This window comes from Bacillus sp. URHA0034 (genome assembly GCF_056280405.1).
In genome coordinates, this window is the sequence record NZ_JBWCDK010000002.1 from 4,319,577 (window position 1) to 4,377,247 (window position 57,671).

At 39.5% G+C, this 57,671-nt stretch carries 56 protein-coding genes, 1 other RNA gene, 2 pseudogenes and 1 other annotated feature (2 of these 60 cut by a window edge); of the genes and pseudogenes, 41 read left to right on the forward strand and 18 right to left on the reverse strand.

From position 1 onward, the window contains the following. A protein-coding gene (locus ACZ9EE_RS22705; protein ID WP_476030772.1) for a LysR family transcriptional regulator crosses the window boundary here: on the forward strand, nucleotides 1-778 show its 3' portion. It extends 107 nt beyond the left edge of the window; 778 of the gene's 885 nt are visible here — the last part of the coding sequence; its start codon lies off the left edge, out of view; its stop codon occupies nucleotides 776-778. A gap of 53 nt (nucleotides 779-831) precedes the next feature. On the opposite strand, the gene ACZ9EE_RS22710 is transcribed toward ACZ9EE_RS22705, so the two are convergent. The 3 genes from ACZ9EE_RS22710 to cysK form a co-directional block, all read right to left on the reverse strand. Further along, a complete protein-coding gene (locus tag ACZ9EE_RS22710) occupies nucleotides 832-2,178 on the reverse strand; it encodes an amino acid permease (protein WP_476030774.1) in 1,347 nt (448 codons plus the stop codon). Between the two features lie 255 nt (nucleotides 2,179-2,433). Continuing rightward, nucleotides 2,434-2,655: a DeoR family transcriptional regulator gene (locus ACZ9EE_RS22715; RefSeq protein WP_215044196.1), complete on the reverse strand. Its 222-nt coding sequence runs from the start codon at nucleotides 2,653-2,655 to the stop codon at nucleotides 2,434-2,436. 484 nt (nucleotides 2,656-3,139) lie between these two features. Continuing rightward, nucleotides 3,140-4,063 (reverse strand): cysteine synthase A, encoded by a 924-nt coding sequence (gene cysK / locus ACZ9EE_RS22720; RefSeq protein ID WP_476030776.1) that lies wholly within the window; start codon nucleotides 4,061-4,063, stop codon nucleotides 3,140-3,142. 448 nt (nucleotides 4,064-4,511) lie between these two features. Here cysK and thpR point away from each other — a divergent pair, with 448 nt between their 5' ends. From thpR to ACZ9EE_RS22740, 4 genes are all read left to right on the forward strand, one after another. Beyond that, nucleotides 4,512-5,081: an RNA 2',3'-cyclic phosphodiesterase gene (thpR, locus tag ACZ9EE_RS22725; protein WP_476030778.1), complete on the forward strand. Its 570-nt coding sequence runs from the start codon at nucleotides 4,512-4,514 to the stop codon at nucleotides 5,079-5,081. Between the two features lie 24 nt (nucleotides 5,082-5,105). Then, entirely contained in the window at nucleotides 5,106-6,089 is a 984-nt protein-coding gene (locus tag ACZ9EE_RS22730; protein WP_476030780.1) for a diacylglycerol/lipid kinase family protein, read from the forward strand. After that, nucleotides 6,076-8,211 (forward strand): type I pullulanase, encoded by a 2,136-nt coding sequence (pulA, locus tag ACZ9EE_RS22735; RefSeq protein WP_476030782.1) that lies wholly within the window; start codon nucleotides 6,076-6,078, stop codon nucleotides 8,209-8,211. The genes ACZ9EE_RS22730 and pulA overlap by 14 nt, the downstream gene beginning before the upstream one ends. A gap of 210 nt (nucleotides 8,212-8,421) precedes the next feature. Further along, nucleotides 8,422-9,195, forward strand: coding sequence for a phosphotransferase (locus ACZ9EE_RS22740; protein ID WP_476030784.1), 774 nt, complete (start codon nucleotides 8,422-8,424; stop codon nucleotides 9,193-9,195). Here ACZ9EE_RS22740 and ACZ9EE_RS22745 read toward each other — a convergent pair whose 3' ends face one another. Further along, nucleotides 9,196-9,474 carry a YtzH-like family protein gene (locus tag ACZ9EE_RS22745; protein WP_476030786.1) on the reverse strand — a complete coding sequence of 93 codons (279 nt, stop codon included), beginning with the start codon at nucleotides 9,472-9,474 and terminating at the stop codon, nucleotides 9,196-9,198. Between the two features lie 162 nt (nucleotides 9,475-9,636). Here ACZ9EE_RS22745 and trmB point away from each other — a divergent pair, with 162 nt between their 5' ends. Both trmB and ACZ9EE_RS22755 read left to right on the forward strand, forming a co-directional pair. Then, nucleotides 9,637-10,278 (forward strand): tRNA (guanosine(46)-N7)-methyltransferase TrmB, encoded by a 642-nt coding sequence (gene trmB / locus ACZ9EE_RS22750; protein WP_476030788.1) that lies wholly within the window; start codon nucleotides 9,637-9,639, stop codon nucleotides 10,276-10,278. 93 nt (nucleotides 10,279-10,371) lie between these two features. Then, on the forward strand, nucleotides 10,372-11,214 hold the full coding sequence (locus ACZ9EE_RS22755) for a YtnP family quorum-quenching lactonase (RefSeq protein WP_476030790.1): 843 nt from the start codon (nucleotides 10,372-10,374) through the stop codon (nucleotides 11,212-11,214). A gap of 43 nt (nucleotides 11,215-11,257) precedes the next feature. Here the strand turns inward: ACZ9EE_RS22755 and ACZ9EE_RS22760 are convergent, their stop codons facing one another. After that, on the reverse strand, nucleotides 11,258-11,575 hold the full coding sequence (locus ACZ9EE_RS22760) for a PepSY domain-containing protein (protein ID WP_476030792.1): 318 nt from the start codon (nucleotides 11,573-11,575) through the stop codon (nucleotides 11,258-11,260). Between the two features lie 203 nt (nucleotides 11,576-11,778). Between ACZ9EE_RS22760 and ACZ9EE_RS22765 the strand changes: the two genes are divergently transcribed. The 6 genes and pseudogenes from ACZ9EE_RS22765 to murC all read left to right on the forward strand — a co-directional run bounded on the left by ACZ9EE_RS22765 (nucleotide 11,779) and on the right by murC (nucleotide 19,091). Beyond that, nucleotides 11,779-12,852 carry a M42 family metallopeptidase gene (locus tag ACZ9EE_RS22765; protein WP_476030794.1) on the forward strand — a complete coding sequence of 358 codons (1,074 nt, stop codon included), beginning with the start codon at nucleotides 11,779-11,781 and terminating at the stop codon, nucleotides 12,850-12,852. Nucleotides 12,853-13,056: 204 nt separating this feature from the next. Beyond that, nucleotides 13,057-13,579, forward strand: a pseudogene (locus tag ACZ9EE_RS22770) (DUF84 family protein). A gap of 121 nt (nucleotides 13,580-13,700) precedes the next feature. Further along, nucleotides 13,701-14,015: a thioredoxin family protein gene (locus ACZ9EE_RS22775; protein ID WP_476030796.1), complete on the forward strand. Its 315-nt coding sequence runs from the start codon at nucleotides 13,701-13,703 to the stop codon at nucleotides 14,013-14,015. Between the two features lie 97 nt (nucleotides 14,016-14,112). Further along, nucleotides 14,113-14,907: a DUF1444 domain-containing protein gene (locus ACZ9EE_RS22780; protein WP_476030798.1), complete on the forward strand. Its 795-nt coding sequence runs from the start codon at nucleotides 14,113-14,115 to the stop codon at nucleotides 14,905-14,907. A 157-nt stretch (nucleotides 14,908-15,064) separates the two neighbouring features. Further along, on the forward strand, nucleotides 15,065-17,557 hold the full coding sequence (locus ACZ9EE_RS22785; protein WP_476030800.1) for a DNA translocase FtsK: 2,493 nt from the start codon (nucleotides 15,065-15,067) through the stop codon (nucleotides 17,555-17,557). A gap of 235 nt (nucleotides 17,558-17,792) precedes the next feature. After that, on the forward strand, nucleotides 17,793-19,091 hold the full coding sequence (gene murC / locus ACZ9EE_RS22790) for a UDP-N-acetylmuramate--L-alanine ligase (RefSeq protein WP_476030802.1): 1,299 nt from the start codon (nucleotides 17,793-17,795) through the stop codon (nucleotides 19,089-19,091). Between the two features lie 78 nt (nucleotides 19,092-19,169). Here murC and ACZ9EE_RS22795 read toward each other — a convergent pair whose 3' ends face one another. Next, nucleotides 19,170-20,285, reverse strand: a complete 1,116-nt coding sequence (locus tag ACZ9EE_RS22795; RefSeq protein ID WP_476030804.1) for an aminopeptidase — start codon at nucleotides 20,283-20,285, stop codon at nucleotides 19,170-19,172. 212 nt (nucleotides 20,286-20,497) lie between these two features. On the opposite strand from ACZ9EE_RS22795, the gene ACZ9EE_RS22800 reads away from it, so the two are divergent. The 5 genes from ACZ9EE_RS22800 (at nucleotide 20,498) to ccpA (ending at nucleotide 24,481) form a co-directional block, all read left to right on the forward strand. Next, nucleotides 20,498-20,959 carry a DUF948 domain-containing protein gene (locus ACZ9EE_RS22800; protein ID WP_476030806.1) on the forward strand — a complete coding sequence of 154 codons (462 nt, stop codon included), beginning with the start codon at nucleotides 20,498-20,500 and terminating at the stop codon, nucleotides 20,957-20,959. A 20-nt stretch (nucleotides 20,960-20,979) separates the two neighbouring features. After that, the gene (locus ACZ9EE_RS22805; RefSeq protein ID WP_476030808.1) at nucleotides 20,980-21,456 is read left to right on the forward strand and encodes a YtxH domain-containing protein; all 477 of its coding nucleotides are present in this window, start codon (nucleotides 20,980-20,982) and stop codon (nucleotides 21,454-21,456) included. A 77-nt stretch (nucleotides 21,457-21,533) separates the two neighbouring features. After that, complete coding sequence (gene ytxJ, locus ACZ9EE_RS22810) at nucleotides 21,534-21,863, forward strand: bacillithiol system redox-active protein YtxJ (RefSeq protein WP_476030810.1); 330 nt, start codon at nucleotides 21,534-21,536, stop codon at nucleotides 21,861-21,863. 267 nt (nucleotides 21,864-22,130) lie between these two features. After that, nucleotides 22,131-23,207, forward strand: coding sequence for a bifunctional 3-deoxy-7-phosphoheptulonate synthase/chorismate mutase (locus ACZ9EE_RS22815; protein WP_476030812.1), 1,077 nt, complete (start codon nucleotides 22,131-22,133; stop codon nucleotides 23,205-23,207). Between the two features lie 248 nt (nucleotides 23,208-23,455). Continuing rightward, nucleotides 23,456-24,481 carry a catabolite control protein A gene (gene ccpA, locus ACZ9EE_RS22820; protein WP_476030814.1) on the forward strand — a complete coding sequence of 342 codons (1,026 nt, stop codon included), beginning with the start codon at nucleotides 23,456-23,458 and terminating at the stop codon, nucleotides 24,479-24,481. A 71-nt stretch (nucleotides 24,482-24,552) separates the two neighbouring features. Here ccpA and ACZ9EE_RS22825 read toward each other — a convergent pair whose 3' ends face one another. The 3 genes from ACZ9EE_RS22825 to ACZ9EE_RS22835 form a co-directional block, all read right to left on the reverse strand. After that, nucleotides 24,553-25,734: an acetoin utilization protein AcuC gene (locus ACZ9EE_RS22825; protein WP_476030816.1), complete on the reverse strand. Its 1,182-nt coding sequence runs from the start codon at nucleotides 25,732-25,734 to the stop codon at nucleotides 24,553-24,555. Beyond that, nucleotides 25,731-26,378 carry an acetoin utilization AcuB family protein gene (locus ACZ9EE_RS22830; protein WP_476030818.1) on the reverse strand — a complete coding sequence of 216 codons (648 nt, stop codon included), beginning with the start codon at nucleotides 26,376-26,378 and terminating at the stop codon, nucleotides 25,731-25,733. Before ACZ9EE_RS22830 ends, ACZ9EE_RS22825 begins: the two co-directional genes overlap by 4 nt. A 71-nt stretch (nucleotides 26,379-26,449) precedes the next feature. Continuing rightward, entirely contained in the window at nucleotides 26,450-27,082 is a 633-nt protein-coding gene (locus tag ACZ9EE_RS22835; RefSeq protein ID WP_476030820.1) for an N-acetyltransferase, read from the reverse strand. A gap of 198 nt (nucleotides 27,083-27,280) precedes the next feature. Between ACZ9EE_RS22835 and acsA the strand changes: the two genes are divergently transcribed. Further along, entirely contained in the window at nucleotides 27,281-28,999 is a 1,719-nt protein-coding gene (acsA, locus tag ACZ9EE_RS22840; protein WP_476030822.1) for an acetate--CoA ligase, read from the forward strand. A gap of 168 nt (nucleotides 29,000-29,167) precedes the next feature. Here the strand turns inward: acsA and ACZ9EE_RS22845 are convergent, their stop codons facing one another. Beyond that, on the reverse strand, nucleotides 29,168-31,981 hold the full coding sequence (locus ACZ9EE_RS22845; RefSeq protein ID WP_476030824.1) for a transglycosylase domain-containing protein: 2,814 nt from the start codon (nucleotides 31,979-31,981) through the stop codon (nucleotides 29,168-29,170). A 148-nt stretch (nucleotides 31,982-32,129) separates the two neighbouring features. After that, nucleotides 32,130-32,347 (forward strand) — a binding site (T-box leader). A 46-nt stretch (nucleotides 32,348-32,393) separates the two neighbouring features. Between ACZ9EE_RS22845 and tyrS the strand changes: the two genes are divergently transcribed. After that, on the forward strand, nucleotides 32,394-33,650 hold the full coding sequence (gene tyrS, locus ACZ9EE_RS22850) for a tyrosine--tRNA ligase (protein ID WP_476030826.1): 1,257 nt from the start codon (nucleotides 32,394-32,396) through the stop codon (nucleotides 33,648-33,650). 435 nt (nucleotides 33,651-34,085) lie between these two features. Next, complete coding sequence (locus ACZ9EE_RS22855; RefSeq protein ID WP_476030828.1) at nucleotides 34,086-34,271, forward strand: DUF6954 family protein; 186 nt, start codon at nucleotides 34,086-34,088, stop codon at nucleotides 34,269-34,271. Between the two features lie 43 nt (nucleotides 34,272-34,314). On the opposite strand, the gene rpsD is transcribed toward ACZ9EE_RS22855, so the two are convergent. Then, entirely contained in the window at nucleotides 34,315-34,917 is a 603-nt protein-coding gene (gene rpsD, locus ACZ9EE_RS22860; RefSeq protein WP_476030830.1) for a 30S ribosomal protein S4, read from the reverse strand. A gap of 400 nt (nucleotides 34,918-35,317) precedes the next feature. Here rpsD and ACZ9EE_RS22865 point away from each other — a divergent pair, with 400 nt between their 5' ends. Continuing rightward, nucleotides 35,318-36,718 (forward strand): sensor domain-containing diguanylate cyclase, encoded by a 1,401-nt coding sequence (locus ACZ9EE_RS22865; protein ID WP_476030832.1) that lies wholly within the window; start codon nucleotides 35,318-35,320, stop codon nucleotides 36,716-36,718. A 278-nt stretch (nucleotides 36,719-36,996) separates the two neighbouring features. On the opposite strand, the gene ACZ9EE_RS22870 is transcribed toward ACZ9EE_RS22865, so the two are convergent. Next, a complete protein-coding gene (locus tag ACZ9EE_RS22870; RefSeq protein ID WP_476030834.1) occupies nucleotides 36,997-37,479 on the reverse strand; it encodes a GAF domain-containing protein in 483 nt (160 codons plus the stop codon). Nucleotides 37,480-37,624: 145 nt separating this feature from the next. On the opposite strand from ACZ9EE_RS22870, the gene refZ reads away from it, so the two are divergent. The 6 genes from refZ to rarD all read left to right on the forward strand — a co-directional run bounded on the left by refZ (nucleotide 37,625) and on the right by rarD (nucleotide 43,985). Then, a complete protein-coding gene (gene refZ, locus ACZ9EE_RS22875; protein ID WP_476030836.1) occupies nucleotides 37,625-38,257 on the forward strand; it encodes a forespore capture DNA-binding protein RefZ in 633 nt (210 codons plus the stop codon). Nucleotides 38,258-38,415: 158 nt separating this feature from the next. Continuing rightward, on the forward strand, nucleotides 38,416-40,104 hold the full coding sequence (gene ezrA, locus ACZ9EE_RS22880) for a septation ring formation regulator EzrA (RefSeq protein ID WP_476030838.1): 1,689 nt from the start codon (nucleotides 38,416-38,418) through the stop codon (nucleotides 40,102-40,104). A gap of 123 nt (nucleotides 40,105-40,227) precedes the next feature. After that, nucleotides 40,228-41,370, forward strand: coding sequence for a cysteine desulfurase family protein (locus tag ACZ9EE_RS22885; protein ID WP_476030840.1), 1,143 nt, complete (start codon nucleotides 40,228-40,230; stop codon nucleotides 41,368-41,370). Then, nucleotides 41,371-42,576, forward strand: a complete 1,206-nt coding sequence (gene thiI, locus ACZ9EE_RS22890; protein ID WP_476030842.1) for a tRNA uracil 4-sulfurtransferase ThiI — start codon at nucleotides 41,371-41,373, stop codon at nucleotides 42,574-42,576. A 99-nt stretch (nucleotides 42,577-42,675) separates the two neighbouring features. Then, nucleotides 42,676-42,879, forward strand: a complete 204-nt coding sequence (locus tag ACZ9EE_RS22895) for an alpha/beta-type small acid-soluble spore protein (RefSeq protein WP_098532038.1) — start codon at nucleotides 42,676-42,678, stop codon at nucleotides 42,877-42,879. Nucleotides 42,880-43,052: 173 nt separating this feature from the next. Beyond that, complete coding sequence (gene rarD / locus ACZ9EE_RS22900) at nucleotides 43,053-43,985, forward strand: EamA family transporter RarD (RefSeq protein WP_476030844.1); 933 nt, start codon at nucleotides 43,053-43,055, stop codon at nucleotides 43,983-43,985. Nucleotides 43,986-44,310: 325 nt separating this feature from the next. On the opposite strand, the gene ACZ9EE_RS22905 is transcribed toward rarD, so the two are convergent. Further along, nucleotides 44,311-45,114 (reverse strand): NAD kinase, encoded by an 804-nt coding sequence (locus ACZ9EE_RS22905; RefSeq protein WP_476030846.1) that lies wholly within the window; start codon nucleotides 45,112-45,114, stop codon nucleotides 44,311-44,313. Between the two features lie 177 nt (nucleotides 45,115-45,291). On the opposite strand from ACZ9EE_RS22905, the gene ACZ9EE_RS22910 reads away from it, so the two are divergent. The 7 genes from ACZ9EE_RS22910 (at nucleotide 45,292) to ACZ9EE_RS22940 (ending at nucleotide 51,191) form a co-directional block, all read left to right on the forward strand. After that, on the forward strand, nucleotides 45,292-45,987 hold the full coding sequence (locus tag ACZ9EE_RS22910; RefSeq protein WP_476030848.1) for a DUF2953 domain-containing protein: 696 nt from the start codon (nucleotides 45,292-45,294) through the stop codon (nucleotides 45,985-45,987). A gap of 14 nt (nucleotides 45,988-46,001) precedes the next feature. Further along, entirely contained in the window at nucleotides 46,002-46,478 is a 477-nt protein-coding gene (gene ytfJ / locus ACZ9EE_RS22915) for a GerW family sporulation protein (protein WP_476030850.1), read from the forward strand. Nucleotides 46,479-46,692: 214 nt separating this feature from the next. Then, a complete protein-coding gene (gene tpx / locus ACZ9EE_RS22920) occupies nucleotides 46,693-47,193 on the forward strand; it encodes a thiol peroxidase (RefSeq protein WP_476030852.1) in 501 nt (166 codons plus the stop codon). A gap of 102 nt (nucleotides 47,194-47,295) precedes the next feature. Beyond that, complete coding sequence (locus ACZ9EE_RS22925) at nucleotides 47,296-48,279, forward strand: class I SAM-dependent methyltransferase (protein WP_476030854.1); 984 nt, start codon at nucleotides 47,296-47,298, stop codon at nucleotides 48,277-48,279. A gap of 241 nt (nucleotides 48,280-48,520) precedes the next feature. Then, nucleotides 48,521-49,708 carry an acetate kinase gene (locus ACZ9EE_RS22930; RefSeq protein ID WP_476030856.1) on the forward strand — a complete coding sequence of 396 codons (1,188 nt, stop codon included), beginning with the start codon at nucleotides 48,521-48,523 and terminating at the stop codon, nucleotides 49,706-49,708. A 131-nt stretch (nucleotides 49,709-49,839) separates the two neighbouring features. After that, nucleotides 49,840-50,682, forward strand: a complete 843-nt coding sequence (locus tag ACZ9EE_RS22935) for an EcsC family protein (protein ID WP_476030858.1) — start codon at nucleotides 49,840-49,842, stop codon at nucleotides 50,680-50,682. Next, nucleotides 50,679-51,191 (forward strand): MogA/MoaB family molybdenum cofactor biosynthesis protein, encoded by a 513-nt coding sequence (locus ACZ9EE_RS22940; RefSeq protein WP_476030860.1) that lies wholly within the window; start codon nucleotides 50,679-50,681, stop codon nucleotides 51,189-51,191. The genes ACZ9EE_RS22935 and ACZ9EE_RS22940 overlap by 4 nt, the downstream gene beginning before the upstream one ends. Before the next feature lie 131 nt (nucleotides 51,192-51,322). On the opposite strand, the gene ACZ9EE_RS22945 is transcribed toward ACZ9EE_RS22940, so the two are convergent. Then, entirely contained in the window at nucleotides 51,323-51,637 is a 315-nt protein-coding gene (locus tag ACZ9EE_RS22945; protein ID WP_476030862.1) for a hypothetical protein, read from the reverse strand. Nucleotides 51,638-51,797: 160 nt separating this feature from the next. Continuing rightward, nucleotides 51,798-52,206, reverse strand: a pseudogene (locus ACZ9EE_RS22950) (universal stress protein). Nucleotides 52,207-52,309: 103 nt separating this feature from the next. Between ACZ9EE_RS22950 and ACZ9EE_RS22955 the strand changes: the two are divergent. The 3 genes from ACZ9EE_RS22955 to ACZ9EE_RS22965 all read left to right on the forward strand — a co-directional run bounded on the left by ACZ9EE_RS22955 (nucleotide 52,310) and on the right by ACZ9EE_RS22965 (nucleotide 53,261). Next, a complete protein-coding gene (locus ACZ9EE_RS22955; RefSeq protein WP_476030864.1) occupies nucleotides 52,310-52,468 on the forward strand; it encodes a hypothetical protein in 159 nt (52 codons plus the stop codon). A 187-nt stretch (nucleotides 52,469-52,655) separates the two neighbouring features. Then, nucleotides 52,656-52,874: a hypothetical protein gene (locus ACZ9EE_RS22960; protein ID WP_476030866.1), complete on the forward strand. Its 219-nt coding sequence runs from the start codon at nucleotides 52,656-52,658 to the stop codon at nucleotides 52,872-52,874. A 51-nt stretch (nucleotides 52,875-52,925) separates the two neighbouring features. After that, entirely contained in the window at nucleotides 52,926-53,261 is a 336-nt protein-coding gene (locus ACZ9EE_RS22965) for a hypothetical protein (protein ID WP_476033060.1), read from the forward strand. 87 nt (nucleotides 53,262-53,348) lie between these two features. Here the strand turns inward: ACZ9EE_RS22965 and ssrS are convergent. Together ssrS and ACZ9EE_RS22975 are read right to left on the reverse strand one after the other, a co-directional pair. Continuing rightward, nucleotides 53,349-53,544, reverse strand: a non-coding RNA gene (gene ssrS / locus ACZ9EE_RS22970) — 6S RNA. Between the two features lie 53 nt (nucleotides 53,545-53,597). Then, on the reverse strand, nucleotides 53,598-54,695 hold the full coding sequence (locus tag ACZ9EE_RS22975; protein ID WP_476030868.1) for a M24 family metallopeptidase: 1,098 nt from the start codon (nucleotides 54,693-54,695) through the stop codon (nucleotides 53,598-53,600). Between the two features lie 229 nt (nucleotides 54,696-54,924). Here ACZ9EE_RS22975 and ACZ9EE_RS22980 point away from each other — a divergent pair, with 229 nt between their 5' ends. From ACZ9EE_RS22980 to ACZ9EE_RS22990, 3 genes are all read left to right on the forward strand, one after another. Further along, nucleotides 54,925-55,605, forward strand: coding sequence for a metal-dependent hydrolase (locus tag ACZ9EE_RS22980; protein ID WP_476030870.1), 681 nt, complete (start codon nucleotides 54,925-54,927; stop codon nucleotides 55,603-55,605). A gap of 81 nt (nucleotides 55,606-55,686) precedes the next feature. Next, on the forward strand, nucleotides 55,687-55,923 hold the full coding sequence (locus ACZ9EE_RS22985; RefSeq protein ID WP_476030872.1) for a hypothetical protein: 237 nt from the start codon (nucleotides 55,687-55,689) through the stop codon (nucleotides 55,921-55,923). Between the two features lie 188 nt (nucleotides 55,924-56,111). Then, nucleotides 56,112-57,431, forward strand: coding sequence for a DRTGG domain-containing protein (locus ACZ9EE_RS22990; protein WP_476030874.1), 1,320 nt, complete (start codon nucleotides 56,112-56,114; stop codon nucleotides 57,429-57,431). Nucleotides 57,432-57,475: 44 nt separating this feature from the next. Here ACZ9EE_RS22990 and ACZ9EE_RS22995 read toward each other — a convergent pair whose 3' ends face one another. Then, a protein-coding gene (locus ACZ9EE_RS22995; protein ID WP_476030876.1) for a YtpI family protein crosses the window boundary here: on the reverse strand, nucleotides 57,476-57,671 show its 3' portion. It continues 116 nt past the right edge of the window; only the last 196 of its 312 coding nucleotides appear in the window; its start codon lies beyond the right edge, outside the window; its stop codon occupies nucleotides 57,476-57,478.

Below are 57,671 nucleotides of genomic sequence, written 5' to 3' on the forward strand. Positions count from 1 at the left end.
CGCCCGTCTAGAGGAAGACCTGGGTGTCCCGTTATTTGATCGGAAGAATAGGCAGCTTAAACTAAACAATTATGGAAGATTGTTTTTAGAACGTGTGAATCGTATATTTTTAGAATTAAATGAGGGGAAAATGGAGTTAGCGGATGAACATGAACGTGGTCAAACACAAATTACTTTAGCGGTCAGCATTCCAAAAGTGCTTCCTGAGTTATTAAGTTCATTTTTAAAAGATTTTCCTGAAATTAAATTTCAACAAATGCTAGAGTCTACTACATCTATGCGAAGTCTTCTTGAGAAAGCTGAGATTGACTTCTGTATTTCATCTGTGGAGATTAAGGGCAGTGATATTGTATGGGAACCACTTATGACGGAACAAATTTATCTAGTCGTTCCTCCGGAGCATCATTTGGCTAAGAGAGAAAAAGTCTATCTTAATGAAGTAAAAGACGAGCCATTTATTAGTATGAATACGGGATTTGGGTTTAGAAACCTAACGGATGCATATTGTCAGGAGGCAGGTTTTGTCCCTAATATTGCTTTTGAAGGAGATGAGCCCGGTGTCATCGGGGCTTTGGTCCGGCAGGGATTGGGAGTAGCCTTTATTCCGGAGATATCTTGGCGGGGAAATTCGAACCCTTTTCCTAATAAACTAGAAATTATTGAACCGAAATGCCAAAGAACCATCGGGTTAAGCTGGTCCAAAAGACGATATCTATCTAATCCGGCTCAGCAATTTCGTCAGTATGTACTGAAGTATTTTTCACAAATAAATCTATAATAAAAAAACTAGGCCAGCAAGATGAGCTGGCCTAGTTTCCTAAGACTAAACAATTATTTATTTTTCGGCTTCTTATAAATAAATGAAAGAATGATTAGCAGGACAATCGTGACTATACTAACGGATGTCCCAATCAAATTATTGGAATTAAATAAAAATCCAATGAAAATGATACCCAATGATAGGAGAGCAAAGATGGTGGTATAAGGGAACCCCTTCACTTTAAATGCTGGTTTATTTTTGTAATGCGGTCTTAATTTTAACTGGGCTGCACAAATGCTCATCCAAATAATCATAACCGTAAACCCAGGGATTGTCATGAGGTAGCCAATGACTTGGCTTGGTGTCAAATAAGCTAAATAAACACCCGCCAAAATACAAATACTTGTAATCATAATCCCAATAAACGGTATACCCTTTGGGGAAACCTTTGCAAGGACTTTCGGTGCAACCTCACTTTGGGCCATAGAATACAAGGTCCTCGATGTGGCATAGATACCAGAATTGGCTGCTGAAAGGACAGCAGTTAATAGAACAAAGTTCATGATGTGGGCAGCTCCAGGTAAGCCTGTACTACTGAAAACCTGAACAAATGGACTGTCTTGACCGGTCACTTTGTTCCAAGGCATCATCCCGCAAATAATTAGAATCGGCAAAACATAAAAAATGATGACACGCCAGACAGCACCTTTAATAATTTTAGGCAAGACGCGTTCAGCATCTTTTGTTTCGGTAACAGCGACTCCAATTAATTCAGCTCCGCCATAAGAGAACATTACAACTAAAAAGGCATTAAAGGTTCCACCGAGCCCGTGTGGAAAAAAACCGCCGTGTTCTGTATAGTTTGAGAGTGGATCGTGAATATTGCTTGGAATAAAACCTAAGAGAAGGAAAAATCCTAAAATAATAAAGGCTATCAGGGCTATGATTTTTATGCCGGCAAACCAAAATTCAAGCTCACCATAGAATTTTACTTGGAACAAATTGATGCCAACGATGACAATCGCACATAGAAAACTGAGAAGCCATAATGGGACAGACGGAAACCAGAATTGAAGAAAACTTCCTGCTGCCAATAATTCAACAATCGTGACTAAAATCCAATTTATCCAGTAAAGCCATCCGACTAGGTAGGAAACCTGGAATCCAAACGCTTTGTTAACTAAATGCTGTACATTTAAGTTTGGGAAAGCAAGCGCCATTTCTCCTAATGCTGCCATAATAATAAATAACAATAAGCCACCAATTAAATAGGCTACAATGACACTTGGTCCGGCTATATTTAAGGTATCGGAGCTGCCTTTAAAGATTCCTGTCCCGATCATCCCCGCAAGGGCAATAAACTGGACATGCCTTGGCAGAAGCCCCTTTTGTAAATTCTGCTGCTGGTTATTTTTCATATACGTACCTACTTTTTCTTTTTTACTTAGACGCTTTTAAGTGTTAAAGCAATTTTCTATACTAATATATCATAATTATGATACCTGTCAAATAGAATAGAAGATTTTACATTGGAGGAAAAAAGGGAGTCCGATTCCGCTCCCGCACCGGTCGTGACAGCTTACCGGTACCCGGAGATTTGGTTCTAAACAGTAAAAAGCATGCGATAAAATCGCATGCTTTTTTATGCGGATTGATTATTTTTATTTTTACAATTAAGATGTCATTTTCACTTTCTTTTGTGTTGTAGTCCATTTTCCGCGGCTTGGGCTAATGACCAAGTCATTATAGGCTAAGACATTTAAATCTCGTTGTATGGTGCGAGGAGTGATACCAAATTCCTCTACAAGTTCTTGGGTCGTAACAGTGCCGTTGTTTCTTATAAACATGTAGATACATTTGATGCGGTTTAACATCCGGTTAGTTGAAGGTTTCAAAGAACCACTCCCTATCCTAAATTTCAAACCTATGGCTTATTCCAGCTACCGACAGCCTATTTGAAGATTACTCTTCAAGAAATATGTAGTTTCTTTTCCGCGCGGACATCTCCTTTAAATGGAATGTAACAATGGATCCAGTAGATACCTAGATGTCATACATCTAACCTTATTGTACCCATAATTTCAGAAAATTTCTACCAATATAGTAAAGAATACAAAATAATCCTAGGTAATTAATGGAAAACCTCTGTTTTTACCGCCTCCTAAATTATTTTATACTATAGAGTATGGGGGTAGGTCCTTGGTTTATGATTAATTGTTTGAATTTTTAGTTAAAAAGATTTGTCTAATAGGCTCAACCGTTCCGCCAGTTCCTTAAAGATTCAAATGGATTGGGTACATTAGGCTGGTAAATTTAACGAAGGGATTCGCCTTGATTTTGCATAAATCTCTTCAAGTTACATAGTTTGTATAGTGATAATTAGAATAAATCACTTGAAAGATATCTTTCTCCTGTGTCACAGGCAATACAGACAACGACTTCATCCTTTGATAGGCGTTTTGCAACCTCAATCGCCGCAAAACAAGCAGCCCCGGAAGATGGACCAACCAAAATCCCTTCCTCTTTTGCCAGTCTTCTTGTAATCTCATATGCATCTTCATCCGTAATTGGAAGAATTTCATCATAAACATTCTCGTTAAGAATTTTAGGAATAAAGCCAGGGCTTGTACCAACTAGTTTGTGTTTACCTGGTTTTCCACCTGATAGAACGGGAGAACCCTTTGGCTCTACTACATGGACAGATAATCCTTGATAATACGCTTTTAGGGCTTCTCCTGTTCCCGTGATTGTTCCTCCGGTGCCGGCTGTTGCAACGAAAGCTGAAAGTGGTTTACCGATTTCCTTCATGGCTTCGATAATCTCAACGGCAGTAGAGTGTCTATGAGCATCCGGGTTTGCTTGATTTTCAAATTGCATCGGGATAAAACTATTAGGGATATCGTTTGCTAATTCCAAAGCTTTCTTAATAGCCCCTGGCATCTTTTCATCTCCTGGGGTTAGAATTACCTTTGCTCCGTATGCCGCGAGTAAGCTGATCCGTTCCTTTGTCATTGTATCAGGCATCACAATAATAGCTTGATAACCTCTAGCTGCAGCATTCATCGCAATCCCAATCCCTGTATTGCCGCTGGTTGGTTCAATGATGGTGGAGCCTTTTTTTAACTCTCCGCTTTTTTCTGCTTCGATAATCATATTATAGGCCGCACGGTCCTTTACGCTTTTGCTGGGGTTGTAAAATTCCAGCTTCAAATAGACGGAGGCCCCCTCTTTAGGGGCTACACGATTCAATTTCACAAGCGGCGTTTCTCCAATCAATTCAGCAATATTCTCCACTACTCTCATTGGCTACCCCTTCTAAACTTATTTTAAAAATTTATAAAAATCGACTTTGAGAATTGTCCAGCTTCAGCGCCCTAGCGGCTAGTGTCCTTCGCGCTCCGCCCTACGATTAGTCAACACGAAAAAGCTTACGCTCTTCGTGTTGTCTAGCTCCAGCGCCTAGGGGCTCGGGATCATAAGCCAATCCGTCAAGAAGGCTAAAGAGCAGCCTTCTAGCTGGATCGTCTTACGCCTGTCGCCCCTGATCAAGGTGCTTACGCTTTTCGACTTTCCTTTATCTCGGTTGGAGCACTCCAGGACATACGCCGCTGACCAGGGCGCTTGCGCTTTTCTAATTTAATGATAAAGAAAAGAGAACTAAATGTAAAAAATATCGCCTATGAGACGGTTTGATTATAGATACAATTGGGAGAAAATAGACTAAAATTAAAAAAAGGACTGAGATGCTTAAATGAATCAACGACCACATTTTTTCTTTGCTGTAAGGATTCCAGAAACTACAAAACTAATCATGAAGAATCATATCGAAAATTTACAGGAAAAGATCCCATTTAGCCGCTGGGTTCATCCTTTGGACTTACATATTACATTAGCTTTCTTAGGATCAGCAGAACCGGAGAAACTTAAAACTGCTGAAAATTATGTAAAAGAGACCATAAGCAACGAGCAGGCATTTACACTGAAAATGAATAAACTGGGTATATTTGGGAAAGTGGATTCCCCCCGGGTTTTTTGGGCCGATACAGAAAGCAGTGAAGAGCTGATTGCAATTAGAAGAAAGGTATTTTCAGCATGCGAAAGGGCAGGCTTTCAAGTGGAAACACGTCCCTTTAAGCCTCATATTACGTTAGCAAGAAAATGGAAGGGGCAAGGGGAATTCCAAAAGGAACTGCTAAAGGTTTGGGATCAAATACAACCCGAACCACTTGAATTCCAGGTTGAGGATGTTGTGGTTTATCAAACGCATCTTGACCAAACACCAAAATATGAAGCGGTAACTATATTCCCATTGCAATCATAGAAATTCCAATAAAAGGTGTGTTTTATGAAGCAAATTTATTTTATCGTTAATCCAAAAGCTGGTAATGGCTATTGTCTAGAGATATGGAAAAAGGTTAAATCCAAACTGGAGGCTGACCAGATCTCCTTTATAGCTTTTTTTAGTGAATATCCTGGTCATGCTAAATTGATTGCCAAACAAATTGCCGAAAACAATCAGCAGGAAAAGCTTATGGTTGCAGTAGGAGGAGATGGAACAATCCATGAAGTACTAAACGGGATTGCAAATGACAAAAATATCACATTAGGTTTTATACCTGGTGGTTCAGGAAATGATTTCTCAAGAGGCTTTCAAATTCCAACAGATCCTGAAGAGGCTTTAACAGTCATTCTCCGCCTCAGGAAAGAGACAGGAAAGCAAATCGATATCGGTAAAGTTTGCCTGAATAAAATGGAGGAACACTATTTTATTAATAATATGGGGGCAGGATTTGATGCGATTATCTCTTATCAGGTAAATCACTCCCGCATCAAGGCATTGTTAAATAAAATATCATTAGGCCGGCTGGTTTATGTCTTTTTTCTATTAAAAAATGTATTTACCTATAAAACTGAAAGATTTGATTTATCAATTGACGGGAAAAAGCATATATTTGAACAAACGTGGTTTATTACTGTGTCTAACCAGCCTTTTTACGGCGGCGGCATGAAAATTGCACCGGATGCCAAGCCGGATGATGGTATCTTCGATATTACCGTTGTTCATCAACTATCCAGAGTAAAACTTTTATTAGTGTTTATTAGTGTTTTTTGGGGAGGGCACACCCATTTTAAAGAAGTGAAAACACTTAAGGGGAAAAATATAACCATCTATTCGACAGAAACACAGTATGTTCATGCTGATGGGGAGCATATCGGATACACCCCACTTTCGATTCACCTTCAAACGAAATCCTTAGAGGTGTTATCTAGAAGTCGCGGGAAGGAAGAAGTTGATCTGAAGGAGAGGGATTCGAATGAATTCTGCTGACCGGAATTTTTTTGCTTACTTAGATGAAATGAACATCGTTACTATTCTTCTTCCCCATTCGTACCATCACGGATTGTCCACTACATTCTATATGTCAGCGGATGCAGTTAAGACGCCCCTAGTCATAGTGGAGAAGACGGAAATTGAGGAACACTTTAAATATATTTGCCAGTTTGAAGGAGAAATTTCCTTTGGTAAGGTGTATTGGATTTTTGATCAGTACGGTGGGAAAACCGATTTACAAATAGGCGCAGTGATTCGAACAGAACAATTTGATGAAAAGTTTTATTATGAAGGGAATGACCTCGGGGTAACCTTTCAGGCCGGGCAAACCTGTTTTAAACTATGGGCACCAACGGCGACAGGGGTCAAATTGAAATTACGCCCATCTGCTAATGGCTATTCAGAAATTATCAAGATGAGGCGGGAGGAATGCGGCGTTTGGTCTGTCTATCTTCCCCGCGATTTGGAATTTTTTCAATATAGCTTTTTGGTCCTTGTTAATCAAGAATGGCGAGAGGCTGTAGACCCGTATGTAAAGGCTGTAACAGCAAATGGGGAGCAGGGGGTTATTGTGCTGCCTGAAAAGACAGCTAGACCTATACGCAGGATACCGCCATTAGAAAACCCAGTTGATGCGATTATATATGAAACGCATATTCGGGATTTTACAATTCATCACGATAGCGGTGTCAAACACAAAGGGCTATATTTAGGTGCTGGTGAAATGGATACAAAAGGTCCTGATGGTGATGCAACTGGCTTATCGTATGTCAAAGATTTAGGAATCACCCATATAGAGTTTCTCCCGCTTAATGATTTTGCCGGAGTGGACGAATTGAACCCAGCAAAACAGTATAACTGGGGATATAATCCTCTCCATTTCAATGCTCCCGAGGGAAGTTATTCAACCAATCCATCCAATCCTTATTCTCGCATCATTGAGCTAAAAAAATTAATTGACCAGATTCACAGTATAGGTTTAGGAGTCATCCTAGATGTTGTTTTTAATCATGTCTATATACGTGAACAATCCTCCTTTGAAAAAATAGTCCCAGGCTATTATTTTCGTCATAATGATATTGGCTTGCCGTCAAACGGAACGGGTGTTGGAAATGATATCGCCTCAGAACGAAAAATGGTTCGAAAGTTTATTGTTGACTCTGTCCGCTATTGGCTGGAAGAATACCAAGTCGATGGATTTCGATTTGATTTAATGGGAATTTTAGACGTCACAACAATGAATGAGGTACGAAGGACTTGTGACGATCTATCAAAGGGGATCCTAATTATTGGTGAAGGCTGGAACCTTAATACTCCTTTGCCGCCCGCTCAAAAGGCAACAATAGCCAATCAGGCAAAGATAACGGGAATTGGACAGTTTAATGATAAATTTAGAGACATTATAAAAGGTAGTACGTTTAACTTGTTTGATAAAGGCTATGCCTTAGGGAACGAGCATTTGGTGGATGCCGCGATCGAGGTGATCACCGGCAGTATCGGTTTTACTAAAAAGAGTGCTCGTGTTTTTAATAACCCCCAGCAATCCGTAAATTATGTCGAATGTCATGATAACCATACACTCTGGGATAAACTTCAAGGCTGCTATTCTGAATCGGATCCAGCCGGTCAAAAAAAATACCATCGTCTTGCAACAGCGATTGTTCTCTTATCACAAGGTATCCCGTTTCTTCACAGTGGACAGGAGTTCTTCCGTACAAAGCAAGGAGACGGAAATAGCTATCGTTCTCCAGACACAGTCAATCAGCTCGATTGGGCACGGAAAAGTAAATATAAAGAAAATGTCGAGTACATTAAGGGTCTTATTAAAATCCGCCGGGAGTATTCCTGTTTTCGGTTGAGAACGACGGAGGAAATTTGTGCTCACATACAAGCGCTGCCATTTCCGGCTCCTGTTGCAGGCTGCTTTTATCAATTACCGAAAGAGGAAATGATTCTTGTTATTAATCCATCCTCCAAATCCAAAGAGATCATCCTGCCGGAGGGGGAATGGGGAGTGCTAGCCAATCACCAGTTTGCTGGAACTTCTGCCAAAGATTATATAAAAGGGCCCCATTATATTCTAGAACCTATTTCATTAAATGTTTTGCTGAAAAAATAGTTTTTCAAAGATTACTTGACGAAAAAAGGGAATAGGAGATAAAATTTATTAAGATGGCTATTGTGTGCAATGGTTTCAATAGCTTTTTTTTTATTTAAAAAAAGGCTATTGTTATAATTGTGGTTTATAAACCTTCCTACAGCACAGGTTTTACCTCGCTTTACAGAGGATTAAGCCCATTAGAACGGCATAAATTGAAGGTGAGCAATTTTGGAACATTTACTAGGACAAGAGTGGGAAGTTACCCCAGCTGGAGGCAAAACAGGAGAAGCCTTTTATGCAGAATATAAGGATCAAAGGCTTTTTTTAAAGCGGAATTCCTCTCCATTCCTTGCAGTACTATCAGCAGAAGGCATTGTCCCAAAGCTTGTGTGGACAAAACGATTGGAAAACGGAGATGTTATAACAGCACAGCAATGGCTTCCTGGCCGGGAGTTAAAGCCCTCTGATATGAACCAAGAGAGTGTAGCCAGATTGCTTAAGAAAATACACTGTTCTGAACCGATGCTTGGAATGTTAAGCCGATTAGAAAATTCGCCGGTAAATCCTGAGCCTATTTTACAGTCGGTCGTCGAGGAATTGGATGAACAGGTACTTTCTTTACCCGAATCACAAAAGGCGCTCAACTTTCTTAAAGAGGAAGCCTTAAATGTATATTGTGATGAGAAAGTGGTTTGTCATGGTGATGTCAACCATAACAACTGGCTGCTTGCAGAAGACAACCAGTTGTATTTGATTGATTGGGATGGAGCCATGATTGCTGACCCTGCCATTGATTTAGGATTACTTCTGTACTGGTACATCCCAGAAGAAAACTGGGAGGACTGGTTAAATCTTTATGGTAAAGAGCTAACCGATCATCTAAAACTTAGAATGAAGTGGTATGTAACCATTCAAACCCTTTCTTCTATTCAATGGTATAAAGATAAAAAAAGATTTGAAGAAATGAATAATTGGATTGATTTTTTGCAAAATATCCTCTAATTATGAAAATTGGTCGATATCATTGACCCATTGTGATAAATTTTCCTGATTAGATAGGATATGCTGATCTAGATCAGGAGATTGAGTACCATGCTGACTGTATTGATATACTTCCTGCAGGATATTTTTAACATTGGAATCAATTTGGTTGTTGACCATAAGAGACTTTACTAAACGCTCCAACTGCTCGCATTCGGCGACAGACCCACAGCAATCGGTTTGGTGGTTGTTTAAAATATCTTTTAGCAGTGTAACTTGGTCACCATGATTTAATGGCATAAAAGCACATCCTTTCAAGTGGTAATAGGAAAAGGAATTCACAGTTAGCTTGTGGATTCTTTTTTTGTTTATACGCAAACCTTTTTTCCATTTAGTTTGGCTTGCATGAAAAAGATTGGCATGGTATGTTTTGAAAGATAATGTTTTTTTAGGAGTGTCAAAATGAGACTTAGACATAAACCTTGGGCAAAGGAAAAAATAGAGCAGCATCCACAGTACGTAGTAGCGAATCCAGAAAATTTCAAGGGTAAGTGGCATGAGGCTTTTGGAAACGACCAGCCGCTCCATATTGAAGTGGGGACAGGTAAAGGTCAATTCATCACGGGCATGGCTAAGGCCAATCCAGGAATAAATTATATTGGAATTGAACTTTTCGACAGTGTGATTGTAGCTGCATTGGATCGATTAATTGAAGCGGATTTACCCAATCTCAAGCTGTTAAACGTAAATGCTTCGGATTTAGATAAATACTTTACAAAAAATGATGTTGATCGTGTTTATCTGAATTTCTCCGATCCATGGCCAAAGTCCCGTCATGAAAAAAGAAGACTGACCTATAAGGACTTCTTAAAATTATACGAAGATATTTTAGTCGATGGCGGGGAAATTCATTTTAAGACCGATAATCAGGGGTTATTTGAGTACTCCCTTATGAGCTTTTCGGCTTATGGGTTATTATTGAAATATGTAAGTCTTGATTTTCATAAAAGTGGTTATGAGGGCAACATTATGACAGAATATGAGCAGAAATTTTCTGAACAAGGAAACCGGATTTATCGTTGTGAAGTAAAATATCAGAACTAAATGGGTGAGGACAGTTCTTTTATAAGAGCTGTCTTTTTTTTATTAACCTGAATACAGATAATGTTAAAATATAGAAAAAGGAGGAGTTGAACAATGGAATCTTTAAAGATTGGCGCTGTTTCGCTTACTTGGTTATCAGGCGGTGTCACATACCTTGATGGCGGGGCGATGTTTGGAGTTGTTCCCAAAGGGTTATGGTCAAAAAAATATCCTGTAAACGAAAAGAATCAAATTGAACTTCCAACAGACCCGATTTTAATTCGAATGAATGGGAAAAATATTTTAGTTGAATCAGGATTAGGAAAAGGAAAATTAACGGAGAAACAATTAAGAAATTTTGGAGTAACAAAAGAATCGCAGATAGAGGAATCTCTAGAACTCTTAGGATTAACCGCAGAAAATATCGATTTTGTCCTAATGACTCATTTACATTTTGACCACGCCTGCGGACTGACGAAGCTTGTGGATGGAAAGTATGTCCCCGCTTTTCCTAATGCCCAAATTATTACTTCTCAAATCGAGTGGGACGAAATGAGGACACCTAATATTCGCTCGAAAAATACATATTGGCGGGAAAACTGGGAAGCGGTAGCAGTACAGGTTGTACCTTTTACAGAAAAATGGGAATTAGGAGCCATCAGGATGATTCATACTGGCGGTCATAGTGATGGGCATTCGATTCTTATCATTGAAGACGGCGGTGAAACGTGTATTCACATGGCCGACCTTATGGCAACACATGCTCATCAAAATGTTTTATGGGTCATGGCCTACGACGACTACCCTATGACTTCCATTGCCGCAAAGCAAAAGTGGCTTACCCATGGGCTTGAAAAAAACGCTTGGTTTACCTTCTATCACGATGCTTTTTACCGGGCTGTAAAATGGGATCCAAATGGGAAACAGCTTGTTGCCAGCATTAAAAGGGAGCAATAAACAAAAATAGCCGTATCACATATGGATGCGGCTATTTTATATTTTAAGATGAAAAAGGGATTAGGTCGATGACTGTTCCGGTTTGAGCATCGGCGATAAATTCATATTGCTGGATTGCCCCGTCAATAGTTTGAGATACTCCGCCTTTATAAACACGATACGTCAATTGGTTTTTCTCGTAAGGCTCTGCTTCCATATGTATCCAAGAGCCGGATACTGGACCGTTTTGTTGAAAGTGTCTTTTCACTGCCGCTAATACCCTCTCTGGTGAAACATTTGTTTTTTGAGTGAGGACTTCCTTGGTCACATAACCACCAACTATTCCTGCTGCTGCACCTATGAAAAAAGACTTCCAGTTCATTCATCCACCTCCGAAATAGGAAAAGATTGCAAAAAGATTCTCTTCTTAGTATACCGTATTTACAGTTAAGAGGATAATATTACGGAAGGAAAATGAATTATTGGTAACAGATAAGAGGTTTCTGTAAAATGGAGAAGAAGAGCCGTAACAAAGTTAAATGGAAGAGCAAGTCATGAAAGTAAATACATAAAAGGAGTCTTATCATGAACGAACAAACACTTAAGCTTTTTCAAACCTTAACAGAGCTGCCAGGCGCACCAGGAAATGAACACTTAGTTAGAAATTTCATGAGAGAGCAGCTAGCGTTATACGCAGATGAAATGGTTCAAGATAATTTGGGAAGTATCTTTGGTGTGAAAAAAGGAAATCAGCAAGGGCCAACCGTCATGGTAGCAGGGCATATGGATGAAGTTGGGTTCATGGTAACTGCGATTACGGAAAATGGGATGATCCGTTTTCAACCGCTGGGAGGCTGGTGGAGTCAAGTGCTTCTAGCCCAGCGTGTTCAAGTCATGACCAAGAATGGGCCGGTTATTGGTGTGGTTGGTTCTATTCCGCCGCATTTATTAGATGAATCAAAGAAAAACAAACCGATGGAAATAAAAAATATGTTAATTGATATTGGAGCCGATAACCGAGAAGATGCTGAGCGAATTGGCATTAAACCGGGTCAGGCCATCTTGCCGATTTGTCCATTTACCCCAATGGCCAATGAAAAGAAAATTTTAGCTAAGGCTTGGGATAATCGTTACGGTTGTGGATTGGCAATTGAATTACTTCAGGAACTAAAAGATGTGTCATTGCCAAATATCCTTTATTCAGGAGCAACCGTTCAGGAGGAAGTAGGCCTTCGCGGCGCTCACACAGCTTCCAATATGATTAAGCCTGATATCTTTTTTGCCCTTGATGCCAGCCCAGCCAATGATATGACAGGGGATAAACAGGAATTTGGCCAGCTCGGGAAGGGGACATTACTCCGCATTCTTGACCGTTCCATGGTTACCCATCGCGGTATGCGGGAATTTGTGCTTGATACAGCGGAAACGAATCATATTCCTTATCAATATTTTGTTTCACAGGGCGGAACAGACGCTGGACGTGTCCATTTATCAAATGAAGGGGTACCAAGTGCTGTGGTTGGCATTTGTTCCCGTTACATTCACACACATGCTTCAATTATCCATATTGATGATTATGCTGCCGCCAAAGAATTATTGGTGAAACTCGTCAAAGCTTGTGACCAAACAACGGTAGATACGATCAAGTCCAACAGTTAATCAGTTGAGGCTGACCCAAAAGATAGTTGATGAATAATTTTTTCACACTTTGTGATTTGGAGGCGGATCCCCGTACCGCCCGCGAACCGCTCGCGCCTGGAGCGGAGATCAACAGATTAGTTTAATGTATAAAAAAAGAAGGTGCCCCTACAAGTTATACTTTTGGGACACCTTCTTTTACTGGAAAAAGGGAGAAATATTAGGATGAAAATTATTATCGGATCAAAGAATCCTGCTAAAATTACAGCTGTTCAAAATAGCTTTCGACAAGAAGACAATCAATTTATTTCGATAGATGTCCCATCTGGCGTGAACGACCAGCCTTTTTCTGATGAAGAAACGATTCGAGGTGCCATCAATCGGGCAGTTGGGGCATTAAAACAAGGAAATGGTGATATCGGGATCGGACTTGAAGGCGGTGTTCATGAGACAAGTCATGGATTATTGCTATGTAATTGGGGAGCTCTTGCAGCAAACGACAGGGAGCCGGTAATTGCCGGAGGAGCTAGATTCCTTTTACCGGAAGAAGTAGCGGCAAGGCTCAGAGCAGGCGAGGAATTAGGACCTGTTATGGATGACTATACAAAAAAAGAAGAATATTAGAAAGCATGAAGGTGCGGTTGGTATTTTTACCGACGGCTTAGTCAACCGAGTTGATATGTTTACACATGTAACCAGCCTATTAGTTGGACAATTTAGCTATTATTCCAAGATCAAAGAATTTTAACATACGACTAAGGGAACGATAGTTACGACTGTGCAGAACATTGGACTCAATCAACCGTATACTGTTATGATTTGAAAGGAAAGTTATCATATAAGTAAGATAAAAAACGGAGGCGTTCACTTTGAAAAATTTAGAATCAATCGAGCAATTTGAGCAGCTGCGTAATCAAGATAAAACCATTTTTATGTTTTCCGCACAATGGTGTGGAGATTGTCGTTTTATTGAGCCGGTGCTCCCAGAGATTGAAGAGAAGTTTTCCGATTTTACATTTGTTCATATTGACCGCGATCAATTTATTGATTTATGCCAACAGGTGGATGTATATGGGATACCAAGCTTTATTGCGTATGAGAACGGAAAAGAACTGGGACGCTTTGTTAGTAAAGATCGAAAAACACAAGAGGAAATTGAATCATTTATTTCTGGTCTAAAGTAATAGAGATTAAAACCCTGTCTCTCTTTTGGAGCAGGGGTTTTTTATTGTAGTTTTTTATTGTAAAATGAACGATAGCTTCTTACCACGGAGGGAAACAATGAAAATGGACAGTAGACTGATGCGCCAGACATTGGAGGCGCGTTTGGCAGAGGATGGGAGACTGATTACGTATGACAGGGAAAAGGATCAGCTTCGAATCGAAAGTAAATCAACTGGAAAGGGGATCAGTATCGCCTTACCAGGAGTAATAGCCAAATGGCAGGTTGAAAAAGAAAAAGCCATCGAAGAAATCGTTTATTATGTTGAAGAGGGTTTGCAGGCAATGGAGAACACCGCTGACCTAAAAGATCAGCTCAAACAGATATTTCCTGTCATTCGGTCGGCTTCATTTCCAGTGGAAGCAGAAGAAGGTGTCCCATTTCTGACGGAAGAGCATACCGCAGAAACAAAAATTTATTATGCGATTGACATGGGAAATACTTATCGTTTGATTGATACTCGAATGATGAAAAAAGAGGGATGGAGTGCCACTACAATCAAGGAGATGGCTTTATTTAATGTTAGGTCTCTTTCAACTCCTATTAAGGAGGACCAAGTGGCCGGAAACATCTATTATTTCCTTAACACCAATGATGGCTATGATGCCAGCCGAATCTTAAATAAGGGTTTCCTCAATGAGATGGAGAAGCGGATTACAGGAACCATGGTACTTGCAGTCCCGCATCAAGATGTGTTAATTATCGCGGACATTCGTAATGACAGAGGCTATGATGTGATTGCCCAAATGGCAATGAGCTTTTTTGCGAGCGGCAGGGTGCCGATCACTGCCTTGTCTTTTTTATATGAAAATGGTGAACTAGAGCCAATTTTTATTCTAGGAAAAAATAAATGAGACCTTGAAAGGGATCACGTCATGTGGTCTTTTTTCATGGTAACTTTCCTATTGTATCCAATTCGAACATATTTCGAACCATTCTTAAGAATTGTGTCGATAAAATAAGAAAAACTGATAAAATAGAATGATAGATGAACAAGAAAGAGTGATAGTTTTGAGTTGGATCCAAAACTTTTTCCAAAAGTTAAGGAAAGAAGAGGAAGACGGGGAAAAATTGACGGGTTATATCCTCCATCGGGAACGAGAGGATCACGACTCCACCAGTCAATTGGATAGCTTAAAGGATTTAGATGCCAGAATAGCTTATCAATATCCAAAAGGAGGCAGTCCCCCGAAAAAAATTAAAAAATCAATTCAGAGGCAGGTAACAAGCCGCACAAAGCGTGTGGTGGAATCAACCAAAAAAAGTAAATTGGTAGAAAACACTAAAAGTATACCTGAAATTCCAAAGGTACAGACGGTCATTAAAGAACAAAAAACACGTCCGCGCGGCCCGTTTCATCCTACCGAAATACCTTCACCTGTTTTCGGATTTAACAGACCGCAAAAGACAACCGCCATCGTTGAGCATGAATTAAGTCATTTTTTTAATGATCAACTTGATGACCAAGTGAATAATGTCATTCGAACAGATACAAGTTTCGAAACCGTTTCACTTGTGAACGAAACGAATGAGGTGGTCAGTCCAAGTTATAACAATCATATCAGTCAAACTCAGGAGAAACTGAAAGAATCCTTTTCTCCTGAAAAAGAAGAATATGAGCAAGCAGCTAATGAGTTTACATTTGAGCCCAATGAGCAAGCAGAAGCTTTTGAGCCTGCAGATAAGGAAGAGGTTCTAGCGGAGGCTGGTGTGTTTACCAATGAAGAAAAGGTTCAGGCAGAAGCCATTAAGCTTATTTTTGAGGCGGATGTTCAATCCGGATTTGATCGACCTGAATACAAAGAAAATGTCCAAATGGATACAAATGAACTTGCATTTGTGACAGAGGACGACAGCCACGACCAAACTGAAGAGGCAGCTGAGGCAGTTTATGAAACACCAGCTCCCCCAACTGTACGGTCTCGTTTGCCTTTTAATGTCATGATGCTTAAGCAAGATAAACAAAAATGGGACGAAAGAAACCGGAAAAGGGAGTTTGAACAAGAGCGGCTGCGTCAGCAAGAGAAAACATCAGTAGAAGAAAAACCAGCTATCAATATGCCATCAAATCGTGAGGAAGTAGAAAATGAAGGATTATATGTACTTCCAACATCTAACTTGTTAAGCCCCCCTGTAACAGAAGTACTTGATACGGACTGGATTGATGGGCAGAAGGATCTTTTGAATGTAACCCTTAAGAATTTTAATGTAGGGGCAAGTGTTGTCAATGTGACCCAAGGACCGTCTGTTACCCGCTTTGAGGTACAGCCAGAACCAGGGGTAAAAGTAAATAAAATCACTAATTTAAGTGATGATATTAAATTAAGTCTTGCAGCCCGGGATATTCGGATTGAGGCGCCAATCCCCGGAAAACATACAATTGGGATTGAGGTTCCAAACCAAAAGTCAAGACCTGTATTGATAAATGAAATAATTGGGAGCATAGTTTTTAAAGAGTCTGCTTCTCCATTAACCGCAGTACTTGGACTTGATATTGCTGGGAAGCCAATCGTCACGGATTTGAAAAAGATGCCGCATGGACTCATAGCGGGGGCAACAGGTTCGGGAAAGAGTGTATGTATTAACTCGATTTTGATTAGTCTGTTATATAAAGCCGATCCCCGCGATTTAAAGCTCCTGCTTATTGATCCGAAAATGGTAGAGCTAGCACCCTATAATCGGATTCCACATCTTGTAAGCCCGGTTATTACGGATGTGAAGGCAGCGACAGCAGCTTTAAAATGGGCAGTTGATGAAATGGAGCGGCGCTATGAACTTTTTGCTCATACAGGCGTCCGTGATATCAATCGTTTTAACGAATTAGCCGTTCAGCATAAACGTTACTCAGACAAATTGCCATTCATTGTGATCGTTATTGATGAGCTGGCTGATTTAATGATGATGTCGCCTGCTGATGTAGAGGAGGCTATTTGCCGGATCGCTCAAAAAGCAAGGGCTTGTGGGATCCATCTGATAGTGGCAACGCAAAGACCATCGGTTGATGTAATTACAGGATTAATTAAGGCGAATATCCCTACGCGAATTGCCTTTTCAGTATCATCTCAAGTGGATTCACGGACAATCATTGATATAAGTGGTGCTGAAAGACTCCTTGGCCGCGGAGATATGCTATTCTTAGAGAATGGTGCATCCAAACCTGTCCGTTTGCAAGGTACATTTGTTTCAGACGAGGAAATAGATCTCGTTGTTGCACACGTAAGAGAGCAGCAAGAGCCTGATTACTTATTTGAACAGGAAGAACTGTTAAAGAAAGCGCAGGTTATCGAGGAAGAGGACGAATTGTTTTATGATGCCTGTGAGTTTATCGTCAATCATGGCAATGCTTCGACTTCCAGTTTGCAGCGACGCTTCAAGATTGGCTATAACCGAGCTGCGAGATTAATGGATATGCTTGAACAAAACGGGTATATCACGAGTGCTAATGGCAGCAAACCACGTGAAGTCTTAATCACGGAAGCTGAATTACAATCAATGCAAGACTAGTATTATTAGTTAATCTTTTGTATTCTTTATAGATGTGGACGGATACTAAATAGTATAATGATTAGGGCGAATGTAAGGGGAAGGGCAGCAAATAGTTTTTATTACAAAATAGTGCTATAATATTGAATTGATTTCTTAATTAATAATAAAACAACGTGTGCTTACATACTGATTAGCAAATGCAGACAGATTTCATATACTGTTTAACAGTATTACGTTGGTTGGAGGTTCTTCTATGACTATTTACCATTTTGTAGGTATAAAGGGGTCAGGAATGAGTGCACTCGCACAAGTTCTTCATGATATGAAATTTCAGGTGCAGGGCTCAGATGTCGAAAAGCGCTTTTTTACACAACTGGCTCTTGAACAATCGGGGATTACGATTCTTCCCTTTCAAAAGGAAAATATAAAGCCAGGCATGACAATCATTGCGGGAAATGCCTTTCCCGATACCCATGAGGAAATACAAGAGGCGATGAGACTTGGACTTCCTATCATACGGTACCATCGTTTTTTAGGCGATTTTATGCAAAACTTTACAAGCATTGCCATTACAGGCGCTCACGGAAAAACATCAACTACAGGGTTGCTTTCTCATGTTATTGCTGGAGCAAAACCAACGTCATTTTTAATTGGTGATGGGACAGGAAAAGGTGAGGAAGGTGCAGAGTATTTTGTATTTGAAGCATGTGAATACAGACGACATTTCTTATCCTACTTCCCTGACTATGCGATCATGACAAATATTGATTTTGATCATCCAGATTATTTTGCCAATATTGATGATGTTTTTTCTGCCTTCCAAGAAATGGCCGTGCAGGTTAAAAAGGGTATCTTTGCATATGGAGACGATGAACAGCTTCAAAAAATTCAGGCGAAAGTTCCGGTTCTTTTCTATGGCTTCGGTGAAGAAAATGACTATCAGGCCAAAAACATAGTAAAAACAACTGATGGGACCAGCTTTGATGTATTTATTCGCAATACCTTTTATAACAAATTTTCCATTCCTACCTTTGGTGATCATAGTGTACTCAATGCACTTGCTGTCATCGGGGTTTGCCATTACGAGGAAATTGATGTGGAAATAGTAAAGGAACATTTACAAACGTTCCAAGGTGTAAAAAGAAGATTCTCTGAAAAAAGAGTTGGAACTCAAATTTTAATTGATGATTACGCCCATCATCCAACTGAAATAAGAGCGACGATTGATGCGGCAAGGCAGAAATATCCAGATAAACAGATTGTCGCTGTGTTCCAGCCGCATACCTTTTCACGCACCCAAGCATTCTTGGAGGATTTTGCGGATAGCCTAGGTCAGGCAGACAAAACCTATTTGTGTGAAATTTTTGGATCGGCCAGGGAAAATCACGGCAAGCTGACAATTAAAGATTTACAAGACAAAATTGAGAATTCTGAAGTCCTTTCAGAAGAAAATACTTCTGTTTTAAACAAGCATGAAAATAGTGTGATTATTTTCATGGGAGCCGGAGATATTCAAAAATTTCAAGAGTCATATGAAAAACAATTATCATAAGAAAAGCGTAAGCGCCTAGGCGCTGTAGCTAGACAATAAGTAGGAAAAAAGGATGCCAGCAAAATGGCATCCTTTTTTTTATTTGAGCTTATCAGGGTTTAGTACGTCTAATTCAGGTAAAACGAATAGGCCGTCTTTACGGATGAGGACATCATCAAAATAGATTTCCCCGCCGCCATATTCATTACGCTGGATGTTAACCATGTCCCAATGGATATTGGAATGGTTGCCATTGAAGGCATCATCATAGCATTGTCCCGGAGTAAAATGGAAGCTGCCGGCAATTTTTTCATCAAACAAGATATCCTGCATCGGCGTAAGGATAAATGGATTCACGCCAATAGCAAATTCCCCGATATAACGGGCTCCCTCATCAGTATCAAAGATTTTATTGATGCGGCTGGTATCATTCGATTCTGCTTCAACGATCTTCCCGTTTTTAAAGGTTAATTTCACATTTTCAAACGTAAAGCCTTGATACGGTGATGGTGTATTATAGGTTATAACACCGTTAACTGAATCCCTCACTGGAGCCGTGTAAACTTCGCCGTCAGGAATATTTAGCCTTCCCGCACATTTAATGGCCGGGATGTCTTTAATAGAAAAATGTAAGTCGGTACCCGGGCCAGTAATATGAACCTTATCCGTCCGGTTCATTAATGCTACCAAGCTGTCCATTGCTTGATCCATTTTAGCATAATCAAGATTACATACATTAAAATAAAAGTTCTCGAATCCTTCAGTGCTCATTTTTGCTAATTGTGCCATGGAAGATGTAGGGTATCTGAGGACAACCCATTTAGTCTTGGGAACACGGATGTCCCGGTGAACCTTTTTGCCAATCGTCTGGCCATGTATTTTCATTTTCTCATCCGGAACATCTGATTGTTCACTAATGTTATCACCAGATCGAAGTCCTATGTATGCATCCATCTTACTCATGACATTGGCTTCAAACTCAGCCATCATATTAAATTGCTCTACTTGTGCACCCATTAAAAGCGAACGGTCCACTTGATGGTCCTTTAACAGGACAAAAGGATATCCACCTGCGGCATATGCTTCCTTCACAAGTGCAGTCACAAGCTCCCGCTGCAGGCCAAAATTTTCAATCAGTACCTTTTCCCCTTTTTGAAGCTGGACAGAATAATTAATTAAATTTCTAGCAAGTTTTTCGATACGAGGATCCTTCACACTAACGCCTCCAACCCAAATTAATCTTTCAGTTCTATTGTATCCGAACAACATCAGAAAGTTGAAATTAGAGCTTTATATATAGGGAATTTTTTTAACAAGATGCAGGAAAACAAGACAAATTTATGGAAGTAGTATAAGATTATTTCGAGGTTTATATCTAGAAAGAATCGGATATACATATGGATAGGATTTGAAGGCGGAGGTGCACGATGCAAATTATTTTATACTTAAGCGCAGCAGTGGCAGCAATTGCATTTTTTGTGCTGGTTATCTATTTATCAAAGACACTTAAATCACTTCAAGTTACGCTGACAAGCGTTTCACACACCTTGAGTGGTTTAGAAAAACAATTGGATGGCGTCACAACAGAAACAACCTTACTGCTTCAAAAAACAAACGCACTAGCAGAAGATATTCAGCAAAAATCTGAAAGTCTAAATAGCGTGGTTGAAGCCGTAAAGGATGTAGGCACAACAGTGACCAAATTTAATGGGACACTCCAGAATATAACCCATTCAGTGGATCAGCAGGTAGAGGAAAATAAAGAAAAAATCTCACAAATTGTTCAATGGGGGAATATTCTCCTTGAATTAAAAGAAAAGTGGCAGTCTAGAAAACAGTCTAAACAAGAAGTAAGCGTAATTGAGAGACAAAAAGTAAGGTCACATTAACAAAACAAAGGAGGAAGAACATGACTAGTCGAGAATATGAGTTAAGAGAAACGAATCAAGTCCGTAATGAGGGATCTTCCAGCACCTTCTTTTGGGGTGCGGTTATCGGTGGAGTTGTAGGAGCTGCGGCAGCTTTGCTTTTTGCTCCTAAATCCGGGAGAGAACTTCGTACCACCTTGGGCAGTCAAGCTGATTCCATTATGGATAAAACTGTTAGCTTAAGGGAAAATGTAGTGGCTAAAAGTAATGAACTTGCTTCGAAAACATCATCTATTTCTCAGGGAATTGTCCTGCAATCCTCAGAACTTGTTAATAAAGTTAAAGGGAAAGCATCTCACAAGGATGAAGGGAGTACCGACTCCGAAGGAACCTATATTCCAATTCAAAGTTCGAATGAATCCCCATCAGTAAAAAAATCAGATAGCCCGGATATTAAAAAGAAGTTAGAGGAAGCACAAAAGGCTTTTGACGAAGAAGAAAGTAAAGTGAAACTATAATATTTGTGATAAAAATGGTGAAGTGTTAAAATTACTTCACCATTTATTTATTTTAGAGACTTTGGAGGTATATAGAAATGCTTAAAAAAATTGATACCGTTGAACAATTTGATAACTTAATGAACACTGAAGGTGAATTCTATCTTTTGAAACATAGTTTAACATGTCCAATTAGTCATGCTGCTTATAAGGAATATGAAAAGTTTGCAGGCTCCAATCAAGATATCCCGACTTACTTCTTAGCTGTTCAAGATTCGCGTCCGTTATCAAACGAAATTGCTGAACGATTCGAAATCAAGCATGAATCACCACAGGCTATTCTTTTTTCAGAAGGAAAGCCGCGCTGGAATGCTTCCCATTGGAAAATTACGAATCGTTCTCTTTCAGATGCAGCAAGTGGAAAGTAAATTTATTTTAACATTTTAAGAAACATTTACGGTGAATATGCATATATTACTCTATTATAAGTCCCGATACTTTAGCGCTTAAAAGCGTTTAATTGCTAAAGAAAAAATAGGTGACAAAAAAATATTTTTCGGCTATAATTAGTCTAATTATTCAAAAATTATAAAATTTAAAACTTTAGGCTTGTAAATCATTATCTTTGAATAGAGAATAACCTGAAATTTACTTCGAAAAGAAAATGATCTGCAAAAGGAAGGACGGGACAAATAATGAGCAATAATGAATTGGATCAACTGAGGACACGTGTTGATGAACTGAACTTGGAATTATTAAAACTAATTAATGAAAGAGCTCAGCTCGTTCAAGAGATTGGACGAGTAAAAGGTAATCAGGGTGTTTACCGTTACGATCCAGTCCGTGAAAGAAAGATGCTAGAAGTGATTAAAGAACATAATGATGGCCCGTTTGAGGATTCAACGATTGATCATCTCTTTAAGGAAATTTTTAAAGCAGGATTAGACTTACAGAAGGATGATCACGAAAAAGCATTACTAGTCTCCAGAAAGAAAAAGCCTGAAGATACGATTGTTTCATTGAAGGGTGAAAATATCGGGGATGGTAAACAACATTTTGTATTTGGTCCTTGTTCGGTGGAATCCTATGAGCAGGTAGCAACAGTAGCTAAGGCAATGAAAGAAAAAGGCTTAAAGCTTCTTCGGGGCGGTGCCTATAAGCCAAGAACGTCTCCATATGATTTCCAAGGATTGGGAGTAGAGGGATTAAAAATATTAAAACGTGTAGCTGACGAGTTCGATATGGCAGTTATTAGTGAAATTGTGAACCCGGCAGATATTGAATTAGCTTGTGATTACATTGATGTTATTCAAATTGGCGCCCGAAATATGCAAAACTTTGAGTTACTCAAAGCCGCTGGTGCAGTTAACAAGCCGGTCTTGCTAAAGAGAGGTCTTGCCGCTACAATTGAAGAGTTTATTAATGCAGCAGAATACATTATGGCACAAGGGAATGGCCAAATCATTCTTTGTGAGCGCGGAATTCGGACTTATGAACGGGCTACAAGAAATACATTAGATATTTCTGCCGTTCCAATTCTGAAAAAGGAAACACATTTACCGGTCATGGTGGACGTTACCCATTCAACTGGAAGAAGAGATTTATTACTTCCATGTGCGAAAGCCGCTATTGCCATAGGGGCAGATGGAGTAATGGCTGAAGTTCACCCAGATCCTGCGGTAGCCCTTTCAGACGCTCAGCAGCAGATGGATCTTAAGCAATTTGATGAATTCTATAGTCAATTACTAGCGTCAAATTTCGTTAATATTTAAAAAACTATAAATAATGAGAACCTTCTGCGCGAGTGGCAGAAGGTTTTTTTCTATTTAAGAACATTTTTAGAAAAAATATTGACTTTTTCAATTGCGGCTTTAATCTAGTTGTCGTATCATTAAGTACATATGAAGATTGTTTATTATCTCACAAACAACCAATGCGGATGGTCGTTAATCAGAGAAATTTAAACTAGACAAATAATCATGACTAGTTTTTTACAAACAGATGTAAAATAAAAAAAACAATGAACGTTATAGGAGAGTGTATAAAAGTGAATATTACTATTTATGATGTTGCAAGGGAAGCTAATGTATCAATGGCAACTGTTTCCCGTGTAGTGAATGGAAACCCGAATGTAAAACCGGTTACCCGGAAAAAAGTATTAGAGGTTATTGACAGACTAGGCTATCGCCCTAATGCCGTTGCCAGAGGATTAGCTAGTAAGAAAACAACCACAGTTGGAGTCATCATTCCTGATATATCGAGCATATTCTTTGCAGAATTAGCCCGTGGGATTGAGGATATTGCGACAATGTATAAGTACAATATCATCTTAAGTAATTCAGACCAAAATAAAGACAAGGAATTACATTTATTGAATACCATGCTCGGTAAACAAGTAGACGGGATTGTCTTTATGGGTGGAAATATTACGGCAGACCATGTCGAGGAATTCGGCAAATCCCCAGTTCCGATTGTTTTGGCAGGTTCTATTGAAGAGTCTAATCAAATTCCATCTGTAAACATTGATTATGAAGCTGCCGTTTATGATTCTGTAAAGGAATTTATTGAAAAGGGTCACAAGCATATTGCCTTTGTTGTTGGGCCGCTGCATGAACCAAAAAATGCTCAGAAAAAATTAAAGGGCTACCAAAGAGCTCTTCAAGACGCAGGTCTTCCATATAATGAAGAATTGATTGTTGAAGGGGACTATACGTACGATTCAGGAATCGAAGCTTTGGAGAAATTACTCGAAGCAGCAGACAGACCGACAGCGATTTTAGTTGGCTCTGATGAAATGGCACTTGGGGTTGTTCATGGAGCAGAGGACAAAGGCTTCCATATTCCGGAGGATTTTGAGGTCATTACCTCAGACAATACGCGTTTGTCACTTATGGTTCGCCCGCAGCTGACAACAATTGTTCAGCCGTTATATGATATTGGTGCAGTTTCTATGCGTCTTTTAACTAAATTGATGAATAAAGATAAGACAAGTGATTCAATCGTTGTTTTACCGCACCGTATTGAACATCGTAAGTCGACAAAATAAAACCAGAGGGTTGGCATCTAAAATGCCAACCCTTTCTGGTTATTAATATGAGAATGGTACTCTTCACTTGGTCAAGGCGCATCCACTTTTCTAATTTTTGTTTGGCTTCTAATTGGAAAGAGTGCTTTTTCAAGTGTTAGTAAATTTTTTTCTGTTATTTCTGCTTTTCGCGGAATCGGAGTGTATATCCCTTCAGGATCATCCCACTCCAATGGCAATGGAACAGGGGCCCGCTTTTGCCACTGCTCAATCCACTCACCTGGTAAACGGCCAAAGCAATTATTATTTTCCGTCATCTCTAGCCAAATCAGTGCCCATGCCCTAGGTACTACACGCCAGATATCATAACCGCCCCCACCGACAGCGATCCACTTACCATTACAATATTGATGAGCAATTTCATGTGCAAGCCGAGGGATTTCCCGATAAATTTTCATTGTTGCAGATAAATGTGTTAAGGGGTCATAATAATGGGAGTCAGCGCCATTTTGGGTTAGGATGACATCTGGTTTAAAAAATGCTGCTACTTCTTTGATCGCTTCTGTATAGACATGCAGCCATGATTCGTCCTCGGTAAAGGCATCAACAGGGATATTAAAGGAATAACCGTACCCTAGACCTTGACCTCGTTCATTAATGCTGCCTGTTCCAGGGAATAAATATCTTCCTGTTTCATGAATGGACAGGGTACAAACACTAGGGTCATCATAAAATGACCATTGAACACCATCACCATGGTGGGCATCTGTATCAACATATAAGACCCGGGCATGATATTTTTCTTGCAAATATCTAATCGCTACAGAGCTATCATTATAGACACAGAATCCTGAGGCTTTGCCACGGAAGCCGTGATGCAATCCTCCGCCAAGGTGAAGGGCATGCAGTGCCTTTCCCGTCATTACTTGGTCTACTGCCGTTAATGTCCCGCCAACCAATAGGGAACTCGCTTCATGCATGTTCGGGAAAACGGGGGTATCCTCTGTACCTAGTCCGTAATTTTCTGCAATATCCTTCGGAAGAGTCCCCTCTCCCGCCTGTTTTACAGCTTCTATGTAGCTATGGTCATGAATTAGCCTTAATTCCTCTTCCGTTGCCATCTTGGGCGGAATGATCTGCTCTGGCGTTAAAGCATTGATTTTACGTAAAAGGTCAACGGTCAATTGTAGCCGGAATTGATTAAAAGGATGATCGTTATTAAATTTATACTTTAGCAGTTCTTCTGAAAAAATAAAGGAGCACTGATCATTCATAGAGATATCCCCGGGAGATTGGGCCATAAGACATGATGGCCTGCTTGTTTAAGCTCTTGAATGAGTGCTGTTGGATTCATTGTTTGCACCCTTAGGACAAGTATTTTATAGTGATCATCGTTTTTATCTGGGTAGACGAGAACACTTAAGATATTAGCGTTTCTCTTTTTTATCAAAGCTGTTATATCACTAAGTACACCGGCAAGATTAGGAACCTTGATTTCGATCTGAGAACCAGGCTGGTGTGCTCCAGTTAATTCAACCATATTCCGCAGTAAATCTGTTTCCGTTACAATTCCGATTAGTTTTCGATCGTTAATAATCGGCATACAACTGATTTTGTGTTCATAAAACAAACCCGCTGCCTCTTCGACAAAATCAAGGGGATGTCCGGTGATTACATTTTTCTCCATAATGGTTTCTAGAGGTTTCTTTAGGTCTTCGGGATGTTCATTGGCGTGAAAGATAGAGGGAGTTGCTTCTCTTATTTTTGCAACTGTTATCAATCCTAATAAATGTTTGTCTTGATCTATAATCGGAATGTGACGAATTTTTCGTGTATCCATTAAATGTATAGCATCTGCAATCGTATTTGTCGGTAAAAGTACGGCAACATCTGTTTTCATTATTTCTTCTATAATCATATAAATCACCCTCAATCAAAAAGATTAAGCTGTCTAGCTCCTGTCCTGCCCGCTAAATGGCGCTACCACTTTTAGTACATAAATCGATTCATAAACCTAAGCCTGTCAAACTTTTGAATCGAATCAGCTTCTATTCTTTTTCCAATCCTGGCCATCAAACAGTTAGCAGGGTGAGAGCAAATCTCAGGATCATCGGTTGCATACCACTCAAGGCCGCCGGCATTCATCATTTTCTCCATAACCTTTCGGTAATCCCAAACATTTAATTTAGTACCTTTCAAATCCCAATGCCAATAATACTCAGTTGTAATCGTAATATAATCTTCCATGGCATCATCCATCATCGAGACGATCAACAGATTTTTACCGACGGAGCAGCCCCTGAATTTAGGGATGACCTCAATAGCTCCCAATTCAATCAGATTATCCATCTTTCCTTCTGACCATCGCTCAAGCGGGTCAGGATAAAGATAAGTTACATATCCAACGATGGTATGCAGGTCCCTGGCAATAATGATTCTTCCTTCAGGAAGATCTGCGATTCCAATCAACGCCTGATGCTGCTGCGCTGGCTGTCGAAACGCCACGAGGTCATGATGAAATTCATAGCCGGCAAGTTTTTCAGATGAAATAGGACCTTCAATAATTAAATTCCCATGAGGAGTTTTTAATTGTTTGGCATTGTATGTTTTTTTGTGTTCCATACTGTCACCTACTCTACAGAGATGGTTGTGATCAATTCTATTATACATAAAAACTATTAGAAAAAAGAAATTTCAAATAATTATGTAAGGAAATAGGTAATTGACCATAAAATTCAAGAAAATAATATTTTTAAAATTGTGAATAATTCTTGTTTGTACTATAATTATCTCATACTAGCAAATGAGGGGGAGATTCAGGTGAAAGTGGAAGCGCTGCCAGTTGTGCAAGGCGAGTTTAATCTTGATAATTATGAAGAAATGTACAAACGTTTTGACTGGAAGGAAACAGAAAAGCAATTTTCCTGGAGCGAAACAGGACTTGTAAATTTGGCTTATGAGGCGATTGACCGCCATGCGAACACCTTCCGGAAAAATAAGGTAGCCCTATACTACCGTGATGGTGCTAGAGATGAAAAGTATACATTTAAAGAAATGAAGGATTTATCTAATAAGGCAGCAAATGTATTGAAAACCTATGGTGATGTTGAAAAAGGCGATCGCGTCTTTATTTTCATGCCGCGCTCTCCGGAACTTTATTTTACCGTACTAGGTGCGATTAAGCTTGGTGCGATTGTCGGGCCATTATTTGAAGCATTTATGGAGGGAGCTGTACGAGACAGGCTGCAGGATAGTGAAGCAAAAGTTTTAGTTACAACCCCTGATTTGTTAGACCGTGTCCCTGTACAAGATCTGCCGGCCTTAAAGCATATCTTTGTAGTCGGGAATGATGTAGCAGAACAAGGATCAACGATTGACTTTTTAGAGAAGTTTAAATCAGCTAGTAAACAACTTAAGATTGAATGGGTGGATCGCAGGGATGGTTTGATCCTGCATTATACATCAGGGTCAACTGGAAAGCCAAAAGGTGTTTTGCATGTACATAATGCCATGATTCAACATTATCAAACTGCTAAATGGGTGCTAGATTTAAAAGAGGATGATGTATACTGGTGCACTGCCGATCCTGGCTGGGTGACAGGTACATCTTATGGCATCTTTGGACCATGGCTAACGGGAACTTCAAACGTCATCGTAGGCGGCCGTTTTAGCCCTGAATCCTGGTATCAGATGATAGAAGACTTTGGAGTAACTGTATGGTATAGTGCACCAACAGCATTCCGGATGCTAATGGGAGCTGGAGATGAACTTGTTAAGAAATTTGACTTAAGCAGTCTTCGACATATCCTAAGTGTAGGCGAACCGCTAAATCCAGAAGTGGTAAAGTGGGGTGCTAAGGTCTTTAATAAGCGGATACATGATAACTGGTGGATGACGGAAACAGGAGCGCAGCTAATTAGTAACTATCCTTGTATGGAAATAAAGCCAGGTTCGATGGGAAAACCGATTCCAGGTGTAGAAGCGGCCATTGTTGATAATCAAGGAAATGAACTGCCGCCATATCGAATGGGTAATCTGGCTATTAAAAAGGGCTGGCCATCGATGATGCACACAATTTGGAATAATCAAGAGAAATATGAATCCTACTTTATGCCAGGTGATTGGTATGTGTCAGGGGACTCTGCCTATATGGATGAAGATGGTTATTTCTGGTTCCAAGGCAGGGTGGATGATGTCATCATGACTTCTGGGGAGCGGGTTGGTCCTTTCGAAGTAGAAAGTAAACTCGTTGAGCATCCTGCCGTTGCCGAAGCAGGGGTTATTGGGAAACCAGATCCTGTCCGTGGTGAAATTATCAAGGCGTTTGTGGCTTTACGTGACGGTTTTGAAGCCTCTGAAGAATTAAAAGAGGAAATTAGACAATTTGTAAAGAAAGGTCTTGCCGCTCACGCAGCACCTAGAGAGATTGATTTCCGTGATAAGTTACCAAAAACACGGAGTGGTAAAATTATGAGACGGGTCTTAAAGGCGTGGGAGTTGAATCTGCCAACAGGGGACCTTTCAACAATGGAAGATTAATGAAAGTTTCAAACACACGATTATTCTAATATGATCGTGTGTTTTTGTTTTTATTTACAAGGATGTATCAAAACCAAGGTCTATGTTCACTAGTTCAACCGACAAGTCAAAAAAAGAATGGCTGTGAAAGCCATTCTTTTTCTTTGTACAGTATGTGAATCCAGATACTTATGGTGCGGTTGTACTACCATTCTGAGCTGGTGGTGTCACCGGTGGTGTAACTGGTGGTACAACGGGTGGTGTCACTGGTGGAGAAGCAGCTCCGACTTCAACCACATTAGAAGGTGCGGATTCTTTGCCGGCAATATCAACTGCTTTTACATGATAAGAGCCGTTTCCTGCTTTATAGGCGAGCTTTGAGCCGCTGTTAATACTTGCTACCTTGGTATTGCCTTGATATACACGGTAACCAACGACATCATTATCACTTGACCTGGACCAAGTTAAGGTATTTCCAGACACGGAAAGAGATACTGCGTCCGGATTTTTACCATTATCGACCATTTTAGCAGTAGGTACAAGCACTTTCCCCCAACGGTCCCTATTCGGAATCAACTGACTATAATTTTTAAAATTCCTTCCGACCATTCTAGTGATGAAGTCCGGGTTTAGGACCAAACCATATTGGGCAAACTCACTTGGAGTGGAATCCAAGGCTAAATACTTTCTGTCCCCTACGGTAACAAACTTTCCTTCCACTAAACTATCATCCACTTTTGTAGGAACATTGTTCACATTGAAATAATCACTTTGGATTAAGCCAGCCTTTGAACATGCCGCGGATGGCAGCAAACCGGAAACTGCACAGAAGGAGCGCTTTACGATCCCACTAGGCATTTGGAATGATTCCTTTGGATCCACTAAGTCTGGCTTGATATCATAAGCGGCATTTATTAATTCTGCCCACAAATTATTCGTCCGTTGACTATAGGACATTCCCGATGTCTGTAATGATTTAGGTGTATCATAGCCGGTCCAAATTCCAAAGGTGACATTAGGATTTGAAGCAACAAACCAAGAATCGATATACTGATTACCGGTTCCAGTTTTGCCGGCCCAATCTGCACTGAACTTCAATTTACTCTTAACTCCAGCTGCAGTCCCCATTTTGATAACATCCCGCATCATATCAAGTGTAAGATATGCGGTTTGAGGCTTAAAGACATCTACAGGTTTTACTTCATGCTGGTAGATGATCTTGCCATCTTTATCGACGATCTTATCGATCATATAGGCATCAATAAATTTCCCGCCATTTGCAAACGTACTAAATGCATTGGTATTTTCCTCAATCGTAACACCTGTTTCCATTGAACCAATCGCGGTTGCAAGATTGGTATAATCGGGCTTTTTCAGAGAAGTAAACCCCATTTTTTCGAGATATTTTGCCGGCTGTTGTGCAACGATATCTTTATACAGTTTTACAGCCGGAACGTTATACGATTTAGCTAATGCATAGCGGGCGGAAACGATCCCACTATACCTTAAATCATAGTTGCGCGGCCATGGGGTGCTTCGACCATCAGCAAGACTAAGCGCAACATCTGGAAGCGGCATTCCTGGTGAAGCTTTGCCTAACTCAATTGCCGGACCATATACGAGCAGAGGCTTCATCGTCGAACCATTCTGCCTGATGGCACTAGTAGCATGATTAAGCTGCTGGTTTCCATAATTTCTCCCAGGAACAAAACTGATAATTTTCCCGGTCTTGTTTTCAATCAGCTCTGCCCCCACTTCGACAGGCTCCATGGCCGTTACTTCTTTTCCAGTTTCCGGATCCTTTTTCACTTGAGCCTTATCGGGTCCGTAGTATTTATAATTATCTTTTACGGTTTGCATCTTATCATAAATATTTTTGTCTATCGTTGTATAAATCTTGTAACCATTTTGATGGAGGTCGTGAGTAGCTATTGTCTTATATTTATAATAAAGTGTATCATCATTTTTCAGATCCTTATCGGTGTATCCATCTTTTTTTGCCAGCACAGTGGTAAGGACGTCGAGAGAACGTTTTTCAATTTCAAAGGTAAGCCATGGGTATTTTTCAAGTGGATTGGGTACAGGCTTAATAAAATCCTTTGTGATGTCGTAGGCTGAGGCTTCTGCATATTGCTGCTGGTTTATGTATCCACCATCAAACATTCTTTTTAAAACGGTTTTCATCCGAGTCAGTCCTGGCTCAAGATTATTCTTTACTGTACCTTCTCTTGTAAAGGGTGTATAACCAAATGGACTTTGCGGGAGACCGGCAATGAAGGCTGCTTCCGGCAGTGTTAGTTCACTAGCACTTTTTCCAAAGATTCCTTTAGCTGCTGCTTGGACACCGGCAATGTTTTGACCTGAAGAATTTCTGCCAAAGGTTGAAACATTGAGGTACGCTTCTAAAATTTCTTTTTTGTTGAAGAATTTCTCTAAACGAAGGGCAAGTAAGATTTCATTAGCTTTCCTTTGAAAGGAGACTTCATTGGTTAAAATTTGATTTTTAATTAATTGCTGTGTTAACGTACTTCCACCTGATTGAACAGCGGAATTTGTCACCTCTTGAAAAAGAGCTCGAAAAACAGCTTTCGGTACGACCCCATTATGCTGATAAAAGTATTGGTCTTCCGTTGCAACTACTGCATTGGTCAAATCCTTTGAGACTTGATCAAGTTTAACCTCTTCCCGGACCAAATCGGTCCTTAGCCTGCCAAGGTAGACATTATCAGCAAAATATAAGTCCGAGGTTTCGGTATAATTATAAATATCCTTTTTCATACTGTCGTATGAGCGAACGGGTTCATCTTTAACTAGTGAGGCAAAGTAGCCTGCACCAACACCTGTCGCAAATGATCCACCTAAAATGCCGACAGTTAGTACAAGGAGAATTAAGTTCCAAACGACTTGGTAGGTAATTCGTGCACCTTTTACCGTTTTTCTATGGGTAAGTACGGTCCATATTGATTTTCCTTTTTCCATCCAAGCCTGTAATTTTTCATTCATTCAGAGCATCACCTCAATATAAAATCACATCCATTATAGCATACCGATGGACTAAAAACTGACAACCTTCTACATTTTCTGAAATTTCCAGTTCGAGGTTTGACAGGGGAATGGAAATATGTTAAAAAAAGCTATAGCATATTTTATATTTAAAGCTGTGAAGGGAATCAACTGTAGTTCTTCTATCCCTGTTTGTAGAGAGTCAGCGGTGGTGAAAGCTGATACACATAGAGGAATGAATTACATCCTGGAGCTTTTTCTGTGAATTCGTTTGTTAGTAGCGGAAAACGGTTTAAACCGTTATTTTATTGAGTTGGAGGATTTTTCCTCAAGCTGGGTGGTACCGCGTAACTATACGTCCCTGCATTTTGCAGGGGCGTTTTTATTTTTCAAGCTAATTGGAGGGATTAATTTGGATTTACTACAGGATTTGGCATGGAGGGGCATTATTTATCAGCAAACAGATGAAGAAGGCCTAAAAGATCTATTAGGAAAGGAAAGCATTTCGCTTTACTGTGGGGTAGACCCGACAGCTAATAGCTTGCATATTGGGCACTTAGTTGCGTTTCTAACACTGAGAAGATTTCAGCAGCATGGTCACCGGCCTATCGTGTTGGTTGGCGGTGCTACTGGATTAATTGGAGACCCAAGTGGTAAAAGTGAAGAACGTAAATTGCTTACCTTGGAAACAGTTCAGGAGAATGTTGTAGGCATTCAGAAACAGCTTGCTTCTGTTTTTGACTTTGATGGTGAAAATGGAGCAATAATGGTGAATAACTATGATTGGGCTGGATCCATGGATATCGTGACGTTCTTGCGTGATATCGGTAAGCATATCGGCGTCAATTACATGCTTGCGAAAGATACGATTGCTTCTCGTCTTGAGACGGGTATCTCCTTTACTGAGTTTACTTACACCATTTTACAGGCAATGGACTTCAATCATTTATATGACCACCATAATTGTAAATTACAAATTGGCGGCAGCGATCAGTGGGGAAATATTACTTCCGGACTCGAGCTAATCCGAAAAATGCATGATGAAGAATCAAAGGCATTTGGTTTGACGATTCCACTAGTAACCAAAGCAGATGGAACTAAATTTGGAAAGACTGAAGGCGGAGCTATCTGGTTAGATCCGGAAAAGACGACACCTTATGAATTCTATCAGTTCTGGATTAACACGGCCGATGCAGATGTTGTGAAATATTTGAAGTATTTTACTTTCCTTTCTCATGAAGAAATTGAAGGTTTAGAACAAAGCGTCCAGGAGGAACCGCATCTTCGCAAAGCTCAAAAAGCTTTGGCCGAAGAAATGACCCGTTTAATACACGGTGAAGAATCCTTGCAGCAGGCAATTAAAATTTCTCAAGCATTATTTAGCGGAGACGTGAAAAACCTTTCCGCGGAGGAAATTAAGCAGGGCTTTAAAGACGTACCTTCCTATGATGCAAAAGAAGGGGAAGAGAATTTGGTTGATTTGCTTGTTGCTGCAAAAATTTCTCCTTCTAAACGTCAAGCTCGTGAGGATATCTCAAACGGAGCAGTAACGGTTAATGGAGAAAAGGTGACAGATACTGCTTATCTTCTTCAGGAAACAGATCGTATTGAAGGCCAGTTTACGATTATAAGACGAGGCAAAAAGAAATATACGTTAATTAACTATTAACGGCTAGGGCTTTGGGAATCCAAAGCCCTTTTTTATTACAAGAAAAACCATGAGAACACGAGGGTCCGAGAGCGAGGACTATTGTCCGCATGAAGGCCCCATGAGGACACAGAAATCCCGAAAGTGAGGAACTATTGTCCGCATGAAGGCCCCATGAGGACACAGAAATCCCGAAAGTGAGGAACTATTGTCCGCATGAAGGCCCCATGAGGACACAGAAGCCCGAAAGTGAGGAGCTATTGTCCGCATGAAGGCCCTATGAGGACACAGAAGCCCGAAAGTGAGGAGTTAATGTCCGCATGAAGGCTCCATGAGGACACAAAAGCCGGTAAATGAGGCCTCCTTGTCCTCATAAAAAATAATCGCTCTTACAAGGTATTAAGGGACTAAATATCTACGTCAAATCATATAAAAAGAAAAATTGGTGGTGAAAAAATGAAAATTTTTATACACATTTTCTTTTTAATTCTCCTCGCACTTGTTACATTTTACGGGCTTGGTCCTATTCTTATGGCTGATGGATCCATACAAGAAAGATTATGGACTGCCGTAATTGTATTCTTCCTTTATCTAGTCATAACCTATTGTTACCAAAAGGCATTGAACAAGGCAAATAAATGAAAAAAACGGATGCCAATTGGCATCCGTTTTTTTCATATAAAGATTAACGAGAGTAGAACTCAACGATAAGTGCTTCGTTAATTTCAGCAGGAAGCTCTGAACGCTCTGGTAAGCGAGAGAATGTTCCTTCTAATTTGTCAGCGTCGAAAGTTAAGTAATCAGGTACAAAGTTAGTAACTTCAACTGATTCTTTCACTACATCAAGGTTACGTGATTTTTCACGAACGCTGATAGTTTGTCCCGGAGTTACACGGTATGATGGGATATCTACGCGAGAACCATTAACTAAGATATGACCGTGGTTTACTAATTGGCGAGCAGCACGACGAGTGCGAGCAAGACCTAAACGGTAAACAACGTTATCTAGACGTGATTCAAGAAGAACCATGAAGTTTTCACCGTGGATACCAGATAATTTGCCAGCTTTTTCGAAAAGAGTACGGAATTGGCGCTCATTTACACCATACATATGACGAAGCTTTTGCTTCTCTTGTAATTGTAATCCGTATTCAGAAAGCTTTTTGCGTTGGTTTGGACCATGTTGTCCAGGAGCGTAAGGACGCTTTTCTAATTCTTTACCTGTGCCGCTTAGAGAGATTCCAAGACGACGGGATAGTTTCCAGCTTGGGCCGGTATAACGAGCCATGAATGACTCCTCCTTAGTGTTTTTATTTTGGTAAAATAAAAACCGTTATGAGAATCTTTACTAGACATTTTGTTTTCATGCACCTTCGCCCTAGCAGCTAAGGGTTACAAGATGCACCATCAAAATAGTTTGAGGAACAAAATGAGACCAATAAAATGAACTCAATAGGCTGCATATATTTTACACAAAGAATATTATATGATTTTTATACATGGTAAGTCAAGTATATTTTCAAGCCGACTTAAATGACACGGAAATGTTCTAAAAAAATTAATATTTTACCTAAAAATATATTCCAAAAGTATCCTAATATTAACTATAATTAGGGTGCAATGTATTTATTTGGAATTTAGAAAAGCGGAAAATAATAAGTATGTATTCTCTAAAAGGGGATTTACTATTGGATACAGAAAACTATAAGAAATTATTTCAAATATCTGAAAGATTTCATTCAACCTTGAGTGTGGACAATCTATTAGGAGAAATATTTGTTACCCTAAAAGAATTTTTTCCTAATTATTCCTACTACTTACTTTTATCACGTGATGCCTACCATCATAATGACCTGCGAATCATGGAGTTAGAATACGATAGTGAAAATATGAATGTCATTAATGCCTATGAGTCTGGAGAGATTCAATTTGAGAGATCTGATGTATCCAAACATGCTGCCCTCTACGCCCCTTTAAAAAGTAATTCAAAGATTTATGGTGTTATTGAAGTAATCGCCCCGGAAGTGACCAATTTTCCGGCTTGTGAGGCAGAATTTATCAGGTTGTTGTCACAATCAGCAGGCAGTGCCCTGGAAAATGCGAAAATACATCAGCAAGCGCAAAAAACCATTTCCGACCTTCAATTAATCAATAAAACGTCACACCAATTAAATTCAAACCAGCCTTTAGTTGAAACGATGACCATTATGGCTCAACAAATTAAAAGCTCTTTTGAGGCAGAAGAGGTTGGATTTTTTCTGTTCACCAAGGATCAACTTAAAGCAAAAGTACTCCCTGGCTCAACACCATTCTTTTTTACACAACAAGCTCGGATCTACATTGACTACATAAAGGGGAAATTTCAACAGAGTAACGAACCATTATTTATTGGCGATTTGAATCTTTCCCAATATATTCCACCTGTGTTTCGTTCTGTAATGGCCGTTCCTGTAGTTATCAGCAAGAAGCTGAAAGGCTTCTCTATTATTATGCATCGAGATCCCTACTTCTTCCCGTTTGAGGCGTTTAAACTGCTGCAATCTCTAGTCTATCATGCATCTTTAGCCCTAACCAATGCTCTATTAAGATATGAACTTGAAAAATTGGTGATTACGGATCATCTTACCAAGCTGCATTCCCGTAAGTTTTTAGATGAAAAAATACAACAATCGATGAAGAAAGATGAAGAAGGAACCTTTATTTTAATTGATATTGATAATTTTAAAGAAATAAATGATACCTATGGCCATCAAATTGGAGATTTGATTCTGATCCAGATAGCGAATCTCATTAAAGGAAGTATTCGGGAAAGTGATATTGGTGCCCGCTGGGGTGGAGAGGAGCTTGCCATTTATTTGCCAAGGGTTTCGTTGGAAACAGGAGTTGTCATTGCCGGGAGAATTCTAAATAAGGTGTCAGAATGCTCAGAGCCGCATATTACCGTATCCTGTGGTGTGTCTTATTGGAAAAAGGAACGAAATGATACCTATCAATCTTTATTTAAAAGAGCAGATGAGGCATTATACATGGCAAAAGAAACGGGCAAAAACAAGGTGGTCATCCAAGGGGATGCTATCATGGCAGGTTAGAATGACATTTAATAAAGAAGGTGTCCCATAAGTATAACTTTTAGGGGCACCTTCTTTCTTATACTTAGAACTAGTCTGTTGATTTCCGCTCCAGGCGCTTCGCTTTCCGCGGGCGGTCCGGGGACCCTCCTCGGCGCTTAAGCGCCTGTGGGGTCTCCCCTGCCCCTTACTCCCGCAGAAGTCTTCGCGCCTTCCGCTTCAATCAACAGAGTGTACAAAGATTATTCATCAACTACCAATTGGGTCAGCCTCTTAATTTTACTAAACTTAAAAGTACTTTAAAGATGCTCGACTACAACAGCTGCCAGCTCTTCAAGCTTTTGCTGGTCAAGCTCATCAAAGCGATTCACTTCTGGAGAATCAATGTCTAATACCCCAAATAGTTCCCCGTCTTTCAAGAGTGGAATGACAATCTCAGAGCGTGAAGCAGCATCGCAGGCGATATGGCCAGGGAATTGATGAACGTCTTCCACACGGATGGTCTCTTTTTTCAAAGCTGACGTTCCACATACGCCCTTCCCGAGAGGTATTCTCACGCAAGCCGGTAATCCTTGAAAAGGACCAAGAACTAGTTCTCCATTAGTATCCATCAAATAAAAACCAACCCAGTTAATTCGGTCGAGAAATTGGTTCAACAGAGCAGAAGCATTGCTGAGATTAGCGATTTGATTTTTCTCATCATAAAGCAGGGCCTGCAGCTGTTTTTTTACAAGCGCATAATTCTCTTCACGAGTTCCTGTATACATTTCGACGTTAAACAAGTAGTTTCACCTTTTTCTATAATGAATTAATTATTATTTTATCAAAAAAAGAAGAAAAGGAGCGCACTTTGTCGATATTTTCATAAAGGATTCAGTCATGTTTATACAGAAATCCTATATAAGGGATACCTAAGGGGGAGAATACATGAAGAAAAATGCAAAGGAAGCAATTGTTCAGGCTGCCATATCGTTGTTTAATTCAAATGGGTATTCAGGAACATCGGTTAGGGATATTGCTAATTTGGCAAAAGTTAACACAGCTACCATTGCCTACTATTTTAATAATAAACCTGGACTATTAGAATATTGCTTCATGCATTTTTTTGAACAATATATCAATAAGATAGAAGAAGCGTATCTCTCCATCGATCGTGGTGCAAAAGAATGTTTAAAAAGGATTGTCGCAGATTTACTCCATTATCAATGTGAAAATAGCCAGCTTGCGAGTTTTGTCTATCGAGAAATGTCTATGGATTCTCAAGTAGTAAGGGAAATCATGTCAACTTATTCCCTAAAAGAAAAATATTATTTGCAAAAGATAATCGAAAGAGGTTTTGAATGGCAGGAATTTCGGCCGCATTCAATCCCATACTTAATCATTCAATTAAAGAGTTTATTAATGATGCCATTTATGAATACACAATATATGCGAGAAGTTTTATATATTTTCCCTAATGAGCCATTTTTTGAACAAAAGTATTTAAAGGAATTATACGTCTGGATCGATAAAACCTTAAGCTTTGAAGGGCCAGTTATGAAGGGCGCAGTGATAAAATAGCGGTTATCGCTATTTTTTTTATTGTATTTTACAAAAAAATTGAAATTAATAGTCAAAAAATGTCGTTAACATGGTATCATAATAGCATTGAATGGGAACATGAATAATTTTTTATATAGATGAATTCGAATATGTTGTTTGATATAGGAGGCTTACTTGTGAAGTATTTCATTGGATTTTTCATCCTGCTACTAGCCTTGTTTGTATGGGGATATTTAATAAAGAAAAAATACTTTAAAGAAATGGATCGGCTCGAAGCATGGAAAATTGATTTATTAGATCGGCCCATACTGGATGAAATGTCGAAGGTAAAACAGTTAAATATGACCGGCCAAACAGAAGAGCTGTTTGAAGCTTGGCGGAATCAATGGGATGATGTAGTAACCGTAAAGCTCCCTGATTTGGAAGAAATGCTTTTTGATGCGGAAGAATATATTGATCGGTACCGCTTTAAAAAGGCAAAAGAGGTACAACAATCCATTAACACAAAATTGGAGGAAACGGAAAGTCAAATTAAGAATATATTGGATGAACTACATGAGCTTATTGGCAGTGAGGAAAAAAACAGAGTAGAAATTGAAGAGTTAAAAGAAAAATATCGTGAAGCAAAAAAGAGGCTGCTTGCACACCGACACAGCTTTGGCAATTCGGAAAAACATCTAGAACAGCTGTTAAACGAAGTCGCACATAACTTTAAAGAATATGATGAGAAAACGGACCTAGGAAATTATTTAGAAGCTCGTGAAGTCGTTTTGCTTATACATAGTCAGCTTGGAACGATCAAACACCGTATGGATTTAATCCCCCAGATGTTAATAGAATGTCAGTCACTGCTTCCCAATCTGTTATCCGATTGTTTAGAAGGACATCGTGAAATGATGGGGCAGGATTACTACTTAGACCATATTAATGTAGAACAAGAAGTTAAACGTTTGGAAGAAAAGCTTGCTGAAAATTTAGTGCTGATTGAAAAAGCTGAAATTGATCAAGCTGATGAAGGGATTAAAGAAGTAAAGGACCGAATCGATGTCCTATTTGATCTTTTGGAAAAGGAAGTTCACGCTAAACATTTCGTCATTAAAAATGAAAAAGCAGCTTATGAGCTTTTAGCTTCTGCTCAAAAAGAGAATAAGGAGCTTTCTAACGAGCTATTTGCGGTTCAACAAAGCTATCAATTATCGGACAGTGATTTTGAGACACAAAGGCAGCTTGAAAAAGAACTTTCCACTGTATATAAGCATTATGAGATATTAGTTGAAAAATTGAAGATGAATGGAACAGCACAATCGGCGCTTAGCGAAGAGCTGAATTCGATTAAAGAACAGCTAGAGGTAATTCGTGAGGGACAGCAGGCCTTTGCTTTAAAACTTCAAGCTTTACGAAAAGATGAAATTGAAGCACGGGACAAGATTATGGAATTGACAAAAAAAGTGGGCGAGACAATCCGAATTGTGAAGAAAAACAATGTTCCTGGCTTGCCTGCAGATTACCAATTTCTATTTGAAGATACAAACGATAGCATTCAAAACGTTCGTTATCAGCTTGAAGAAAAGCCGCTTAATGTATCCGCCCTAAATCAATACCTAGAAGTTGCTGTTTTAACGGTTGAAAAGCTTGTGGCCAATACGTATGAGTTAATTGAAAATGTCACATTAGCCGAAAAAGCCATTCAGTATGGAAATCGTTACCGCAGCAAGCACCCATCTGTTGCCAAAGGATTAGCAGATGCGGAAGATGCTTTTAGACATTATGAGTATCAGGAGGCATTAGAGCAGGTAGCTGCCTCTCTTCAAGGAATTGACCCGGAAGCATTGAAGAAAATAAAAGCAGCGAGCGTCACACAATAGATTGGTGAGGAAACCGATTCAGCCGTACGGCTTGAATCGGTTTTTTCTTTTCTTTTTCAAACTAACCTAAATATGATAAGATTTATTTTTGTTAAGTGTCTGGGCGGGGGAGGAGATGACATCATGATTTATTTTGATAATAGTGCTACAACTAAACCATATAAAGAGGTTTTAGATTCCTTTACGACGGTTTCGAGTGAATATTTTGGAAATCCTTCCTCCTTGCATAGGATCGGAGGGCAGGCAGAGAAACTGTTGACTCAGGCAAGGGACCAGGTGGCGAAGTTATTAAGGGTAAAATCCTCTGAAATTTATTTTACGTCTGGCGGGACAGAGAGTAATAATATGGCTCTTAAAGGGGCCGCTCTGCTGAACCGAAATAAAGGGCGGCATATCATTACTTCAAGTATTGAGCATGCGTCTGTTTTAGCAGTAATGGAGCAGCTTGCTGGTGAAGGCTTTGACATAACGTATTTACCGGTGGACCAAAATGGAAGGGTCTCTGTGGCTGATGTAGAAAAAGCAATTCGGAAAGAAACCATATTAGTTTCCATCATGCAGGTAAATAATGAAGTGGGGTCTATTCAGCCAATCTCTGAAATTGGCGAGATGTTAAAAAAATATCCAACCATTTTGTTTCACGTTGACGCCGTTCAGGCAATTGGAAAAGTGCCTTTATCCTTGAATCGAAACAGGGTAGATTTCTGTTCGTTATCGGCGCATAAATTCCATGGCTTAAAAGGGACAGGTGTATTGTTTGTCCGTGAAGGCACTAGACTAACACCCTTATTATCTGGGGGCAATCAAGAGCGAAAGCTGCGCAGCGGTACGGAGAATGTTGCGGGAGTAGTTGCGATGGCAAAGGCCCTTAGGATGACATTGGGAAAAAGTACGCATGGAATGGAGAACCTGATAAAAATCCAGAACATGCTTAGGAAAGGTTTAAATGAAGTGGAAGGTGTGAAAATTCATACGCCACTAGAGGGAGCGGCACCACATATTTTAAATTTTTCTCTTGAAGAAACAAAATCGGAAGTATTTATTCATGCCCTTGAACAGGAAGATATTTTTATATCCACTACAAGTGCTTGTTCATCCAAGCGGAAATCACCAAGCCAAACATTGCTTGCCATGGGGGTTCCGGATCAATTAGCTGATAGTTCTATCCGAATCAGTCTTAGTTTTGATAACACAGAAGAAGAAGCTGTCGCTGTTATTCATGCGATAAAAAAATATGCAGACCAATTACGAAAGGTTAGGAAATAAATGAATTATGACCGTATTTTAATACGTTATGGTGAAATATCCACAAAAGGACGAAATCGCCATAAGTTTGTAGAAAAACTTAGAAAAAGTGTAAAATTGACCCTGGCCTCTTTTCCAAATAGTCAAATACAGGCCAGCAGGGACCGGATGTATGTTTTATTAAATGGAGAAAATGGAACTGAAATAATCGAGAAACTAAAACACATATTTGGGATTCAATCCTTTAGTCCGGCCATTAAAGTGGAAAGAAATGTTGAGGCATTAAAAGATGCAGCATTGGAGTTTGTGAGGGCGCATTACAAGGACGGACAGACTTTCAAAGTTACCCCAAAACGTTCAGATAAAACATTCGAGTTAAATACAGATGGAATCAACCGGACGATTGGCGGCTATTTACTTCAGAATATTCCTGGCCTTCGTGTAGATGTAAAGAAACCGGATATTAATTTACGAGTAGAAGTTAGAGAAGATGCGATTTATTTATCATGTGAAAATATACCGGGTGCTGGCGGCATGCCGATTGGCTCAAACGGAAAAGCCATGCTCATGCTGTCAGGAGGAATCGACAGTCCTGTCGCGGGATATATGGCAATGAAACGGGGATTAGAAATTGAAGCGGTCCATTTCTTTAGCCCACCCTTTACAAGTGAAAGAGCCAAAGAAAAGGTAGTGGACCTCACGAAAAAGCTGGGCGAAATGTATGGGAGCACGATCAAGCTTCATATTGTGCCTTTTACCAGCATCCAGCAGGCTATTCACGAACAAATACCGGAAAATTATACGATGACTTCAACAAGGAGAATGATGCTTCGCATTGCCGATAAAATTCGGATGAAACAGGAGGCGCTTGCGATCATTACTGGTGAGAGTCTTGGTCAGGTAGCGAGTCAAACCTTAGAAAGTATGTATACGATTAATGAGGTAACAAACACCCCTATTCTTCGTCCATTGATTACGATGGACAAAACAGATATAATCAAAATCGCGCATGAAATAGATACTCTCGAGATTTCCAATCGGCCTTATGAGGATTGCTGTACCATCTTTGTGCCTGCTTCTCCTAAAACAAAGCCACGCCGGGAGAAAATCGAGTATTATGAAAGCTTTTTTGATTTTACTTCCTTAATGGAAAAAGCGGTTCGAGAGGTTGAAACACTTGTCATTACACCTGAAGACCAAGATTCCGAATTTGATTCATTATTTTAATTAACAAAATATGAATTTTTTGTGAACAATTACCAATTGGATTATAGAATGAACTTTAAAGTTTCTACACATTCTATACTCACAAGGAGGTGATATCACATGGCAAGCAACAATTCAAACAACTTATTAGTTCCTGGTGTTGAACAAGCTCTTGATCAAATGAAATATGAGATTGCTCAAGAATTTGGTGTAAATCTTGGTGCTGACACTACTTCACGTGCTAACGGTTCTGTTGGTGGTGAAATCACTAAGCGTCTAGTATCAATGGCTGAGCAGCAATTAGGCGGCGGATTTTCTCGTTAATCAAATTGAATAAGATGGCTACAGAGGGTGTGGAGGTTTACCTCCCACTCTCTTTTATTTTTTTGTTAAAAACTGGAATGGATTTGGTATTAAAAAAGTCTTCTATATTTAAATTTTAGAGGTATAATAAAGAGTATTTCGAAAATAGAAACATTAAGGGGATCGGAAGAAAAATGAAAAAAACAGATACAAAAACGGGAGCGGTCCATGCCGGCTTTTCATATTTTCTTTGGGGATTACTGCCGATTTATTGGAAGTTCTTAGAACAAATAAATGCACAGGAAATCCTCGCGAATCGGATTTTTTGGTCGTTTATTTTTATGGTACTTGTTCTAGTTATCACAAAAAAATGGAGTTTATTTGTTTCTACATTGAAAGGGTTTGCGGAAAATAAAAAACAGATTTATTTCCTTACCATTGCCTCTCTACTAATTAGCGTTAATTGGTATGTTTACATATGGGCAGTCAATAGCGGTCATATGATTGAGGCAAGTCTTGGCTACTATATTAATCCACTTATTAGTATCTTATTAGGGATGATTGTCCTTAAAGAAAAATTAACAGTTGCGCAGCTTGTGTCCTTTATTCTGGCTGCAATTGGTGTAGTGATAATAGCCGTTTCACACGGTGTCTTTCCATGGATTGCTATTTCTTTGGCGTTATCATTTGGGTTGTACGGGCTTGCTAAAAAAGTGATTCATGTGGAATCTTCGGTTGGTTTAACATTAGAAACAATGGTGCTGGCACCAATCGCTGCTATTTATATGTTTTACTTATTTCTTCATGGAACGAATTCTTTATTTATTTCTAGTTGGGGAACAGATTTATTATTAATGGGTGCAGGTGCTGTTACGGCAATACCACTTCTTTATTTTGCAAAAGGCGCCCAAAAAATCCCGCTCTCTTTACTTGGCTTCCTGCAATACATTTCACCAACATTAACCTTAATCCTGGGTGTTTTTGTTTATCAAGAACATTTTTCTAAAGTACAATTACTTTCCTTTATGTTCATTTGGGTTGCACTAGTCATCTATTCACTTTCAAAAACAAAACTATTTACTCACAGAAAAGTTAAGCTTTCAAAAGAAAATAGGGCTGCGCTTTAATTTAAAAAAACCTTATCCGACTAATCGCGGATAAGGTTTTTTCTTTTTATGAAAAAGAATAAAAGTTATTGACCTTGAGAATTGTCTAGCTCCAGCGCCTAGCCCCTCGAGGTCACAAGCTTATCCAGTTGCGGCTCCTTGGGACTAGAGTCATAAGCCCCCCCTTGAAGAAGGCAAAAAGCGCCTTCTGCAGGGTGCGTCTTATGCCTACGTCCCAAAACAGTCGCCTCCACATTTAGGTCAATCCGTCCAAAAGGTTAAAAAGCAACCTTTCGGCCGGCTCGTCTTGTGCTTGTCGGGGCTGACCAAGGCGCTTGCGCTTTTCTTATAGAAAAGTTCGCTTAACTTTATTCCAAAAAGAGTTATCTTTTAATTTTAAGGTTTTTATTTTTTTATCACTAATGCTAATTTGAATCGATTCAACATGACGGATACTTAAGGCCTCATTATCCATCCCCATGGTCGGATGGTCATTCCCTTCAGAAATAACCCTCAAGGTAAGCGTGCGTTCACTTCCCACAATAAAGGAAGCACCAAGTGTTCGATATTGATTAGTATTAACAGATGCCACCTCACTAACCTGCATACAGGATAGCAGCGGGTCCACGATCGAGCCGCTAACTGATTTATTATAGGCTGTACTGCCTGTAGGGGTAGCAACAATTAATCCATCACCACGAAACGTTTCAAGATGCAGCTCATCAATAAACACATCCATCACAAGTGTTTTAATAATCGATGATCTGATACTAAATTCATTCAAACAACGAAATGTACTTTGACCATCGACTGTTACCTCAATGGTAGGATAACGGCGGACCTTTAATTGTGCATTCGAGGTAATCGCTTCAATCATTTTTGATGTATCATTAATGCGGAAATCACAATACATACTCAAACTATCCAGGACTGAAATCCCCATATAAAGGCAATCTTCCCTGAAGCCAGTTTTTCTTACCGCTTGTAAAAATGTTCCATCGTCTCCTACACTAGCAATAATGTTTGCCTTTCGGTAATCATCCACAATTGTAAAATCGTAACGTTTTGCAAGTTCTAGCAGGGGTGCCATTTTCAAAAGTAGTTCCGCATCCCGTTTGTGATAAAAATAAATATTGCGTCTGATCTCCATTTTCAGTCCCCCTGTAAGATGATGAAGATGTGATATCATGCTGAAAAAATAAACCTCTGAATTTAGTTTAGCATTTTTTAGAAATAATATAAAAGCAGAATCAACCTATCAATATTACATGACAGGTTTATTTTTTATATAAAAGCAAATAATAATGGGCTGAAAGGATGTGAGAAAATGTTTTGGCTTCTCCTATCTCTTATAATCATATTGTTCTTATTCCTATTCATTATTTTTGCCAAGTTGACGATCTATGTTTACTATTCCCATCTAAATGATAATGACGATTTAAAGATACAGTTAAGAGTATTTTTTGGATTAATCAAATACAACATTAAGATACCGTTAATTAAATTGGATGATGACTCTCCTAGTATTGTCGTGAAAGGTACATCCTTTATGGGAGAGTCTCCAAGTGAAGATCCTGACTTCAAATCAAAACAAGTAACCCAAAATGATTTCGTCAGCAAACTTCAAAACACAAAAGAAATCCTCCATAAAGTCTTCGGTTTGCATGTTATAATAAAAAAATTTTTACAAAAGATTACTATTAAAAAGTTTGAATGGCAGACGTTAATGGGGGTTGGCGATGCCGCTCATACTGGGATGATGACTGGGGTCCTATGGGCTGTTAAAGGAGGGATAATTGGATTACTCAGCCATTATATGAAGTTGAAGGTGATGCCGCAATTAACGGTTACCCCGCATTTTCAGGCATCCGTCATCCATACTGAGTTAACATGTATGTTTCAGTTTCGAATCGGGAATGCTATTCTCGCAGGATTAAAGCTAATTAAATTCTGGAAGGGCGGGAAACCGTCTCTAAAAAGCAGGGCCGATTTTCAAGATGAAAAACCTAAATCCGTTTCATAGAGGAGGAAATAACCATGTCTGACCATCCAATTCAAGGCTTGATGACAACTGCAATGGAAAGCTTAAAAGAAATGATTGATGTAAATACCATTATTGGTGACCCAGTAGAAACCCCAGATGGAAGTGTTATTTTAACAGTATCAAAGGTCGGATTTGGATTTGCTGCCGGGGGCAGTGAGTTTAAACTCGAAAGCGGTCAAAAAGAGGGTCAGCCAAAGCTTCCGTTCGGCGGAGGAAGCGGTGGCGGTGTGTCTATTACTCCAATCGCTTTTTTAATAGTTAATTCTCAAGGTGTAAAAATGCTTCACTTAGACGAAAGCACTCATTTATACGAGAAGATTCTAGAGCTTGCCCCGCAGGCTGTTGATAAAATACAGCAAATGTTCTCAAAAAAGAATCAAGGGAATCAACAGCAATCCCAACAGCAACAGCAATCCCAACAGCAACAACAATCTCAGCAACAACAGCCAAAAGTGGATTTAGAATTATAAGTACGAAAGTTAATCTTCCGAGATTTTTGGAGGGTTAACTTTTTCTTTTGTGTTTTCCCGCTGCCCAGTAAGATCCTCAACTCTATTTATTAAAATTCCTTAGTTCAAATAATTGCAAAAATAGTTTTGAAAAGATATATTTACACTGTACATAATTAAAGTCTTATTGTTTTTTAGCAAATGGCTTTAATACGACAAAGGAGGATGAATGAGTATGGCAAATGTTACATTTAAAGGAAATGCAATTACGCTGCTTGGCAATGAGGTGAAAGTGGGCGATAAGGCTCCAAATTTCACTGTTCTTGCCAATGATCTATCAGAGGTGACTCTTGAAAATACGAAGGGTCAGGTTCGCTTAATTTCATCAGTACCATCTTTAGATACTGGTGTTTGTGATGCCGAAACTCGCCGTTTCAATGAAGAAGCTAACTCTTTAGGAAATGTTAAAATTTTAACAGTAAGCGTTGATTTACCATTTGCGCAAAAACGCTGGTGTGCCGCTGCTGGAATTGAAAATGTTCAAACTCTTTCTGACCACCGTGACCTTTCTTTCGGTGAAGCATATGGAGTGGCAATCCAGGAGTTAAGACTATTAACTCGTGCAGTATTTGTAGTAGATTCAAGTGATACAGTAGTATATGTAGAGTATGTTAGTGAAGCAACTAATCATCCTAACTATGAAGCAGCACTTGAAGCTGCTAGAAACGCGAAATAATATACGTAAAGACCTCGGCAAACATTGCGAGGTCTTTTTACTTGTTTAAAAAATACATACTCGTATAGAATGAATAAGGAAATTTAGTAATGGAGGGAAACAATGAACATTTCTCCAGTGGAAGAGTTATTTACATTATTTAATGAAACTGCGCTTATTTTACAAGAGGAATTTGCTTGTAGTTATCTTGAAGCACTTGCTGATACCGGTGAAAATCTATTCCAGGGAGCTATTCTGCAGGAAGAGTTAAGTGAACTAACTGTCAAGCGGCTTAAGAAACAATACGGTGAACTTAGTTTAGACAAATTTTCCAACGAGGACCTTCGCAAAGCCTTTCAGTTGGTGATTCTAAAAGGTATGAAGGAAAATGTCCAGCCCAATCATCAAATGACCCCCGATTCTGTGGGCATGCTTGTCGGGTATTTGGTTGAAAAATTTATGCAGAAACCATCCTTCCGTCTCCTTGATCCCGCAGTTGGAACAGGAAATCTTTTAACAACGGTAATGAATCATTCACGTAAACAAATCACCGCGATTGGTGTAGAAATTGACGATATCCTTATTAAGCTTGCCTATGTGAATGCTAACTTGCAGGGACATCCAATTCAATTCTTTAATCAAGACAGCTTAGAATCTTTATTTATTGACCCAGTCGATGCTGTTGTGGCTGATTTACCTATTGGATACTATCCGAATGATATTAGAGCAGCCGATTACCAATTAAAATCGGATACGGGCCATTCGTATGCCCATCACTTGTTTATTGAACAAGGTGTCCGCCATACGAATCCAGGGGGATATCTGTTCTTCTTAGTACCTAATGGACTATTTGAAAGTGAGCAGGCACCGCAGCTTCACGAATATATAAAGGACAATGTGTATATCCAAGGCTTGCTGCAATTACCAACAAGTATATTTAAAAATAAGAATTCAGCGAAAAGCATTTTAATTTTACAAAAGAAGGGCGAAAACATTCAGCCGCCTAAGCAGGCATTGCTTGTAAATTTACCCAGCCTTTCAAATGCATATGAGATGGATAAAATCCTCACAAAGATGGAAAAGTGGTTTCAAGAAAATAAAGGATAGAGAGGTGAAATTTACCTCTCCATCCTTTATTTTGTTTTCTTTGAATTGTGAAATTTGTGAATTTATGAACATTTGTAATGTAATCGGTATCACGTAATTTATTCCTTGTAATGTCCTACCTAGAGTGATTAAATGAAAAATTGAGGGAAATAAACAGGGTCGGTTTGCGCAAAATAAAAGGTGTATTAAAACAAAACTTCCTACAAGTCGATGTTGTTATATAAAAGGAGCGTTCTCATAAATGTCAAAAGTTATTGCAATCAATGCAGGTAGTTCTTCGTTGAAGTTTCAGTTATTCGAAATGCCTAGCGAAGAGGTAATTACAAAAGGATTAATTGAAAGAATTGGTCTAAATGATTCAATTTTTAATATTACGGTGAATGGAGAAAAAATTGAAGAAGTCTCTAATATTCCCGATCATGATGTAGCAGTTAAGATGCTATTGGATAAATTGACATCATTAGGAATCATCGAGTCTCTTAATGAAATTGAAGGAATTGGTCACCGCGTAGTGCACGGTGGAGAAACGTTTAACGATTCAGCTTTAATCACTGATGAAGTTTTAGCAAAAATTGAAGAATTATCCGAATTAGCTCCATTGCATAATCCAGCAAATGCAACTGGGATAAAAGCATTCAAACAAGTTCTTCCCAATGTACCGGCAGTTGCTGTTTTCGATACAGCATTCCATCAAACCATGCCTGAAAGCTCTTTTCTATATAGCTTGCCATATGAATATTATGAAAAATATGGAATTCGTAAATATGGTTTCCATGGCACAAGCCATAAATATGTGTCTCAACGTGCGGCCGAATTATTAGGACGCCCAATTGAACAGCTTCGTTTACTTTCCTGTCATCTAGGAAATGGAGCAAGTATCGCTGCGATTGAAGGCGGGAAGTCTATTGATACATCCATGGGCTTTACACCACTCGCAGGGGTAACCATGGGTACCCGTTCAGGAAATATTGACCCAGCACTTATTCCATATATCATGGAGAAAACCAATCAAACAGCTGAAGAAGTGCTTGACGTGTTAAATAAAAAGAGTGGTATGTTAGCTGTTTCTGGTTTTTCAAGTGATCTTCGGGATATTATTGGTGAAGCAGACAAAGGAAATGATCGTGCAGAGCTTGCATTAGATGTGTTTGCTAATCGTATTCACAAATATATCGGTTCTTATGCTGCTCGTATGTATGGCGTAGATGCGATTATTTTCACTGCCGGTATTGGTGAAAATAGTGACCCAATTAGAGAGCGGATTCTAAAAGGATTAGAATTTATGGGCGTTTACTGGGATCCTGCTTTAAACAAGGTAAGAGGAGAGGAAGCATTTATCAACTATCCTCATTCACCAGTAAAAGTAATCATCATACCTACAAATGAAGAGGTTATGATTGCCCGTGACGTTGTTCGTTTAGCACATTAATGTTAGACCGGTTATCATGTACGTTATGATCAAGAAAAAGGCAAAAGCTGATGTTGATGGCTTTTGCCTTTTTTCAGTCTTGTTTTATTGTGATATACTGGAAATAGATACAATGAGCAGGAGGGGTTACATTGCCATTGACAGACCGTGAAATTGTGGTTCTGAATGAAATTCGCTCATGGGAAAAAAACTTATTAAACTATGAAGCCAATGATTTTCAGTTACTATATGAAAAGTATTTAGAACGTTCTTTTTCCTTATTGCCGGAAAAAGTTCAAAAGCAATTTTTTTTCGTAATCGACGGTTGGTTATTTCATTTACACAGTATTATTCAAGGTTCACAGCTTCAAATGGATGCAAAGGAAAGAATACTTGGATCAGGTAGAATCTTTCGAAAAGATATTGAAAATATAGCGGATTTACGAAAATTGGATATCGATCAATTACAATACATAGCGCAGCAGCAAATTGCCAAGCATCGCCTCTATTCCTTTACACAAGGTGGACTTTCCGGGACGGGAGGTACACTTCTGTTAGGGGCAGATATTCCAGCGATGGCCGTTATAAATCTGCGCGTAGTTCAATTGATTGCGATGACCTACGGTTTTGAGGTGAATACCCCATTTGAAATGATGACGTCTTTAAAAGTATTCCATACCGCCACATTGCCGCCAAGAATCCAAAAAGAAGGCTGGGCTTCTTTGATGGCAGAATTAGAGCAGCATCAAGAGTTATATTTTTATGAAGGCACTGAGAAAATTTCCGAAATTTCTTGGCTGGAACAACCGATTCAGCAGCTATTTAAAGCAATGGTGATTATGCTGTTCCGGAAAAGAGCAATCCAAGGTATACCGCTTGTCAGCATGGCAATTGGCGCTGGGACTAATTATCAATTAACTCGCAAAGTAACGGATTTTGCCCATAAATATTATCAGTTGCGATATCTTAAGGATAAAGAGGAGTTACCAGGATGAGTACTCAAGAACATAAAAGTGAGGCACCAAAGGCAGTTAATTGTATCGTGATTACTGTTAGTGATACTAGATATCAGGAAACAGATAAGAGTGGCCGGTTAATGATGGAAATGCTTGAAGGTGCCGGACATAAAATCGTGGATTATTGTATTGTGAAAGATGAATCGGTACCGATTCGCGGCGAAATTCTTAAAGCCTGTAACAGAGAAGATATCGATGTAATTCTCACGAATGGCGGGACAGGAATTGCCAAGCGGGATGTAACCATTGAAACGGTTAAAGGGTTGCTTGAGAAAGAAATAGTCGGCTTTGGGGAATTGTTTAGAATGCTGAGTTACCAGGAGGATATCGGTTCTGCAGCGATCCTCTCCAGGGCGATAGCAGGCGTTGTTAAAGACAAAGCTGTATTTACGACTCCAGGCTCCACTGGAGCCGTCAAATTAGCAATGAACAAATTAATTCTTCCTGAGATTGGGCATGTCGTTAGAGAGTTAAAAAAAGACCTATAAACAATGCGCGGCTCATCCAAAGGTGGTTGTTAATAAATCTTTTACACTCTGTTGATTGGAGCGGAAATCAACAGACTAGTTTAATGTATAAAAAAGAGGTGCCCCTAAAGTTATACTTTTGGGACACCCTCTTATTGATGGACTTTTGTGGAAACGGTTTGATCTGCACGGTACCAGAGCCATAAATCATTTATAATCGAAGCAAGGTCCGCTATTTCTGTATTCAACCTGCAAGAACGAGGAAAGTCATTTTCATCTGAAAGTTTATCCTGCTTACGGTTTATTTCCTGCTCAAGTTCCGCAATTCGATCTGGAATCGATCCGCGAATCTGTTCCCAATGAAGCAAAATATACTGCTGCACTTCCTTACTGTATTCGTCCCACTCAACCCTTAAATCCGGGACAGGGATCCCAAGACGTTCATCAAAATAAAAATGATCCATCATATGTCTGCCTCCTATTTCAAATTCGTAAATAGTAGAAATGGTGTCAGGCACCAACTTAAATAATTGTTTTAATTGTACTATAGATAGTAAGAACATTCACGATATTATATGAAAATTTTAACGAAAGCACGGGGCAATTAGCTCCGTGCTTTACATAAGTTTATACTGCATCTTTTATTGTTCGAACAATTAGAACATCGCAAGGTAAGTAGCGAGTGATATGTTCTGAAACACTTCCAATAAAGAATCTTTCTACCATATTCATCCCGGTAGCCCCGCAGAGGATTAAATGTATATGATGTTTTTTGGCTATATCTCTAGGAATGCGTATTTTGGGAGATCCGTACTCAATCTCATATTGAACATCCGTTAATCCTGCCTCAACAGCTTGTTGCTGATACTGTTCGAGCATCTCTTTTGCCTGCTTTTCGGCACGGTCGCCAATAACCGTATCATAGGCTTCAATTAAGGCACATTTTGTTTGGCAATTTCTACCCCTTTTTGAATGCCCACTCAGCTTCCTTTGATCCATCAATAGCGACTAAAATATTTCGATATTTAAGTCCCATGATTATCATCTCCTCACCTTGATTATACAATATTTAACAACGAATAATTGTTTCAATTTTTCGAACAATAATGAAGTAACATAATCAAAAGGGGGTATAAAGTATGGTAAAAGGAGAAACAAAGAACAAGTATACGTTTGAGTTTGATGAAAAAGGGACAATGGAGGTAAGCCAGCAAATTTTGAACTCCTATAATAGCGGATTTATAGGGGAAGGTACGGCACTAGCAGATAATAGTGACTTTACTGCTGTTGAGGAATAAAATTTCAGTTTGACTATGCGAAAAGCTGTCTAAATTAGGCAGCTTTTTTGTTTAGCATGAAATATCCGCTTTTTGATTGAGTAGTCATATGTCTATCAAAATAAGCTATAAAGGGCATTTACCCAAGAGTTTATAGGTAATCCTGCATATTCTTTAATGTGTCAACTATAAAAAGAGGAGGAAAAAAATGAATAATCATATGTATATGGCGCCTGCAGCCAATTATTTGCAAGTTGAACATACCCCACAATATGGCGGTCAGGACTCTCGTTTGTGGGGTGGCTTTGGCTGGGGGTGGGGTAGACCTTGGGGATGGGGCTTCGGAAGTCCATTCTTTGGCTTTGGAGCACCTTTCGGTTTTGGCTTTGGTTATCCATTCTTCGGAGGCTTCCCATTCTTTATTTAAGGAAACTGGGAAATAAATGAATATAGAGGAGTGGGAAAAATGACAACTGAAATGGTTGGTATAAATTCAGTAGATGAAAGACTCCATCATGGGTTCGGTCATTTTGGCGGCTTTGGGCACTTTGGAGGTTTTGGCCGTCCAGGCTTCGGATTCGGGCGTCCAGGGTTTGGCTTTGGTTTTGGCCGTCCAGGTTTCGGATTCGGGCGTCCAGGATTCGGCTTCGGTTTTGGCCGTCCATTCTTTGGATTTCCATTTGGCTTTGGTTTTGGGCTTCCTTTTTTAGGAGGCCTGGCAGCGGGTGCTTTATTAACAGCACCATATGGATATGGTTATGGCTACCCGTATTACTATGGCTACCTATACCCATATTACCCATATCCTTACTAATATTAATAGTAAAAAAAGAAGAGGCGGGAGCCTCTTCTTTTACATAGGAAAACCAGCTTTACAAGAAAGCTGGTTTAATAAAACAATTATGTAGCCGCATTTGCCGTAGAGATATAAGAAAGTTTTAAACCACCACTCCTCAAAGTGGGTGTTCTCAGAAGTGTTCCTGCGTGTCCTCCATGTCCTATAGACAGAGGCATGTCATTTCCGCTTCGATAGTTAAACTCCCTTTTACAGCTTAAAGGTTAAAACTTTATTATGATTACGTACAACGCAGCTTGTATTGTTATAATACATCAAATCCTTACAAAGTTCAATGTAAAAAGGTCCCAAATTTTATTTAATAATTTGCAGCTCTTTTGGGAATTTAGTTATCACTTTTGCTCCATCCGCCGTAATATACACATCATCCTCAATACGGACGCCAGCAACCTCCGGTACATAGATACCGGGTTCGATGGTATAAACCATTCCTTCTTCGATTACTAACTGATTTGTTTCTGTTAATGACGGATATTCATGGACACTAATTCCCAGACCATGTCCTAAGCGGTGCGGGAAAAACTCTCCGTAACCGGCATTTGAAATAATTCGCCGGGCAGTGAGGTCCACTTCTGCAGCGCTCACCCCAGGTTTACTAGCGTCTATCGCGGCAAGTTGGGCTTTCAAGACCGTATCATAAATTTCTTTTTGCTTATCATTAATATCTCCATATGCAACCGTTCTTGTTATATCGGAGCAATACCGGTCAACCACAACACCTAAATCAAACAAGACGAGATCGCCTTTTTTAATTTTTGTTCCTCCTGGTGTACCATGAGGAGAAGCTGCATTCGCACCTGTTAGAACCATGGTTGAAAACGACATTTCGGTTACGCCCTTTTGTTTAAGTGCGTACTCCAAGGCATTTAGTACATCGAGTTCTGTTTTTCCTTCCTTAATTTCACTAACGCCGAACTGAACAGCATAATCAGCAAGTGCACAAGCTTCTTCAATGATTTGTAATTCCTTTGCATCTTTAATCATGCGAAGCATTCGCAACTTTTCCTCAGCAGAAACAAACGAAGCATGGGGAAATAAGCTTAAAAGGTGCTCAAAGCGCTCAACGTTCATATGCTCTTTTTCGATTGCTGCCTTTGAGACAGTACGGATTCTTTTATTGATCGATTTTAAAATCAATTCCCATGGATTTTCAATGTCGCTATAGCCAATGATTTCATGTTCCCAGCCTGAACGTTTTGCATCGTGTACTTCCATTGAAGGGCAAACCAAAAACGGCTCCTCTTCTTGGAATACTGCAAGTGCGAGAAGCCTTTCATGCGGATCAGTATAATAGCCGCTTAAATAAAAAACATTCTCTGACGATGTCAAAAAACTAACTTCAATTTCGTTTTCCTTCATCCAAGTTTGAAGTTTTACCAATCGTTCACTCATGTTAGGGGCCCCCCTTGTTAAATATCAAAATCCAACCTGAGCGTAACAAGATTATTGAGGAATGTAAACTATCATAACTTATCATGCTCTAAAAAGAGGTAGTTATGGGTATAAAGTAAGAAGGAATTCCTAAATTCTTAGGGAAATACTTAGAAAAGCGTAAGTGCCCATTTTCGATGTGGGGTACCGAGCTTGACAAGTCTTATAAATTTAAAAGGAGTAGGTAAACATGAGAGTATCGTATCATGGGCATTCAGTTGTTCAAGTGAATACGGAAGGAAAAAATATCATCATTGACCCGTTCATTACAGGCAATTCCTTGACGGACTTAAAGGCGCAAGATGTGAAAGTGGACGCGATTATATTATCACATGGCCATAATGACCATGTTGGGGATACTGTAGAGCTGGCTAAAAGGAATAACGCGCTTGTAGTGGCAACCGATGAATTATCTACGTTCTTAAGCTGGCAGGGTGTAAAAACACATGGGATGCATATCGGAGGTTCCTATCAATTTGATTTTGGCCGAATAAAGCTGACCCAGGCCTTCCATGGCTCAAGCTATACCACAAATGATAATCAAATTGTCTATTGCGGGATGCCTGCAGGAATCCTGTTTATGAGTGAAGGGAAGACCATTTACCATGCGGGTGATACAGCGCTGTTCTCAGATATGAAATTAATCGGTGAACGTCATTCTATTGACCTAGCTTTCCTGCCAATCGGGGATAACTATACAATGGGTCCGGAGGATGCTGCCTATGCGGCCGAACTATTAAGAGCTAAAACAGTGGTTCCAATCCATTACAATACCTTCCCGCCAATTAAACAAGACCCGAATCAATTTATTGAAATGCTCCCTAATAAAAATGGACTTGTACTCGCACCGGGTCAGGCAATAGAAATTTAATTGTTCTTTAGGTTTTCACATACTTTTTTTCCTTCCTTGAGCATAAAAATGAAACAAGCAGTCTTTTAGGAGGAAATGAAAATGAAAAAGAACCGATATTTACTTTGCTTATTGCTTGCGGCCTTTATGCTCTATTTTGCTGTACCTAGATTGTCAATTAACCTTGACGAAGCACAAGGGATATTTTCGTTAACATGGCTGGCTTTTGCCTTAATGGTGATTGCAGGGAATCTAACAGGTATCCTCTATAGTCCAAAGAAATCGTTGCGAAAAATGCAGTCAGGGCGTTTAAAGAAAAAGTCCCGTTCCTACCATTAATCTTTCATTATTTTCTAAGGAGTTTTCAAGACTCCTAGCAAGCAGCGCCTCAAAAAAGGCGCTCTTTGCATGACAAATTGTGAGAAACCGCATTGAATCAAGGCTTTTAACACTCTATAATGGAAAATAGACATAATTCCGGTATAAGACTGGATGAATTGGAATTCAAACAATAAAGGGTGAAGGTCTTGGCTACTAAGCATGAACAAATTTTGCAATACATTGATGGACTTCCAATTGGGGAAAAAATATCAGTGCGGCAAATCGCCAAGGCGATGACCGTAAGCGAAGGAACTGCCTACAGAGCGATAAAAGAAGCTGAAAATAAAGGATATGTCAGCACGATAGAACGGGTTGGCACGATTCGGATTGAGCGTAAAAAGAAAGAAAATATTGAAAAGCTTACATTTGCTGAGGTCGTAAATATTGTGGACGGGCAAGTGTTAGGCGGAAGAACCGGTTTGCATAAAACTCTTAATAAATTTGTCATTGGTGCGATGAAATTAGAAGCGATGATGCGCTATACAGAGGCTGGCAACCTCCTCATTGTCGGAAACCGGACACAGGCACATGAGCTTGCCTTAAAAGAAGGAGCCGCTGTTTTAATTACTGGTGGATTTGATTGTGAAGAGCATGTGAAAAAGCTGGCCGATAAACTGGAATTACCGGTCATTTCAACTAGCTACGATACCTTTACCGTAGCAACCATGATTAATCGGGCCATTTACGACCAATTAATAAAAAAAGAAATCATACTGGTGGAAGACATCTTAACTCCACTTGCCGAAACCTATTATGTTAAAAACTCAGATAAAGTATCCAAGTGGCATGAGTTAAATCAAAAAACGACTCATAGCCGCTACCCTGTTGTCGACCAGAACATGAAAATTCAGGGGATGGTCACAAGTAAAGATATTCTAGGTCAAGATTTGGATACTTCGATCGATAAGATCATGACAAAAAATCCGATGACGGTGAACGGAAAAACAAGTGTCGCCTCAACAGCCCATACGATGGTTTGGGAAGGGATAGAGGTCCTGCCTGTTACAGACGATTCCAATCGGCTTGAGGGAATCATCAGTCGTCAAGACGTATTAAAGGCGCTGCAAATGAATCAGCGCCAGCCTCAGGTTGGTGAAACAATTGACGATATCATTACCAACCAAATGGCTGTAGTCCAGGGGAAAGTTAAAGGGGAAGAAGTTTACTCCTGTGGAGTAACTCCACAAATGACCAATCATCTCGGAACCATTTCCTACGGGGTTTTCACCACAATTGTGTCTGATGCGGCAAATCGGGTCTTGCGCAGCTACAAAAAAGGGGATTTGGTTGTAGAGAATATGACGATTTACTTTCTAAAACCGGTTCAAATGGAGAGTACCTTAGAAATTATCCCTAAAGTACTGGAAGTTGGCCGTAAGTTTGGAAAAGTAGATGTAGAGGTTTTTAATGAAGGTGTATTAGTTGGCAAAGCGATGATGATGTGTCAATTAATTGATCGGCATTAATAGTTGTTAAAAAGAAAGCCGCTTCCCATGAGAAGCGGCTCAACTTATTTCTGGGCTTCGAGACTATTAGCCTCTTCAATTGCAAACGGAAGGTAGTGCTTATATTTTTTGAAGCCAATCCAGCTAAAGTAAGCACCATAAATAGTAAAGATGGATGCAATAATGTATGATGTGGTAGTCTCGGATATAAAAACGAGATGATTAATGCCAAATAAGCAGACAAAAAGGCCAAGTGCAATA

Excerpts from the sequence above, each read along its gene's own strand:
- ACZ9EE_RS22710 (WP_476030774.1), bottom strand. The coding sequence starts at position 2,178 with ATGAAAAATAACCAGCAGCAGAATTTACAAAAGGGGCTTCTGCCAAGG.
- cysK (WP_476030776.1), bottom strand. The coding sequence starts at position 4,063 with ATGAGAGTAGTGGAGAATATTGCTGAATTGATTGGAGAAACGCCGCTT.
- thpR (WP_476030778.1), top strand. The coding sequence starts at position 4,512 with ATGAATCAACGACCACATTTTTTCTTTGCTGTAAGGATTCCAGAAACT.
- ACZ9EE_RS22730 (WP_476030780.1), top strand. The coding sequence starts at position 5,106 with ATGAAGCAAATTTATTTTATCGTTAATCCAAAAGCTGGTAATGGCTAT.
- pulA (WP_476030782.1), top strand. The coding sequence starts at position 6,076 with ATGAATTCTGCTGACCGGAATTTTTTTGCTTACTTAGATGAAATGAAC.
- ACZ9EE_RS22745 (WP_476030786.1), bottom strand. The coding sequence starts at position 9,474 with ATGCCATTAAATCATGGTGACCAAGTTACACTGCTAAAAGATATTTTA.
- trmB (WP_476030788.1), top strand. The coding sequence starts at position 9,637 with ATGAGACTTAGACATAAACCTTGGGCAAAGGAAAAAATAGAGCAGCAT.
- ACZ9EE_RS22755 (WP_476030790.1), top strand. The coding sequence starts at position 10,372 with ATGGAATCTTTAAAGATTGGCGCTGTTTCGCTTACTTGGTTATCAGGC.
- ACZ9EE_RS22760 (WP_476030792.1), bottom strand. The coding sequence starts at position 11,575 with ATGAACTGGAAGTCTTTTTTCATAGGTGCAGCAGCAGGAATAGTTGGT.
- ACZ9EE_RS22765 (WP_476030794.1), top strand. The coding sequence starts at position 11,779 with ATGAACGAACAAACACTTAAGCTTTTTCAAACCTTAACAGAGCTGCCA.
- ACZ9EE_RS22780 (WP_476030798.1), top strand. The coding sequence starts at position 14,113 with ATGAAAATGGACAGTAGACTGATGCGCCAGACATTGGAGGCGCGTTTG.
- murC (WP_476030802.1), top strand. The coding sequence starts at position 17,793 with ATGACTATTTACCATTTTGTAGGTATAAAGGGGTCAGGAATGAGTGCA.
- ACZ9EE_RS22800 (WP_476030806.1), top strand. The coding sequence starts at position 20,498 with ATGCAAATTATTTTATACTTAAGCGCAGCAGTGGCAGCAATTGCATTT.
- ACZ9EE_RS22805 (WP_476030808.1), top strand. The coding sequence starts at position 20,980 with ATGACTAGTCGAGAATATGAGTTAAGAGAAACGAATCAAGTCCGTAAT.
- ytxJ (WP_476030810.1), top strand. The coding sequence starts at position 21,534 with ATGCTTAAAAAAATTGATACCGTTGAACAATTTGATAACTTAATGAAC.
- ACZ9EE_RS22815 (WP_476030812.1), top strand. The coding sequence starts at position 22,131 with ATGAGCAATAATGAATTGGATCAACTGAGGACACGTGTTGATGAACTG.
- ccpA (WP_476030814.1), top strand. The coding sequence starts at position 23,456 with ATGAACGTTATAGGAGAGTGTATAAAAGTGAATATTACTATTTATGAT.
- ACZ9EE_RS22825 (WP_476030816.1), bottom strand. The coding sequence starts at position 25,734 with ATGAATGATCAGTGCTCCTTTATTTTTTCAGAAGAACTGCTAAAGTAT.
- ACZ9EE_RS22830 (WP_476030818.1), bottom strand. The coding sequence starts at position 26,378 with ATGATTATAGAAGAAATAATGAAAACAGATGTTGCCGTACTTTTACCG.
- ACZ9EE_RS22835 (WP_476030820.1), bottom strand. The coding sequence starts at position 27,082 with ATGGAACACAAAAAAACATACAATGCCAAACAATTAAAAACTCCTCAT.
- ACZ9EE_RS22845 (WP_476030824.1), bottom strand. The coding sequence starts at position 31,981 with ATGAATGAAAAATTACAGGCTTGGATGGAAAAAGGAAAATCAATATGG.
- ACZ9EE_RS22855 (WP_476030828.1), top strand. The coding sequence starts at position 34,086 with ATGAAAATTTTTATACACATTTTCTTTTTAATTCTCCTCGCACTTGTT.
- rpsD (WP_476030830.1), bottom strand. The coding sequence starts at position 34,917 with ATGGCTCGTTATACCGGCCCAAGCTGGAAACTATCCCGTCGTCTTGGA.
- refZ (WP_476030836.1), top strand. The coding sequence starts at position 37,625 with ATGAAGAAAAATGCAAAGGAAGCAATTGTTCAGGCTGCCATATCGTTG.
- ACZ9EE_RS22885 (WP_476030840.1), top strand. The coding sequence starts at position 40,228 with ATGATTTATTTTGATAATAGTGCTACAACTAAACCATATAAAGAGGTT.
- thiI (WP_476030842.1), top strand. The coding sequence starts at position 41,371 with ATGAATTATGACCGTATTTTAATACGTTATGGTGAAATATCCACAAAA.
- ACZ9EE_RS22895 (WP_098532038.1), top strand. The coding sequence starts at position 42,676 with ATGGCAAGCAACAATTCAAACAACTTATTAGTTCCTGGTGTTGAACAA.
- rarD (WP_476030844.1), top strand. The coding sequence starts at position 43,053 with ATGAAAAAAACAGATACAAAAACGGGAGCGGTCCATGCCGGCTTTTCA.
- ACZ9EE_RS22905 (WP_476030846.1), bottom strand. The coding sequence starts at position 45,114 with ATGGAGATCAGACGCAATATTTATTTTTATCACAAACGGGATGCGGAA.
- ACZ9EE_RS22910 (WP_476030848.1), top strand. The coding sequence starts at position 45,292 with ATGTTTTGGCTTCTCCTATCTCTTATAATCATATTGTTCTTATTCCTA.
- ytfJ (WP_476030850.1), top strand. The coding sequence starts at position 46,002 with ATGTCTGACCATCCAATTCAAGGCTTGATGACAACTGCAATGGAAAGC.
- tpx (WP_476030852.1), top strand. The coding sequence starts at position 46,693 with ATGGCAAATGTTACATTTAAAGGAAATGCAATTACGCTGCTTGGCAAT.
- ACZ9EE_RS22925 (WP_476030854.1), top strand. The coding sequence starts at position 47,296 with ATGAACATTTCTCCAGTGGAAGAGTTATTTACATTATTTAATGAAACT.
- ACZ9EE_RS22930 (WP_476030856.1), top strand. The coding sequence starts at position 48,521 with ATGTCAAAAGTTATTGCAATCAATGCAGGTAGTTCTTCGTTGAAGTTT.
- ACZ9EE_RS22940 (WP_476030860.1), top strand. The coding sequence starts at position 50,679 with ATGAGTACTCAAGAACATAAAAGTGAGGCACCAAAGGCAGTTAATTGT.
- ACZ9EE_RS22945 (WP_476030862.1), bottom strand. The coding sequence starts at position 51,637 with ATGATGGATCATTTTTATTTTGATGAACGTCTTGGGATCCCTGTCCCG.
- ACZ9EE_RS22955 (WP_476030864.1), top strand. The coding sequence starts at position 52,310 with ATGGTAAAAGGAGAAACAAAGAACAAGTATACGTTTGAGTTTGATGAA.
- ACZ9EE_RS22960 (WP_476030866.1), top strand. The coding sequence starts at position 52,656 with ATGAATAATCATATGTATATGGCGCCTGCAGCCAATTATTTGCAAGTT.
- ACZ9EE_RS22965 (WP_476033060.1), top strand. The coding sequence starts at position 52,926 with ATGGTTGGTATAAATTCAGTAGATGAAAGACTCCATCATGGGTTCGGT.
- ACZ9EE_RS22975 (WP_476030868.1), bottom strand. The coding sequence starts at position 54,695 with ATGAGTGAACGATTGGTAAAACTTCAAACTTGGATGAAGGAAAACGAA.
- ACZ9EE_RS22980 (WP_476030870.1), top strand. The coding sequence starts at position 54,925 with ATGAGAGTATCGTATCATGGGCATTCAGTTGTTCAAGTGAATACGGAA.
- ACZ9EE_RS22985 (WP_476030872.1), top strand. The coding sequence starts at position 55,687 with ATGAAAAAGAACCGATATTTACTTTGCTTATTGCTTGCGGCCTTTATG.